We start from the raw sequence: 57671 nt of genomic DNA on the forward strand, positions 1-57671 counted from the left end.
CTTTCTTTGTTCCTTCATCCGTGGTCACCTCTTATTTTGGTTATGCCTATTTTCCCATACTCCTTTCAAGTGGTCCACTCTATATACTAAATAAATTTTCATCGTTAAAGCAAGGTTGTGGAGAGGACTGGTGCTTTTAACGATGAAAAACATCGTTAAACCTTCAGCCCCTCTCAGCTGCGCGTGCTCTTCATCCCCAGCGCCTGGAGCCCACCCCCTTTCCATCCGCAACGCTCCCATGTCACGAACATGCTCATCAATGTGCTAGGCGTGGTTTCAATCTATCAAAACAGACAATAATATGGTAAACTTTTCATATTAGAAGACGGTGCGAACTACGTGAGGATCCTTGAAAACGAATCTAAAACGTGCTGCGCCCGAACGGAAATCGGAGGGGGAGGTCGGCAAAAGACAATCGAGAGATGAAGAAGACAGAGAACATTTTCATGCAAAGCTGCCTGCATACAAGCCCATTGCAACCGCTATGTTGGCTATTTCGTCCTGTTCACTAATGAAATCAAAAGATTTGGCCCGTTATATCCCCTGTGTATATACGGATATGCGAATTCACGTTGTAAAAGGGGGAATACATAGTATGCAATCCATTTTGTCTATCTACAGTAAGATGTCGTTTAAACATAAGCTGACGATATTTTCGGTGATCCTTAGCATTTCGCCCGTCATTATTATCGGTCTCTTGTCCTCTCATCTTATGGCCAGAAGCATGCAGGAGGAAGTCAATTCAAATCACATTTTAGCTCTCAACCAACTGCAATATCAGATGAATAGTCTAATTAATAGCTTAAACATGACTTCGATTCGGCTGGCATCTAATCCAACGCTGGAGAAATCGATCCGGGCAGGGTCGTCGCAGGAAAATCTGAATGTTACACTTGAGGCTTCTACAGTGATCAAAAAAGAGAGCAGTTTTTCGCCCATTAAATTCAACTTCTCGCTTACCTATTTGAAGGATAACTACGTTCTATCCAATACGACTGATGCGAACAAGCTTACGGTTTTCCAGGTAACGGAGATGGTAAAGCTGAATAAGCCGCTGTTCAATTCATCCTTTATGGTTATGCCGGATCCTAGCCGCGGCCATGCAGATCTATTAATATTCCGGCCGGTACCTATGACTACTCAATATACGGATGGGATTCTGACGCTGCATGTAAACGTGAATGATTTAATTAAGTATGTAGGGAAATTATCGGAGGGAACAACAAGTAAAATTTTGATCGTTGATTCCAGTGGCAAGGTTGTACTGAGTAAGGATAAAAATGATATTGGTACCAAATTGAATATGTTTACGGGAAGGCAGGATAAACTGAAAGCGGTTCCAGATATGTATACTTTGGATGGAGTCGAGTACAGTCTTTCTTATCTAAATTCGACTTTCGTCGATTGGACGTATGTGATGATGACTCCCATGGAAGGATTAACAGAGAGGTCCGAATCCATTCGCAATATAACCTGGATGTTGGTTGCCATTATATCGACCGTATGGGTGTTATTTTCCATATTGGGATCTAACCGCTTATATGATCCGATCAAACGTCTGCTTCAAAAATCTCTAACCGGAGTAAACCAAATACCTGCGCATTCCGATGGGTTGAAGCTGTTGGATGCATTAATCGGAAACATGACCAGCACGAATCGAAAATTGATGGATGAATTAAATGAACAATCGCCCTATTTGCAGCAGAGTATTATTCAACAGATCCTGTTAGGTGAAATGTCCGAGACACGAATTAAGGAACAAATAGAACGTTTTCAACTTGGATTAAAGGGAACACGGTTTTATGTTGTTGTTGTGTCTGTCGATAACTATCCAGATTTTGCCCGTAAATATAAAGGAAATGACAGAATGCTCATTCATTATGCGATAAGTAAAATGATAGAGGAATTATCCGGAGACGTACCGATGCCTACGGCTGTACCTCAGCCGGGACAAGTTGCCGTGATCATCCAAACGGACATCAAAGACGATGCGCCAGATAACTCCATCCTTCAAATGATGGACGAGCTCCGCCTTCATATTTATAACTATTTGCAATTTTCAGTCAGCATTGCAGTCAGCAGCCCAAGAAATGGGTACACGAACATCCATGCAAGCTATCAGGAAGCGATTGATCTTCTTCGTTGCCGGTTAACCCTTGGGAGTAATGTTACAATCTCCGTCAATCAAATCAATTCCAAAGATAAACAAACGACACAAACGATTATGGAACTGCAAAAGGCCATCGTTGGACATGTCATAAACGGAAACCTTGAGGAGGCAAACCTCCAGCTGGTGCAATTGATTGCGAGCTTACAGGGAACAATCGGAAGTTCGGAAGCTATATTCAGCGTTTTTTCCTATATGTTAGGCGAGCTCGAATACATGCTTTCCCGCGTAGGTTATCAGCTCAACGAAATGATGAGTATGGATGTTTACAAGGAGCTGTATACAAAGCCGACCATTCAAGATATTAAAGATTGGCTCATGGAGTACGTATTTCCGGAAATTAAGGATCACATGAGCAGGTTAACCGTCACGAAGCAAATGAAGATCATTCAACGAGTGCTGCAGTATATATCGGAAAACTATCGAAGCGATTTATCGCTGCAGGGATTAGCGGATGAGTTTCAAATCTCATTATCACACATGAGCCGAGTGTTCAAAGAAGAAACGAACCAGACCTTCAGCGATTATTTACTTGAATTCCGGATGAATAAAGCCAAGGAGTGGCTTGTCCATACTACGATGCCGATCAAAGAAATCGCCAGAGAATTAAGCTACGCTAATGTAACGAATTTCACCCGCGCCTTCAAACAGTTTTTTGGAACACCTCCGGGAAAATATCGCGAAACACCGCCCCTGAAGTGATCATTAGCAATCATTTTAGTAATCATTATTTGCTCTTGGCGCAAGCAACAACTGATGATTGTCTGAAAGCATCCGAGTTCGTTATATTTAAGTTGTCAACGGGAATATCCAATCCGGTGCGAGAGAAAGGTGAAGCTTGTGAAACAAGGAATGGGAAGAAGGATGTATATCTCGCTTATCATATCGTTGGCATTTATGATCTCAACAATAGGATTAACAGCATGCTCGTCAAAAAAATCAACAGGGGGGATTTCCACTAGCGGGATGTCGACTGAGAATTCCAAAAATATGTCTTCTAACATTAATATCTTACTATCGGATGCGAGCAGCGCATGGGCGATTCAATACACAGACGATGATATGTATACCAAAGAGCTTTCCCGTCTGTCGGGCTACAATTTGAAATACGAATTTCTAAGTGCTGCAGATTACAATCAACAGTTGACGGTCCGTTTCGAATCTAAGAATCTTCCCGATGTCTTGAGCACAGTAAGCATCTCTTCGGAAGCCCATCCAGGCGCCGTGGAAAAAAATATGTTCACACCATTAAATGATTTGCTAGATACATACGGACCCAATATTAAAAAGAACATACCGAAAGAAATATGGGATAGTCCAAGAGTATCTAAGAATGGACAGATTTATGGGATTCCGGTATTGGGAGGAGCCCCGGCCATTCAAGTCGTGTATATTCGCCAGGATTGGCTGGATAAGCTGAATATGCCTCAGCCCAAGACAATCGATGATTACCTCAAGTTTTTTGAGGCGGTCAAAGTAGAGGACATGAACGGGAATGGCGATCCGAATGACGAATACGGCTTCTACGTCCGGGAAAATCTGGAGTACAGCGAGCTGTTTTTTAAGGAGTTTGGGGTTCATCCGCGAGAGTGGGTGATGCGGGACGGCAAGCTGCAGCCGGGGTTCATACAGCCCGAAATCAAGGATGCGCTGAGGTTCTGGAAAATGCTTTACGACAAAGGTTATATAAATCCGGATCTGTTTACTAACAAGATGAGTGACTGGCGTGCAGGAATTAAAGAAGGGAAAGCCGGTATGTGGGTGCATGATGTACCCAACTATGCTTCCGATTGGGGGGCAGAATCGTTCGTGAATGAGAAGAACGTAAAGCTTTCCATGCTTGGAGCTATCGAAGGTCCGAAGGGAAAAGGCTTAACGGTGCAGGATGATCATATTATGTTCGTTTGGGTCATCCCGACATCCAATATAAAGCCGGAGAATGTGATCAAGTTTTTGGACTGGGCTTGGTCTGATGAAAAGGCGGATCAATTTTTTGCTTATGGAATTGAAGGGACCGACTATACGGTTGAGAATGGTAAAATCATTTACGACTCAACCAATAAACAAAATGTGGAAATGAATATCAATGAGGCATTCAGAATTATGTTGAATCCTCGTCAGGACGGAAGACTCTTACCGCTTGTACTTAACTTGGACCCTAATGCCGAGCAGCTGAAGCAGGGATTGAAGGTCGCTGAACAATCCATTTTTACAAGTGACGGTTTCGGTATGCCTACATTGGAAGCAAGTAAATCACGGCCAGAGCTCGCTGGCTTCGGTGCCGGTTCTTTGTTCCTGGATATGTTTGCGAAGATTTTATCCGGCAAAGTCGAAGATATCGACTCCACCTTCGATGCTTTTACCAAAGAATGGAAAATTCGCGGCGGGGATGAGATTGTCGGGGAAGCAACGAGCTGGTACAAGCATTTTCACCGAAATCCATAAAGGGATATAGCTAATTAATTATACGAAGAGAGAACAGGAGATAAACATGAACGAATTAAACGAAAACGAAAATGAAAACGAAACCCAAAATGAAAAGATAAGCTCTTTAGAAAGCGAGACTGCAAGGCGGATTGGATATTGGCCGCTGAGAACGGACTGTACTGACAATACAATGAACGGGCGTCATGGGGAAGCGCAAGGGATCCAGTTTGACGACGGGGCGATTTTTGACGGATTGACCTCATCCATCATTCTCCCGCATATGGAGGAAACGGACGGCAGTAAGCCTTTTACGCTGTCGCTTGAATTCAAAATTGAGGATGATGGCGGGTTTTTACCTGGAGGGTTATGCAGTCGGTTTGATGATGGGACGCAAACAGGATGGCATCTTTCCATTCTTACGCAGGCAGGTGTAACTTTCTCCCAAGCCAATTGGCGCAATCTGCAATTCGGCTGGAGCACGGGGCAGGCGGCCGATGAGTGGCATGATTGGGGAAGCCCGGGAAATTGCCGCAACATCTTCTCCATGTGTGTCCATGCCGGTCATCTTTATACCGGAACTTTTGACGATGCGCAGGATTCCCTCGGGCGGGTTTACCGTCTGGGCAAGGACGGAGCCTGGGTGAATTGCGGCAACCCGGATAACAGCAACTGCGTAAGCGCGCTGGCCGAATTCGATGGACATCTATATGCCGGTACAATGTGTTATAAAGCTGTGGGTTCAGCGTTAGAGGAGTCGTCTAATCAGGAGCCGGGGGGACGCATTTACCGGTATGAAGGTGGTCAGACATGGAGCTTATTCGCAGAACTTCCTGGTGGGGGAGCGGGCAGTGTGGGTACGATGGCTGTTTACCAGAATAAGCTTATTGCATCGGCGTTCTATACTTATGGCATTTATGCCTTCAGTGTCGACGGCGGCTATGAACAATTGGATGCACCCGGGCCGGAAGGTACGACAAGAACCTTCACGCTAGCTCCGTACCAGGGAGATTTGTATGTCGGCTGCAACGTCGATACTGGCGTATACAGCAGAACGATGGAGACACCTTGGGAATATCGCGGAAATGCAGCGAATAGTAATCAAGTCTATTGTTTTTCTGTGTATCGGAATGAACTGTTAGTAGGGATATGGCCGCAGGCCAAAATGGTTCGTTATGAGGGGGGCACCTCCTGGAGTGAAATGGGCCTGATGGGCTCCGAGAAGGAAGTCATGGGAGTCTCCGTGTTCAACGGCAGACTGTACGGAGGAACATTGCCCGGAGGACAAGTTTATCGTTATGCGGGCGATTCCCAGTGGGATTTAGTCGGTATTCTGGAAGAGCCGGATCCTGCCGTATTATACCGCAGAGTATGGTCGATGGCGGTATATGAAGGCCAGCTGTTTGCCGGCACTATGCCTAGCGGGAAGGTATGGAGTCTGAGAAATGACCCGCTAGCAACCTGCGACGCAGGCCTATCCGATGGCTGGCACCGGGTAACAGCGACTTATAATTTGGAGAGGCTGTCCCTTTACCTTGACGGACAATTTGTTTCATCGTCAGCATGCCCGGAGGGTGGATTAGGCAGGCTCACTCAGATTCCGCTCGTACTGGGGAATGGTCCACAATGCCGTTTCTCCGGACGGATGCGTGAAGTGGAACTATTCGATGCAGCTTTGACTGATGAAGAGATTAAGAAAGGTTGGGAATGATGACACGTCAATTGAAACTCGGGATGATCGGTTTGGATACGTCACATGTTTCGGCTTTTGCAGCTTTACTGAATGATGCGGCTAATCCTTATCATGTCCCCGGAGGAACGATCCAGGTCGTATATCCGGGCATTGCATCCGAAGACTTTGAAATCAGCTATGGAAGAGTCCGGACATTCACAGATGAAATGGTAAACAAGTATAACGCCCGGCTGGTCGATTCCGAACAAGCCGTTGCGGAGGAGTGCGATGCTATCTTGCTTCTCTCGGTAGACGGTAGAGTGCATCTGGAGCAGTTTCGCAAAATTGCAGCATTCGGTAAGCCGGTTTTCATCGATAAGCCTCTTGCCGTAAGTACCGAACAGGCACGTGAAATCATGGAGCTAGTGAAGCGATATCAGGTTCCCTTCATGAGTTGTTCATCGCTTCGATATGGAGAAGCTTTGACTGAGCAATTGCAGCGTACGGAGAATGGCAGCATTAGGGGAGCAGATTGTTTCGGTCCGATGATGCTGCAGCCGACACAACCTGGATTATATTGGTATGGCATCCATGCAGTTGAAATGCTGTATCGAGTTATGGGACAGGGGTGTCAGTCCGTCACTGCAACAAAGAATGAAGATTACGACGTTATCGTAGGGGTTTGGAAGGATGGCCGTATCGGAACGATTCGGGGAAACCGTGTAGGGAATTACAATTACGGAGTGTTGATCCATTGGGAGAAGGAAGTAGGTTTTGCAGATATTAATGCGCATCCGAAACCGATGTATGCCTCTATGCTGGAGCATATTATGCATTTGTTTCAGTCGGGAGAATCCAATATCGATTTGGATGAAACCCTGGAGATCATGCATTTTATCGAATGTGCGAATGAAAGCCGGATTACGGGGAAAACAGTGCGATTATGTCTATAGCTTCCTTATTATCATTCTGCGGAAGGGTGGCTTAGTGGATGATGGAAATGGGATCGATGAGATTTGGCAGCGCAAAGGTGGACATTACTCCGCCCCTGCCCATTCCACTGGCTGGATATGCGTCCCGAAAAGCTGATTTTGAGGGGATTTCCAGACCGCTGTATGTGCGTGCCTGTTTATTCCATCAAATAGGAGACACGGGGGAGACCAGCAAGGCGTTGATGCTCCAGGCCGATTTAATCTGGTGGGGCACGGAAAGGCTTCAAGACTTGAGCCGCGTCATTCAGGAGAAGTGGGATATTCCAGCGCAGCATATTGTTTACCACGCTTCACATACGCACGGCGGGCCGCAGACGACCCGGAGATTAAATCCGATGCTTGGGCGGTTGAAAGAAGAATATGTGCTGTATCTGGAACGGAAAGTGGAAGAAGCTATCCAATTGGCACATGACAATCTTGAACCTGTGCGTATGGAACGGGGCACTGGCGAATGCCCTGGGATCAGCATCAACCGGCGCAATTGGCGGGACGGCTCCGTCGTATCCGCACCTAATCCGGGTGGGGTGAATGATACGGAAGTGACTGTCATTCACTTCGTCATAGAATCTGCTGCCAAAGCGGATGGAACGGATGCAATGGATGGAGCGGATCGGAGAGACGGCCGCACCAAAGGGGTGATGTTTCATTTTACTTGCCATCCGACATCAACTGGAGCCAATCGGATTACTTCCGATTATTGCGGTGCGGCGATGGAGGTATTGGATCAAGTGCTCGGGGAAGGCGTAAGCTGCTTCATCCAAGGTTGCTGCGGAGATATTCGTCCACGGCTTCTGAATGAAGAGGAGGATGCATTTCGGGCTGGCAGCGAGGATGACATTGGGCGCAGCGGAGAGATGTTGGCCAGGACAGTTTTGGATATTTTGCAGGGGCCATTAACTCCGCTTGCTCCATCTGAAATTCGGGTTTGGAGCACTCAGGCTGATTTGCCTTATCAGCGGGTTCCTTCTATGGAAGAGCTGCAGGCAGACATGGAGGATAGTGAAACAAGAGCTGAATGGAAGCTGCTGCTGCGAACGGACCCGGGCAGGCTGATGCCGAGCGGAACACTGCACTTGCAATTGCTGCAGGTTGCGGAGGGACTGGCCTTCCTGGCCATGGACGGCGAGATCGTGGTTGAATACGGATTATGGATTAAGCTGTTATCGGACAATCAAGTATTGCCCCTCGGATACAGCAATGGGATGGTGGGCTACATTCCGACAGCAAGGCAAATTCACGAGGGCGGATATGAAAGTGTCAGTTCCATCCCTTATTTTGGATACCCTGCACCTATGGTCCCACAGATAGAGGAAAACATCCGCAGCGGTATCCGTGAACTTATTCAATGTATGGAACATGCTAACAAACGGAATATAAGACAGGAGGAGCTATAAAAATGGCGGATCAACAGAAGCTGGCATTGCTCGGAGGTCCGGGAGCGGTGACGGCACAATCAGAGGACATGTTCACATGGCCGATTATAACCAAGGAAGACGAGGAAGCGGTTCTAGACGTTCTGCGCAAGGGGGCGATGTCCGGAATCGATGTAACCGTACAGTTGGAGAAGGATTTCAGAGAATGGCTCAATGTGGATTATGCACTAGGGTTTAATAACGGGACAGCCTCCTTGCTGGCGGCGATGTATGGCTGCGGCATAGGTGTAGGCGATGAAATCATCTGTCCAAGTATTACCTACTGGGCATCTGGAGCCCCGGCGTTTTCTCTAGGGGCGACGATCGTCTTTGCTGATATCGATCCGTTCACATTATGCTTAAATCCGCTGGATATCGAGCATAGGATCAGCGAGCGGACGAAAGCGATAGTGGTTGTCCATTATTTGGGCTATCCCGCTGATATGGATCCGATTATGGAAATCGCCCGGAAGTATAATATTAAGGTGATCGAGGATGTATCCCATGCGCAGGGCGGTATCTATAAAGGACGCAAGCTGGGAACCATCGGACACGTTGGCGCCATGTCTCTGATGACGGGTAAAGCGCTCGCTGCAGGGGAGGGCGGCATGCTGGTTACAAATGACACGGAAATTTACGAAAGAGCGATTGCTCTGGGCCATCATGAGCGATTCAGCTCAGGTATAAAGACGGAGGCATTGCAGCCTTTTACCGGACTGCCTTTGGGCGGCTATAAGCATCGGATGCATCAACTCAGTTCAGCGGTAGGACGTGTCCAGCTGCGTCACTATGAAGCAAGACAAGCGGAAATCAGCCGGGCCATGAATTATTTCTGGGATTTGCTGGAGGGGGTTCCAGGTCTAAGAGCGCATCGTCCGGAGAAAGATTCCGGAAGCTTGAACGGCGGCTGGTATGCGGCACGCGGTCACTACAGATCGGATGAGCTAGGAGGTCTATCCGTATCGCGGTTCTGTGAGGCGGTGCAAGCCGAAGGGGTCAACGAATGCAGTCCGGGCTGCAATTTGCCGCTGCATCGTCATCCCTTGTTTAAGGAAGCCGATGTGTATGGTCATGGCAAACCAACCCGAATTGCCAATGCTTCACGCGACGTCAGGGAACTCGACATAGGATTGCCGGTAAGTGAGGGGTTTGCGGCGAATGTTTACAGCGTTCCATGGTTTAAGCACTATCGGCCGGAAATCATTGAACAATATGCCCATGCATTCAGAAAGGTAGCTCTCAACTATGCCGAATTGCTTGAAGGAGATACGGGGAATCCGCCCAATTTGGGTGGATGGTATATGTACAACCGGCGATAAAGCAGAAGGGGAAGAATAAGGATGGTCAAGTGGCTCTGGATAACCAGTTCTGTTGCCGTTGCTGTTGTAGCTATCAGCTTAGGGTTCTTGATTAACGGAGCAGACAAAGCGGGAACAACGAACCAAACAGACAAGGATAACATGGAGGTCATTTTCTCAGCTGCATGGGATACGGGGAGCGACTACGGGTTGTCCAATTCGGTTGAAATCCCGGGAGGCAACCTGATAGGGTATGACGGCAGCGGGAGGCCGACAATCGCCCGGGCCGAAAGCGGCGCGGAAGGGGTGAAAGCGCACTCCGGGGATGGATATTTGCAAATGCAAGGCCAGGATATAAGCCAAAGTGACTACGGCTATATTTACAATAAAGTGTACGAGAAGCTGGATATTGTCGTGACTGACGGTATGAAGCTGAAATATTGGGTGTACCATCACCAATATAATGCCAGCCGGAAAATGAGCGTGGACTTGATTTTCTCCGATCAAACGACGCTGCGTGATTCCGGGCTAACGGATGCACAAGGGATATTGATGCATCCCGGCTCACGCGAGGATCCGCTGGATAAGTGGGTTCTAGTGGAATGCGACTTGTCACCGTTAGCAGGCAAAACGATTAACCGGATTGTATTCTCCTATTCCGCAGATGCGACGATCTCTGGCCCCTACTCCAGCTACTTCGATGATTTGACAATCGAAGTCCCTGAGGGAGCGGCTGCATCGGGAATCGTATCTTCAGCCTCCATAAGGGAAGCAAGCCGCTTGAGATTAGAGGTGCTTAATTCGACCTCCCGGGAATCAGCATGCACGCTTGTGACTCCCGGCCAGGATGAGTCGCTTGGGGAGGCTTTGGCGGAGGTATTGAAGGCAAATGGAAATGCGCCAGGCGCTTTTTGCATCAACCCGGGGAATCTGGATAAGCCGATTCATGTGAACGGTCCCATAACGCTTATTTTATATCCTGGCATTTATACACAGACGGAGCCGATCACTATAAGTGGCAAACAGGCATCCCTCATGGGCATTGGCGGCGCAGGTTCAACAACGCTCCTGTTCAAGGATGGTGTGCATGGCGCCAATATTGTACTGGATTCGTTTACATCCAGCTACAAGATAAGCGGCCTTACACTGGCAAGGGAGTCGGATGGCATTTCTGAGGAAGACAATGGCATTCGAACGGGGCAATCCAGTGATTATGGTCTGATCGAGAATGTGATGATCAATAAACAATATAATGGGATGCATTTGCAAGTGACTTCCTACACGCGGATTGAGAAGCTCATCATTTCAGAGAGCGCGAATACTGGCATTTATATGACAAACGGCCTTGAATCGGAAGGCGGCGGGCCGTGTCAATATTATCTGAATGACATCTTATTTACCATGAATAAAGGCTTTGCTATTGAGGTCAGTCCGGATGCCGGGTCGATGCCAATTGGCAACTGGAGCGGCATTCTGACATTCGGCAACCAGAAAGGGGGGATCATTCTAAAGGCGCATTCGAGCATTAAAGCCGTACACGGTCTGCGTTTGGCCAATTCGTTCCTTGGTCAGGACGGGGAAAAGGGCGGTTATCCGGAAATTACAATTGAGGGTGGAGGGATGCACAACATAAGCGATACGTTCGTGGAAATTGGCGGTGTGGGTGCCAATGCCCCATATCTGAGCCATCCTGACGTGCCGGGTATTCTTATTGATGCGGGAGTAACAACCGCACAATTGAATGCAGTTTATGTGGCGAATAACACAGGAAGCGGGCTTGTTATTAAGGGAAATCATGTTTTGATTACGGCGTCGACATTTTCCACAAATGGGATGAATGCAACAAGCGATGAACACAAGACTGGTATTCTTATTCTGAATGAAAGAAGTAACGTGAATGTCGGACTTAGCCAATTCATAGCCAGCGGAACCCGTGTTGATCCGAAGCTTACTGCCCATTCGACGGGAATTAAGTCCAACTCCGGGCATGTTACGCTGACAGGAGTCACTTTTGATGAGAACGGCGGAGCGAAGGGCTATGTCGGTCCCTGATACCGGCAATTGCTTGCTGCAACGAATACGATGACGAAATATCTAATGAATCCAATAATCCATAATCCAATATCTTGGGAGGTATAAGGATGAACAAGAAACTTGTATCGATTCGTCTTTTGGTAGTTGCAATACTATGGATAAGCGTATTCCAAATGAATGACCAGGTTGCCGAAGCAAGCGGTGATGTCGCCGTGTTCTCTGCAACATGGAATACGGGAAGTGACTACGGTCTGGCTAATACCGAAGAAATACCTGGCAGTAACGTAGTGGGGTATAGCGGCACAGGGCAACCGACAATTACACGTGCGGCGAGCGGCGCCGAAGGGGTGAATGCCCATTCAGGGGACGGATATTTACAAATGCAAGGCACTGACGTTAGCGTTAGTGGTGGCGGCTATATTTATAATAAAGTGTATGAAAACCTGGATATTAAGATCACTTACGGGATGAAGCTCAAGTATTGGGTATATCATCACAGCTATCCGGCAAGCAAACGTATGGGGATTGATTTGATTTTCACAGACACCACGAATCTCCGTGATTCCGGGTTAACGGATTTGAACGGAGTATCAATGCATCCGGGTTCACGCAATGAACCGCTAAATAAATGGGTATTAGTAGAGACTGACCTGTCGCCCTTGGCAGGCAAAACGATTGATCGCATCTTATTCGCCTATTCTGGAGATGGGACGGCCACAGGAAAGTATGCCAGCTATTTCGATGATTTGACCATCCAAATCCCAGGACCAGGCTCCTTGTCACCTTGTACGCTAGTGACCCCCGGGACAGGCGAGTCACTTGGGCAAGCGCTGGCGAATGCGTTGACGGAGAACAATGGCGCACCGGCATCCTTTTGCGCCAGGCCAGGGCTTATTGATGTGCCGGTCAATGTGAGTGGTCCCGTTTCGCTTACGTTATACCCCGGTACCTACATGCAGACCCAGTCGATTACCCTTAGCGGCAAAGGAGCATCATTAATCGGTCAAAGCCGAGGCTCAACGATTCTCAAGTTCAAGAACGGCTCGCATGGGGCCAACGTCGTACTGGATTCGTATACCTCCAGCTACAAAATAAGCGGTCTGACGTTAGGGAGAGAGACCGAAGGGACGCTGCCGGAGGATAATGGCATTCGGACTGGACATTCGAATGATTATGGCCTTATGGAAAGCCTGATTATCAATAAGCAATACAACGGCATGCATTTGCAGATTACATCCTACACAAGAGTTCGTGATCTGATCATTTCCGAGAGCGGGAATACGGGCATGTTCATAACAAATGGCAACGAACTGGATGGCGGCGGGCCGTGTCAATATTACTTGGATGACATCTTATTCACCGTGAATAAAGGTTTCGCCATCGATGTCAGCCCAGATGCCGGACCGATGCCCATAGGCAACTGGAATGGTATCCTGACATTTGGCAATGAGAAAGGCGGCATCATTCTAAGAAAGCTTTCAGACACAAAAGTCGTTCATGGCTTGCGTTTGACCAATTCCTTCTTTGGCCAGGACGGAGGGGTAGGGGGCTATCCGGAAATCACGCTTGAAGGCGGCGGGATGCACAATATTAGCAATTCCTTCGTTGAAATTGGCGGTGTGGAAGCGAATCCTCCTTACTCAAGTCATGCTGATGTCCACGGCATTCTGATCGATGAAGCCGTAACATCCGCGCAGTTGAACGCGGTATATGTAGCGAATAACACAGGAAGCGGTCTTGTCATCAAGGGGGGGAATGTTCTGGTAACAGCCTCGACCTTCTCGACGAATGGAATGAATTCAACGACCGATGATTACAAAACGGGCATTCTTATTCTGAATGAAGACAGTATCGTAAATGTAGGACTAAGCCAGTTTATTGCCAGTGGTGCCTATGTCGATCCGAATCTTACGGCCCATTCCACCGGGATTAAGTCGTATTCCGAGCATGTAACGCTGACAGGAGTCACATTTGATACGTCTGGCGGGGCACAGGGCTACGTAGGTCCTTAATAAAAGGCTGCTGATAACGCGTCCGGAGCATAAATGCACAGGGTCCGGACGCGTTGTACGGTAACAGAACAGAAAAGTTGCATATACTTCATTGCATATACTTCAAATACGATGGGCAGCGGGGGGAGTCAGAGATGGGAACAGTGACGTTCCACCATGTACACAAAAGCTATAAAGGTGAGGCGCAAGCGTCTGTAAAAGACTTTCATTTGGAAATCAATGACGGGGAGTTTCTGGTTCTTGTGGGTCCTTCGGGCTGCGGCAAATCGACTACTCTGCGTATGCTTGCGGGATTGGAGGAAATAACCTCGGGTGATATCTTCATCGATCACCGGTTAATCAATTATGTTTCTCCGAAAAACAGGGATATCGCGATGGTCTTTCAAAATTATTCCCTCTATCCCAATTTATCTGTCTACGGGAATATTTCTCTTGGATTGAAGCTGAGGAAAATGGCCAAGCATGAAATCGAGCTTAAAGTGAATCGGGTTGCCCGTATTCTTGAAATATCACATCTTCTGGACAAGTTACCACACCAGCTTTCAGGAGGGCAGAAGCAGAGGGTTGCCCTTGGCCGGGCGATCGTCCGCGAGCCCAAGGTGTTCCTGATGGACGAGCCGCTTTCCAATCTGGATGCCAAGCTCAGAGCGCAGACACGAGCAGAAATTATTAGGATGCATGAGAGAATGAAGACAACTATTGTGTACGTCACACATGACCAGGTAGAAGCGATGACGATGGGCACACGGATTGTAGTTATGAAATCTGGGGAAATCCAGCAGGTTTCCACCCCTCAGGAAGTGTACGATTATCCGAATAATTTATTTGTTGCCGGCTTTATCGGCACGCCGCAAATGAATTTCGTGAGCGGCAGCGTTACCTTTAAAGATGGCAGGTATTACTTTGAGAATAATCGCTGGAAGCTGCCCCTTCCGGCTGGCTGCTTTGACGCTTTGGCTCGAACCAGCTCCAATCTGCGTCATATCGTGCTCGGCTTAAGGCCCGAACATGTTCAGCTGGAAGCTGAGCAAAAGGCGGAAAAGGCGGAGTGGATGATACCGGCTCAGGTCGAAATGAAGGAGCTGATGGGACCGGACACATATGTGTCCGTTAGGATAGGCAGCTTAAGCAGCGCAGAGAGGGCGGTTAAGACGGCGGAGAGTTATACATTTACTTTAAGGGCGGATCCGCATACCCCTGTGCAGGTAGGCGATCATGTGCTTATTCAATTATTGCTGAACAAGGCCCATTTATTTGATGGGGAAACCGGTCATAATATTGCCCGTAAAGGGGAAGAGCCTGCATGGGAATAAAGGCAATACGGATTTCAGGACGACTGAAGGTGATGACTGCTGCCGTTCTGATCATTATTACATTCTATAGCGTACGGTCCTTGTTGTTCGAGACGAAATATTATGCTCCGGTGGATGCAAGCTCCTTAGTCAACGCAGTGACTGCGGATGGAACTCTTACTTATTCACAGGCGTTGAAAAGCTATGAGGAGCAAGGTGCCAAGCCAGTCAAGGGAAATTCCATTGAGCTTCAGGCAGCCTCTTACCATACAGCATCAGAAGATGCCATGATTAAGGTCGTTCAGGATGAGACAGCATTAGGCCAAGAAGTTCTTGATTGGGGCAGCGCTAAAGGCTGGGTTGAGTGGAACGTTGACATCCCGGAGAGCGGGCTGTATGAAATCGCTGTGAACTATTTGCCATCCGGAGGAACGTCTGCTTCTATCATTCGCGGCATTATGATGGATGGCGGCTATCCGTTTCTTGAATCGGCTTCCATTGAATTTGAGCGGTATTGGAAGGATAAAAAATACCCCTATGACCGCAACAGCCTGGGCAACGAAGTTCGCTCGCCGCAGGTGGAGATTGAGGGATGGAAACTGAAGGACGCAGCCAAATATGAATCTTCTTCCTTGCCGCTTAAATATTACCTCACGAAGGGGAAGCATACCCTGCGTTTGGTTGGTATCCGTGAGCCGATGAAGATCTCGAATCTGTTGATCAAAGCACCAGAGAGCATCCCTGATTATAAAGAGTATACAGGGAATCACCCGGCTGCTGCAGCGCAGAAAGAATGGTTCCAAATGATCGAAGCGGAGCAATTCGTGCAAAAGTCGGGCATCGGGATCCAGAAATACGCAATGCAGGAGCCGTACATGTCGCCGGACTCGAAGGGGCGAATTGTATATAACTCACTTGGGGGAGAACGATGGAAAAACCCGGGCGATTGGGTTGAATGGAATCTGGAAGTGCCCGCAGACGGCTGGTATGTCCTGGATATCAAATTCAGGCAAATCTACAAAGGCAGGTCCAAGGTATACCGCACAATCATGATTGATGGACGTGTACCTTTCGCGGAAATGCTGCATTATCCATTCCATTACGAGCGGGAATTCGATATCCATACACTGCAGGATAATGAAGGGCAGACGTTCCGGTTTTACCTGGAGAAAGGTACCCATTCCCTAAAGATGATCGCTGATTCCTCGCTGCTGCAGCCGGCTACAACGGCGTTATCGAAGACACTTGCCGATTTGCGCACCTTCGATAGCGAGATGCGGTCCATTGTTGGGGATTACGGCAAGTTTGGCGGCGAGAATGCGGATGTAAACCGCACATGGGAAATGAAGAAATATGTTCCCGATATCGATCAGCAGGTGGGCCGGTTTATCAAAGAGCTTGAAGATATTTGCGCCTATATGAATGGGCTGAACGGGACAGAAACAGATTTGACATCGACGATAAACATGTCCATCCGTACTTTGCAGGATCTCCAGCAGGATGTGGATAAAATTCCGAACCGCTTAGCCGACATTGCTGCCATCCAAAGTCAAATAAGCACATGGCTGACAAATGTCAGTGACCAGCCTCTGCTGCTTGATTATATGGTCTTGAAAACCCCGGACGCAAAGACCGGGTTAAAGCGTCCAACCCAGCTTGAAAAGTGGGCTTATTCAGCCATCTCATTTTTTCGAACCTTTTATATGGAATACAGGGAGAAGAAGCACATTGATGAGGGTACTATAAACGTGTGGATTCAGCGTGGCCGTGATTATGTCGATCTGCTTCAAGAGTTGGTTGATCAGGAGTTTACTCCGGCAACGGGAATTAAGGTCAAGCTTAACTTGATGCCGAATCCAAATGTTCTGATCCTTGGCAATGCAGCCGGTAACCAGCCTGACGCTGCCCTGGGGATCGGAATGGAATCACCAGTGGATTTCGCTATGCGTGGGGCGACCGTCGATTTGTCCACACTGCCTGGATTTGACGAGGTTAAGAAAAGGTTTCACCCGGGTGTCATGCGCTCCTACACCTACAACGAAGGGGTATATGGCTTGCCTGAAACACAGAGTTTTTCAGCGTTCTTCTACAGGACGGACATATTCGAGAAATTACACCTTACGCCTCCTGATACATGGGAAGATGTATACGATATTTTGCCAACGCTGCAAGAGAACGGAATGACCTATTTTTATCCTGCAAAAGATTATGTACCGTTCTTCTATCAAAACAATGTGGAGTTCTATACAAAAGACGGCAAGACGACCGAGTTGAACGGGGAAGCAGCTATCAAGCCGTTCACCGAATGGATGGATCTGTTTCAGAAATACTACTTGCCGATGGAAGTTCCCGCTTTCTTTAATCATTTCCGCTATGGAGACATTCCGGCCGGAGTGGCCGATTTCAATACTTATGTGCTGCTTTCTGTTGCTGCGCCCGACATTGCCGGTCATTGGAAGATGATTCCCGTGCCTGGCACAAGGATGGAGGATGGCACTGTTTCACGCTGGACGCAGCAGTCAACCACCAGCATGATGATTATGAAGAAGAGCAAGAAGCAAGATAAGGCATGGGCCTTTTTGAAATGGTGGACTTCTTCCGCGACGCAGCTGCGTTATGCGCAGGATATAGAATCCTTCTTCGGGATGGAGTATAGGTGGAATTCAGCTAACCTTGAAGCTTTGATGCAGTCTCCTTGGCCTGCCGAAGATCTGGAGTCGATTAAGGAACAGGCTCGTTGGATCAAAAATGTTCCGTTAGTCCCGGGTTATTACTATTTAAACAGGGAAATGGATTTTGCCTGGAATTATGTCCTTCTGGATGGGATGCCGGAGAAGGAGGCGCTTGAGAAGGCAGCACTGTCTCTGCAAAGGGAAATGAAGAGGAAGCAGGAAGAATTCGGTTACAGCGATTCCATGGATATACGTATTCCACAAGTCGATGAGCCATATAACGGGGGGGAGGAAGCATCCGATGATTAAGGTGGTTCACGGGCTGCGGCAGTTAGCACGGGATTGTTGGCGCAGCCGTATCTCTTACCTGTTTCTAGCCCCCTTTATGCTCGCTTTTATAGCCTTTGTTATTTTGCCGGTGTTTCTTGCGATGCTCCTGAGCTTCACCTCGTACAATGGCTTTGGCGTTCCAACGATAGTGGGATTGAAAAATTACATGAATTTAATTACACAGGATGTTATTTTCCAGAAATATGCGCTGCCAAATACGATCAAGTATGCTCTTCTTGTAGGTCCCGGCGGATATATCCTCTCTTTTTTCTTCGCTTGGCTGATCTATCAGCTGCCGAAGAAGCTGCGGGATTTCTATACCCTGGCCTTCTATGCTCCCTCCCTGGCAGGGGGAGTGGCTTTATCGGTCGTCTGGGTAGCCGCATTCAGCGGAGATGCTGCTGGTTATTTGAACAACCTCTTGCTGAAATTAGGATGGATCGAACTTCCGCAGGTGTGGCTGCAGGATCCCAGGTATTTGTTGAATATTATGATTATTGTTTCCTTGTGGACTAGCTTTAGTGTCGGGTTTCTGGCCATTCTGGGGGGACTAGCTACAGTGAATCCCGAGCTTTATGAAGCAGGGCGGATTGATGGGATCAAGAACCGTCTGCAGGAAGTGTTCTATATTACGGTCCCGTCGATGAAGCCGCAAATGCTGTTCAGTGCGGTCATGTCGATTGTGACTACGCTGAAGGCGGGGCAAATTGCTACGCAGTTGACCGGGCAGACGATTACACCGCGATACTCCGGTCACTTAATCATTAATCACGTTGATGATTATGCTTACTTAAGGTTTGAGTTAGGTTATGCCGCTGCTGTCTCCGTTGTGCTGCTAGTGATGTCCTACTTGTTAATGCGGTTTTTCTATAGGATCTTGTCGGACAAGGAGGGAGCCCAGCTATGAGATTCCCCTGGAGGCGGTTGGGCATGACCAATCTGCTGCTGTATGCGATGCTGACGGGATTGGCGTTATTTATGTCGCTTCCGCTCGTATTTATTTTCAACCATGCTTTTAAGCCTTTAAATGAACTGTTTCTATTTCCTCCGACTTTTTTGGTTAGAAAGCCTACACTGCAAAGCTTTAATGAGCTGTTCAACAGCAAGGCGGCGGATCTGGTACCGTTCACAAGATATTTGTTCAACAGCATCATCATTTCGACGGTTTCGATTATTAGTGTCATTCTGGTAAGTTCACTTGCGGCATATGCGATGGCCAAGCATCATTTTCCGTTCAAAGCCTTCTTTATGTCATTGATTATGGTGTCGCTCATGTTTGCGCCGGAGACGGTCTCCATTCCGCGATATCTCATTGTAGGGTATCTCGGTATTATCGATACTTATTTTGCCCATCTCCTGCCTTCGATTGCTTCACCGGTTGCTATCTTTTTGTTCATTCAATTTATCGGACAAATCCCCAATGATGTCCTAGAGGCGGCCAAGTTGGATGGGGCATCGGAATTCGGCATTTTTCGTAAAGTCGTGCTGCCGCTTGCAGCGCCAGCTGTGGCTACTATTGCGATTATCACCTTTCAATCCGTCTGGGTTGATATGGAGGGTTCGACATTGTTTGTACATGATGAAACCATGAAGACGCTAGCGTATTATGTCAGTACTTTGATTAGCGGTATGTCTAACAGTGTGGCAGGACAAAATATTGCTGCTGCCGCCAGCTTGCTTATGTTTTTGCCGACATTTATCATGTTTTTATTTTTCCAGGGGAAAGTGAATGAAACGATGGTTCATTCCGGAGTGAAATGATGAGCAGATATCGAAAATTAATGTGGAGCCTGTTGGTTGTGCTTATGATCGTTCCTCTCAGAATCGCATCGGCAGAAGTGCCGTACCCTACGCATTATTATGATGTGAATTTGGATGAGCTGCCGATCCAGCCTGTATATGTGCCAGACGGGATCATTGAATATCCGTTCGCAGAGCCGGTGGATCTGCAAAGCACCCCGAACGGCCATCTATTTGTTGTGGATAAGGAATTAGGCAAGGTGATTGAATTCGGCCAGGGACGGGAACTCGTCCGTATGTTCGGCGACGAAGAAGGCGAAGGGCAGCTTAATTCACCGGAGGGGGTCTTCGTCGCACAGGATGGTCACATTTATATTGCGGACAGCGGAAATAAACGGATCGCTGTGTTCAAGGCCAACGGGGAATATTTGCGTTCCTATGGCAAACCGGAAACTGTCGTCCTGAACGACCAGTATCATTTTGTTCCCGTCAAGCTTGTGGTCGACCGGCGGGGAGTGATGTACATCTCCGTAAGAGGAGCTGACCAAGGTCTTGTGAGGATCAATCAGGACGGTAAGTTTCTTGGATTTTTTGGGGCGAATAAATCCAATCCATCCTTTATGAGCTGGGTGAAAAAATTAATTCTTACAAAAGAGCAAATGGATAAAGAAGTAGCGAATAAACCGAGGCATATCGCCAATATTTCGCTGGATGCCTCCGGCTTTATTATCACTGCCAGTCCGGGTACCAAGACTGCGGGCAATATCCGCAAATTAAATGCCGGTGGCATTGATGCGCTGAAGAACCAGATGTTTAGAAATTCGGGGTCTATTGTCGATGCAGTCACGGACAATAATCAATTTCTATATGGCTTGGAGCAGACAACGGGTAAAATATCCATGTATGATCCGAGTGGCAGGATCTTACTGGATTTCGGTCAGCAGCAGCAGCATGCGCAGCAAAGCGGGCTTCTGATTTATCCGACAAGCCTTGCCGTCAATTCCAGCTTTCAAATTTTTGTGGCAGACAGCGGTATGAAAATTGTCCAGGTATTTAAACGGACGGAGTTTGCCGACACGCTGCTTACGGCCATCCAATTATATGGTCAGGGGCGTTACGAGGAGAGCAAAGCCTATTGGGGGAAGATTGCGGCCCGGAATGAGCTGATCGATTTAACCTTCCAGGGGCTGGGTAAGGCAGCCTTGCTGGAGGGGCAGTACAAGCAGGCGCTTGCTTTGTTTAAGGAAGCCTCTGATGAGAAGGGGTATTCGGAAGCCTTCTGGAATGTGAGAACAGATCGTATTAAAGCGTATTTTATACCTGTATGTGTCAGCTTGCTGGTAATCTTCGTGAGCCTAAGACTGCTGCGGGCAAGAATAGCTGCTTATTGGCGGGCGATAAGATGGACTGCTCCTCTGCTAAGATATGGGAGGGAAGCGAAAGATTTCTTCTATGTGATCATTCATCCCTATGCAGGATATTATCGCTTGAAAGAGCGCAAAATTTCGTTTGTGTTTCTGTTATCGATCCTAATAGCGGTGTGTCTGGCCAAGGCAGCTCAATTGTATGGATCCGGCTTTATTTTCCATCCCTATGACCTGAGCCAGGTAAACATCTCCAATGAACTGTTATTGCTGCTGGCAGTGTTGGTTACCTGGATCATAGCCAATTATCTCGTTTGCAGCGTTAAAGGTGGAGAAGGACGGTTTCGGGAGGTGCTGCAAGCCAGCATATTCGGGATGGCGCCTTATATGGTGTTCACAGCAGTGATCATCCCGATTTCGAATATGGTTGTTCTTGAGGAATCTATCCTCGTAACAGCTATAACTCAGATCATGCTATTGTGCGTGGTTATCCAGTTTTTTGTGATGACCCAGGTGATCCACAATTTCGATTTTCTGGAAACAGTGAAAAATATGTTGATCACCTTGTTCAGCGTATTGATGATTTGGTTTTTTGCCGCATTGATTTCCGGTCTTTCTTTTAACCTCTATGATTTCTTCTATCAACTGTACCGGGAGGTGACCTACTATCTTTAATATGGATACAAGGCTTCGCCGTCATTGGCTTAAACTCCTTGCAGGCTTGCTATTCGTTATTACCATCATCATTATCATCGTCATATCGTTTCAGTTGAAGGGGAAATCGCCAGTTATAGAAAAGATGGATATTCCCCCAGTTAAGAATAACGCGCTTACGCTGCATGATGGTTCAGTATGGCCGCAAGAGGGAATGACGGCAGATCCAGCAGGATTTTTACCCGCATTAGAGAACCAAAGATACACGCTGCGGATGCATCCAGGCACTACACAATTCATTATAACGGACAAGCAAAATGGCTATGAATGGCGCAGCAATCCAACAGAAAGCCAATTACAAGCAGAGACGGTGAAGGGAACGCTTTTGGCTAATCTGCAGTCGCCTTTTATCCTTGAAATCAGTCAGATTCTTAGCAATGGCAATAAGGAGCTGATGAATAGCATGGATGACAGGGTTGGCAAGGAAATTGTAAGTAATAAAAATGGGATCCAAATCACATATGTTATTCCGGAGAAAAAGGTCCGCATTGCCATTCAATATGAACTCACGGATCAGGGATTAAAGGTGGCGGTGCCGGCTGGAGGCATTGAGGAAAACGGAGACTACGGTGTACTTTCATTAAATATGCTGCCATTCTTTGGTGCGACAGAAGCGGGGACAGACGGATATTTCCTGGTTCCGGACGGACCCGGGGGACTTATTACGTTTAAAGCGAACCGCCCCATGATTGGTGAAGGATACAATCAGAAGATTTTCGGTGAAGAGACCACCACTTCCGCACAGCCTTCAGAACGAGCTGAAGACACTACTTCTGAGCGTGCAAGTGAAGCTGTCCAATACCCCGTATTTGGGGCGAAGCGTGGTGACCATGCCTTCGTGGCTATTGTTGGAGAAGGCCGGTTTGAAACCAGGATCAAAGCGTTATCTCCCGGGATGAAATCCAATCTCTACAGTATTTATCCGACATTTACTTATCGTGAAGAATATTTGCGCAAGCTAAGCAGAGTTGCCCCTCCGGTAAAAGTGATCCAGCAGCAAAGGCTGGAATTGGACTGGTCCATAGAATATAGATTTCTTACTGGCAGCGATGCGGACTATGTCGGTATGGCCAATTCTTATCGTGAGTATATGTTAGAGCAGCAGCTGCTAGGCAAGCCCTTGGAGCCGGTGCAGCACGTCCCGCTGGACTTATCACTTATTGGAGGCAATTCACGCAAGGCTTATAACAGGGAACAATACGTCGCGGTTACCACTTTTCCCGAAGCAGCCAATATCGTACAGGAGCTTACGGAAGGAGGCGTGAAAAATCAGCGTATCATTTTCTATGGATGGCAGGATGGGGGAAGCCATAATACCACAAAGCATTTCCCTATCGAAAAGAAACTAGGCGGAGAGCCGGAAGCCAAAAGCTTTATTGAAGCAGCGCACGGCTATGGCTATAAAGTTATTTTCGAAGATAATTTCGTAGAAGTAGATCCGAAGTCTTCCCTTGGAGCCAAGGGAAACGGCATTTACGGCATGGATGAAACGGTCTTTATAACCAAGGACGGAGGGTTCATTCTTAGGCCTCTTAAGACACTGGAGCATGCCTATACTGTCATTGAAAAGCTGCGCAAGCTTGGTGTTGACGGGATTCAATACTTGCATGTGGGGGAACGGCTCGTCCGTGATTACAACCCCAATCAACCGTCTTACCGCAGAGATACGGCATATTATTACAATGCCCTGCTTGCTTACACGCGGGACCGTCTGGGAATGAGCGGCGTCAATAAAGGATTTGATTATACGCTGGCCGGTGTAAATGCTATAACTTCCATACCGCTGGAGACAAGCGGCAGCTTCATGGTGGATGAAGCTGTGCCGTTTTATCCAATTGCCATTCACGGTTATGTATCCTATTCGGCAAAGCCGGGTAATTTACGTGAGCTTCCCGCAAGAGATTTTCTGAGATCCATCGAATACGGAGCCGTACCGGCTTATATGCTCTCTTATGACTCAGCCCGTGAACTCAAGGATACTGCGAATGCGTATATGTACAGCAGTAAATTCGACAGTTGGAAAGAGGAGGTCATAGCGGAATACTTGCAGTTCGATCGGCTATCGCCTATTTTTCATCTGAGAATTACCGGTCATGAGAAAATGGGGCCCGGTGTGTATGAGACTATGTATGAGGATGGAACCCGCGTGACCGTTGATTATAACAGCAATAGTTTTGAAGTGCATCGCAAAGAAGGGGGCCAGGCCAATGAATAAGCGTGGCAGCCGCAAAATGGAACTCATCTTGTATCGCTGGAAGCGATATGGCGTCGGCTACATCTTTGTATTGCCGTGGCTGGCCGGTTTCGGGGCTTTCATGGCCTACCCCCTGTTCACTTCCTTGTATATGAGCTTTTGCCAGGTGCGTGTAGGCGGAGGCAAATTTAGACTGGAGTGGGTAGGCCTTTCCAACTATCGTGCTGCATTTTTAAAAGATAATATTTTCCCTGTAGAACTTATCTTATACTTTCAGGAAATACTGATTATCATTCCAATCATTGTGATTTTTGCGTTTCTTATATCTGTCATGTTGAATCAGGATTTTCCATTGCGATTTTTGTTTCGTGCCGTTTTCTTTCTGCCGGTTATCTTCGCTACAGGTCAAGTTCTGACGGAACTATTCAGCCAGGGAGCAGGAGAAATTCCGTTTATGGATCAATACAAGCTGGAGCCGCTGATCCGCCAATATATAGGAGAACAGTTTGCTCAGCCTGTGTTAAATGTGCTCAGCAAATCAGTTATTATTCTGTGGTATTCAGGTGTGCAAATCATTATATTTCTAGCGGGATTACAAACGATCCCCCGTTCCATTTACGAGGCCGTTTGGATCGACGGGGCATCTCCTTGGGATAGTTTTTGGAAAATCACACTGCCGAATATGATGCCGTTCATTAGTCTAAGTACACTCTTTACGATTGTAGATTTATTTACATTTCCGTTGAATCCTGTAATCAAACATATTCGGAAAAATATGTTTTTAGTTGAGACGGGGTATGGTTACGCGAATGCGCTGGCGTGGATCTACTTTTTGTTTGTTCTTCTCTTGTTGGCGGTGGTGCTGTTCTTCTTCCAGCAAAGCACGAAGAAAAGGAGGGAAATCAGATGAAGGTTATAACTTTATACCGCCGGGTAGAGGGACGCATCAGGCAATGGGTATGGGGAAAACAAGGGCAGAACCTGAAGCTTCTTGTCATCGGAAGGCATATTAACGATGGATGGTTAGCGAAATGCGTGATTTTCTTCCTGCTTTCTATCTTAGCGTACTTGTATTTGCAGCCTTTGCTGTACATGGTTACGACGATGTTTAAAAACATAAACGATTTGATCGACCCCACGGTCAAGTGGATCCCGCGCAGTCTGCATCTGGATAACTTCCAGAAAGCCTGGGATGGCTTGAAGTATCCGACGGCTTTCACCAACACAGTTGTTATTTCGCTAACCTGTTCATTCATCCAGGTGTTTGTGTGCGCTTTTACTGGCTATGGATTGGCGAGGTTCTCGTTTCCCGGGCGGGGCTTGGTCACCTTCCTTGTTATCCTGACGTTTCTCGTACCGCCGCAAATTATAGTTATTCCGCTATATATCGTTTACAGCAAGTATGGCTGGCTGGATACTCCCCTTGTCTTTATCATTCCTGCTATTTTTGGGCAAGGGATGAAAAGCGCATTGTTCATCCTGATTTTCAGACAGTTTTTCAAAACACAGCCTGCTTCGCTTGTAGAAGCTGCCATGCTGGACGGGGCGTCCGCAATCGGCATGTTCTTCAGAATTATGCTGCCGCTTGCCAGATCCGCATGCTTGGTCGTATTTCTATTTTCATTTATTTGGTACTGGAACATGTATTACGAGGCTTCTATGTTTCTGCCCAAACAATACCCGACGCTTGCGATTAGCCTAGATCGTCTGGAGGATAATCTTGCCGGCATGCCGGTCATCCATATGATCACCAAACAAATGAATCCGGTGACGGAGGGGGCCAAGATGGCCGCAGCTTTTATGATTATCGTGGTGCCGCTTTTGATATACATGTTTCTTCAGCGCTGGTTCGTCAGGGGTGTTGAAAGATCGGGTATCGTAGAATAACTTACGTATCACCTGCCAGCTGAAAGGTGGTGGTTGGAACAAACGCATCTTGATTAAGCATGCAGCAAAGAGGAATTAAGGTGGGGCAGAGTTTGCTCGAGGGAGGTATGCCGAAGGGGTTATCGGTGTGGGAAGATAGGGTTTACAAAGTATGTTTCTTGAAAAGATAAGGAGCGATGGCAATGAGAAAATCACTATTCATGAATGTAATGGCAATTATGATGATTGTTGTGCTTGTGTTAAGCGGGTGTACGAAGAGCGGAAGCAATGACGTAAAGGAAACACAAGAAGCTGTTTCGGAAACACCAAGCGGGGCACAGACGGACACGCCAACGGAAACAACCGCAGCACAAGAAAATCAGGATCCCGTTACGATCAGAATCCTTACATGGGACGACACGTACAAAGAACTGTTCAGCAAGTTCAGTCAGAAGTACCCGTGGATTACCATTGAATCTGTTTTTCCAACCGGTTCGATTATAGAGACGGCCATTGCGGCTGAAGCAGCTGGCACACCGATCGATGTGATCTGGATGGACGAGTTGGCCCCATTCGTCAAGGATGATATGTTAGCTGATTTGAAGCCTTATATGGATAACGATGAAACCCTTAAAACTAAAAAATTCGCAGACGGGTTCCTTGAAACATTTGAAATTGGCGGTAAACGCTATGCATCACCTTTCACTTACGTATCGACATGGGTGGTTGTGAATAAAGACATTCTTAAGAAGAATGGAATGGAAATGCCGGCAAACGACTGGTCTTTGGATGATTTTCGTGCCATGGCGAAGAAGGCAACCAATTCGGCGGATGGAGACTTTGGAGTGGCCTACAACCCTTCATTGATAGCCATGTATTTTCTGTCTGCAGTATCCGCAGCCAATGGCCATGCCGCTAATCTCGAGTTTATGAATGCAGATTTGACACAATCGCTCTTAAATACGCCGGCTGTATTAGAGGATGTAAAATGGTTGAAGGAGTTTGTCACCAAGGATGGATCCATAGCAAGCGATCAGAAAGCTGCTGAACTCGGATTAAATGCGGCTAATGATTTCCTGGCCGGCAAGTCGTTGTTCGATGTGGTAGGGGACTGGGTGCTTCCTACATTACAGAAGGATGCTAAATTTAATTGGGACATATTGCCGTTCCCTAAAGGGAAGGTACAGCAGAATACTTTCGGCATGGTTGGCGCCTTCGGAATTGCATCCGCGTCAAAGCATAAAGATGCAGCGTATAAATGGATCAGTTATCAATTTGAGCTTGAGGCCCAGAAATGGAAAATCGATCGGGGATCCAACGCCTCGGTTATGGATGATGAGGTAGTGGCTTATTACAACGAAACGCCGATGTGGAAAGGGAAAAATATTGATGCTGTAGTGGATACGTTCAAATTTGCATGCTGCGTATCTAATGCGCATAAGATTCCTGCATCTGCAGAGAATCCATGGACAGCAGTCATGCAAGTTGTATTTGGACCGAACGAGCCTGAAAGCTTAATCCCGCTTGCTGAGGCTTGGAACAAGAAAACGCTTGAAGTTCGCCAAGGGTTAGGCTGGTAAATAAAGGAACTGCACTGCACAGCAGAATACATTTGAACCATGCAGCCTTCATGCCCTTTCATTGCCTGAATCTTTAGGTAATGAGGGCATGGATGTTTTTTCTCTGAACATATAGGGTCGCACAGGATGGAGGGAGATTTGACCCAATGAAAAGAATTGCAGTTACAGGCGGTAATGGAAATCTTGGCGCACAAATTGTAAATCATCTATTGGAAAAAGATTACGAAGTAACGGTCTTGGACATAAAAGAGCGTCAAGATGCTGTACCGAAGAGGAACAAGGTCGTCACTAAAATTTTGGACTTGAACAATTATCATGAAGTTGAGCATGCGATGGCCGGGTGCGACGCGCTAATTCATATGGCAGCTATTCCATCCCCGGGAATCGTTGAACCGCATGTTCTATTTTCGAATAATGCGGTAAGTACCTACAATGTGCTTGAAGCGGCATGCAAGCTTGAATTCCAAAAAGTGGTGCTCGCATCAAGCGAATCTGCATATGGATTTCCGTGGGCTCACAGATCGTTGTCTCCGCTGTATGTGCCTGTTGACGAGCTGCATCCTCTAATCCCGCATGATGATTATGGTATATCGAAGGCTGTCAACGAAATCACGGGAGAATCATTTTTTCGCCGGACAGGGATGCAGGTTGTTTCATTACGCTTATCGACAGTAAGCACGCCGGACATATACGCATACTTTCTCAATTGTCTGAACAAGCCTGAAGAACTGAGAAGAATTTTATGGAGTTACATTGATATTCGGGATGCAGCGAACGCTTGTGTATTAGCCTTGGAGAAAAGCGGTTTAGGTTATATGGCGTTGAACATTACAGCAAATGACACATGCAGCAATATACGAACACAAGAGCTAATGGAGCGGTTTTTTCCAGATGTAACGGATATTAGAACACCATTCAGCGGATTCGAAGCTCTTTACAGCAATGAAAAGGCAAAGCATATTTTGGGATGGGAGATTGTCCACAATTGGCGTGATCCATGTTGATAGGATTGGATGCAAGTTGAATACGATAGAGTGGAGGAGCAATAAAAATGACAGGAAAACTAAGAGTAGCTCTTGGTCAATTCAGCACAGTTTCCGATGAGCAGGCTAAATTCGCCAAACAGCTAGGATTTGACAGTATTCAATTAAATACACCTGCCCTTCCCGGAGAAAATTGTTGGGAGTACGACGATCTTCTGCAATTGCGCCAGCGTTGTGAAGCCTACGGGCTAACTCTTGAAGCTATTGAAAATGTGCCGATGAGCTTTATGTATAAAATTATGCTTGGCCTGGACGGCAGGGATGAGCAAATTCGTAATTACCAGACGATCATCCGAAATATGGGTAAGGCAGGAATTCCTATTCTTGGACATCATTTCATGGCGGATGGAACGTGGCGAACCTCGTATACCGTTCCGCTTCGAGGCGGAGCCAGCGGGATGGGATTCGATTTAGACAAGGTGCATGTAGAGGAAACGAACCGCCAGGGCAATCTTGTGATTGCCCGGGATCCCTACAACAATGTACTGGATTCGATAGTGAAAAGCCCCATAAGCGAGGAAGAGATGTGGGCGAATTATACGTATTTTATTAAAGCGGTTGTACCTGTTGCGGAAGAAGCAGGGGTCAAGCTGGCGCTGCATCCCGATGATCCTCCTGTACCAAGAGTAGGCGGCATATCACGGCTATTCTGGAATGCAGAGCATTTACAGAGGGCGATGCATATTGCGGATAGCGACGCCTGGGGACTGGATCTTTGCCTCGGTACCAGTTCTTCGATGATCGGCGGAGTCGATACGGTTTACCATATGATCGATTACTTCGGGTCCAGAGGTAAAATCGTTTACGTACACTTCAGGGATGTGCAGGGTACCGTTCCCCGGTTCAATGAGTGTTTTCTGGGCGACGGAAATTTGAATCCGGTAGAAGCTATGAAGGCACTGAAGAAGGTCGGGTTTGACGGATTTATGATTGATGATCACGTGCCATGGACGGACTATGACAGCCCCTGGGGTCATCGCTCTCATGCCCATCAATCGGGGTATTTACAAGGAATTATTGCTGCGTTGGAGGAGAACTAACAATGATGAGAGTGGTAATCGGTCAATTTACGGAAATTTCCGAAGAAACGATGAAGTTTGGCAAACAGCTCGGCATCAACAGCTGCCAGTTGAACAGGCCCGTTCTACCGGGTACCGCCCAATGGGAATATGAAGATTTGCTTGCGCTGCGCTTGGAATGCGAGAAATATGGCATGAAATTAGAGGCGATCGAGAATACACCCTTTGATTGGTATTTAAAGCCGATGCTTGGGATTGAAGGAAGAGACGAGCAGATTGAGCACTACAAAACGACGATCAGAAATATGGGACGCGCCGGCATTCCGATACTGGGCTATCACTTTATGCCGAATTCCGTCTGGCGCACGCCTCGTAAAACAGGTCGCGGTGGAGCCATCGTAACTTCATTCGATATGGAATTGGCGATGAAGTATCAACCTAAGGCAGGCATAGACGCTGCTGCAGCCGATCCGGATATCACGGTTCAACGGCTTGAGGATGAGGGCCCTAACCGATTCATCTCCGAGGAAGAAATGTGGGATAACTATACCTATTTCATCAAGGCGATTATTCCGGTTGCGGAAGAAGCGGGGGTTAAGCTCGCCTTGCATCCGGACGATCCTCCGGTTCCTGAGCTTGGCGGGATCGGCAGATTATTTTATAAATTCGAAAATTTCAAAAGAGCGATGGAAATCGCAGATAGTGACGCATGGGGGCTTGATTTGTGTCTGGGGTGCTGTTCAGAAATGCCGGGAGGAGCATCCAGCGTCAAGCAAATGATCGAGTATTTTGGTCCGCTTGGTAAAATTCTTTACGTTCATTTCCGTGATGTCCAGGGGACGGTGCCTAACTTCCAGGAATGCTTCTTGGGCGAAGGGAATTACAACCCCGCGGAAGTGATGCTGATGCTGAAACGGAACGGGTTTAGCGGATTTATGTCAACTGACCACGTGCCCGTGATCGTGAATGATTCAGCTTGGCAGCATCGTTCTAGGGCACATGCGATTGGTTATTTGCAAGGATTGATAGAAATGACAGAGCTTAAGTAATGAGAGTGGTTTGGGGAGAATCCCAGGTCTATGGCAAGCGGCCCGCCCTACAAAGTCAGAGGGTCGGGCTGCCTGGGCGTTGTATTCTTTCTGCTTCCTTCGCTTTTGATCCCCTGAATAAATCACCTCGATAAAAAAGAACCGCCCATCCCCCGAAGGAGAATGAGCGGCGTAGGCAGCTTAGGGGTTCGGTTACGGCAAAATGTTCCCTGCGGCCATGTAAATTTCATACCATTCTTCCCGGGTGAGTCGAATGTCAGCAGCTTTGGCGCAGTCTTTCAGGCGCTCTATATTCATCGTTCCGGTCACAGGCTGCATATGGGACGGATGACGGAGCAGCCATGCAATTGCGATCGTCGTATTGCTCACTTCGTATTTGGCCGCAATCTCGTCGATCTTGGCGTTCAGCTTTGGAAACTTCTCGTTATCCAGAAACACGCCTTCGAAAAATCCGTATTGGAAAGGCGACCAGGGCTGAATTGTAATATCGTTCAACCGGCAGAAATCTAATATGCTGCCATCGCGATTCACAGCGGAATCGTCCAGCATATTGACATGAAGACCCTGCGAGATCATGTTGGAGTTGGTGATGCTAAGCTGCAATTGATTCGCTGCGATCGGCTGCTTGACGAATTTTTGCAGCAGTTGAATCTGCATCGGATTTTGATTGGAAACGCCGAAATGACGCACCTTGCCGCTGCTGTGGAGCTGTTCGAACGCCTCCGCAACTTCCTCCGGCTCTACCAGTGCGTCCGGGCGGTGCAGCAGCAGCACATCCAGATAATCGGTTTTGAGACGCTTCAAGATTCCGTCCACCGATTCCAGGATATGTGATTTAGAGAAATCGAACGCGCCTTTACGAATACCGCATTTGGACTGCAGCAGCACCTTCTCGCGCACGGATTCATTCATATGGATCGCGTCTGCAAATATTTCCTCACAAACGCCATCCCCATACATGTCTGCATGATCGAAGAAATTGGCACCCAGATCAAGCGAGGTCTGGATGAAGCGTTCCGCCTCCTGCTTGTCCAATGCTTTGATTCGCATGCAGCCAACCGCAATGACGGGTACCTGCAAATTTGTTTGTCCCAGTGGTATAGTTCTCATTTCCACAGCTCCTCCTTATATCGGCTATAATTTTTTAAAATCAAGTGAGATTGACAGCCTACGAATGATTCGATACATTACTATGATAGACCTTAACGTTAACTCTAAGTCAATAGACAAAGCACAATTTTTTCGGGAGGAAGCTGTCGTGGGATTTACGATCAAACAAGTAGCGGAAAAAACAAAAATGAGCGCACATGTACTGCGTTATTATGAGAAGGAAGGCTTGCTTCATCATATCAGCAGAGGTAAAGGGGGAATTCGTCATTATTCCGAGAACGATCTGGAATGGCTCGGATTAATCACCTGTCTCAAAAAAACCGGCATGTCCATCAAGCAGATCAAAAGCTTTGTCGATCTTAGCGCACAAGGCAAAACAACGCTGAAACAGCGCTGCGAGATGCTGCTCGAGCACAAAAAGAACGTCGAAATCCAAATTCAGGAAATGGGCAAGCATTTGGAGAAAGTGTCGGTGAAAATCGAGCATTTCACATCGCAGCATGAACAATATATGAAGGAACAAGCTCGCGATAACGAAGTTTCCAGCACAATGGCTTAGTTTCGGAAAGCCTCCAAGGAGCGGGCGACTGTGCTTTCCGCCGAGGTAAGATGTCCGGCAATATCAGGGGAAGCTGGCGCACGCTCCGGAACAACGGTCCCCATGCTGACGTCGGAGAAGCCTCCGTTTTCCGTCGTCACCGTTATTTTGGCAAAGCCGGGGGCTTTGCCGGTAACGTTGCCGCTGGCATCCACTTCGGCGACCTGGCTGTTGTCCCTGCTCCAGGTGACCTTCAGATTGGCCGCATTGGCAGGCATGACCGTTGCGCGCAGCTGCTCGCTTTTCCCGGGCGACAGCGTAATCGTTTTCTTGTCAAGCTTGACGCTGCTAACGGACGTTTTGTCGATATCTTCGATGTTCAACTTTAATTTCGGCAATATCCGCTCACTTTCCCGGTTTGCTGAGGTTTTGGGAAAATCTTCATTTGACTAGAAGGCGATTTTTTTCCATTATTATTATAGACTTGAAAACTATTTTTTTTTGATTATGATACGTTTTACCACAGTAGGAGACATCTAATGAAAGAACAAACATTACTTAAGGAACAAGGCAATAATCGCAGAGCGTCCACAGTGGCGGCGTTCTCCGGCTTCTATAAATTTCTAGTGAGATTTCGGATTTTGATCATTGGAATCCTGCTGGGACTTTTGTCGCTTGTGGCTATCGGGGCCTACTGGATAAGTTCTCTTGATATTGAGAAGCTTGTAGTTCCAACGTTAGCCCCGACTCTATTGATAGATAGGAATGGGGAGCCGAGCTCCCAGATGAGTTCCGTTAAAATCGACTCTATATCGCTCGACCAAATTCCGCTACATATGCAGCAAGCCATCGTCGCCGTCGAGGATAAGCGGTATTTCGATCATACTGGAGTGGACGCTTTCGGCATCATTCGAGCTATGTTCCGCAATGTGAAGGAAGGTGGCGCTGCACAGGGAGGAAGCACGATTACTCAGCAGCTCGCCAAAAACATTTTTTTAACGGGTGAAAAAACGTTCTCACGAAAGCTGACGGAAGCAGCCTATGCCCTCAAGATCGAATCTGCTTATAATAAAGACCAGATTCTTGAAATGTACTTGAATCAAATTTACTTTGGAGAAGGTCAATGGGGAATACAGAGAGCCGCTAAGCGGTATTTCGGCAAAGATACGAAGGACTTGACGTTGTCCGAATCCGCCTTATTAGCCGCATTGCCGAAAGCTCCCAGTCGTTATTCTCCGCTTAAGAATAAGGAACTCGCGTTGGAGCGAAGGGATCTTGTACTCAGCTTAATGCGAGATGAAGGTTTCATTTCGAAAGTTGAGTATAACCAAGCGATAGTTGAGCCCGTTCAGGTACTTAAGGAAGCTCCTTCGGAACAGCAAAATTATTTGCTGGGTCAATATGCTTCATATACAGATGAAGTGATTGATGAAGCCATTGAATTATATGGATTTACTGAGCGCCAGTTGTTAGCAGGAAATCTTCTCATCTACACAGAACTAGACCCAGTCGTTCAGAGTGCGATGGAAAATACGTATCGTAATGATTCTCTGTTTCCCGAAAGCGCCCCCGATCAACTCGTACAGAGTGGAGCAGTTATTATGGATCCTTCTACTGGAGGAATTCGCGGAATCGTGGGGCAACGGGGCGAACATGTATTTCGCGGCTTCAATCATGCGACACAGCTTGTAAGACAACCAGGTTCGGCATTCAAACCGTTGATGGTCTACGGACCTGCTTTGGAAAAGGGCTACGATGCGAAATCGATACTGTACGATGGTCCGTTAGATATTAAGGGTTATAAGCCTAATAATGCAGATCACAGAACTTTAGGGCAGGTATCGCTTCGAGATGCAGTTATTCATTCGAGGAATATTCCAGCAGTTTGGTTATTGAACGAGATCGGCCTGCAAACTGGAAAAGCGTTTGTTGAGAAGCTCGATATACCGCTAAGTGAAGAAGATAATAACTTAAGTTTGGCGCTGGGTGGACTGTCGCAAGGGCTATCCCCACTTCAATTGGCGCAAGCCTACAGTGTTTTTCCTAATCTAGGGACAAAGGTTCCGGCGCATACAATAACCAGAATCACTACGACAGATGGACAAGTTTTAGCTGAAGCTAAGCTTCAATCGGTTTCGGTTATGTTACCAGATAATGCTTATGCAATGACAGAGCTGTTGCTCGATGTTGTCCGGGAAGGAACAGGAAAGAACGCGGCAATGAATCGTCCGGTGGCAGGAAAGACGGGGACGACACAGCTTCCGCAGAATAAACAGTTCGCAGGGATTACTGAAGGTTCTAAAGATGCTTGGTTTGTCGGTTACACGCCAGAATTGGTTGGGGCGGTTTGGCTTGGTTATGACAATACGGATAGCAAGCATTACTTAACCACATCAGGTGGACGATATCCGGCTTTAATCTTCAAAGAGATGATGTCATTGGCCTTAAAGGGTGTTCCAGTATCCGAGTTTAATAGTCCTGCGACTAGGCAAATAAATAAAGGGAATGTCCCTAAAGAAAATATGAAAGGGGATAAGGGGAAAAAAGATAAAAAAGATGAAAAGGATGAAAAGGATAAGAAAGATAAGAAAGATAAAAACGATAAGAAGGATAAGAAAGATAAGAAAGATAAGAAAGATAAGCAGGGTAAAGATAATAAAGAATGAAAAGGGAGAAAAGAGGAATAAATAACGACTATGCTCTCACAACGGCTAAGGCAAACAGACGATTCATCGAGTATGGAGAGGTGGAAATTACAGTCCCGCGCGATCGGCTAGGCGGGATTACTTTATTTTAATGACTACCTTTCCTTTAGCCCTTCCGCTTTCAAGGTAATCAAATGCTTGCCCCGTATCTTTAAAATTAAGCACTTTATCAATAACGGGAATGATGTGACCTTCTTCAATAAACTTTTTTATTACCTTTAATTGTGCTCCGCTTGGTTTCATGAAGAGGAAGTGATAACTCGTGCGGCTTTTCTTCTCGAGCTTTGTGATCTTGCGGCTCACAATGGATAGAATGGCCGTCTTCAACCAACCTAATTTTGCTTCTTTACCAAATCGGGAGTTGGGTAGGCCGGAGATGGATACTATTTTTCCGTTTGGTTTCAGTACTTGGAATGATTTTTCCAAGGCTGCTCCTCCTAAAGTATCGTACACAGCGTCATATCCCTTAAGCAGTTCTTCAAAATTCTCTTTTTTATAATTAATGATTTGATCGGCACCCAGTGATTTGACCAATTCATAACCTTGATCACTTGCAGTAGTGGCAACATAAGCGCCCATCAATTTGGCTAGTTGAATAGCGAAAGTGCCTACGCCACCTGATCCAGCATGAATCAAAATCTTTTGCCCTTTTTGAAGTTTCAAAATATCGTAAAAGGCTTGGTATGTTGTAAGTCCGACCAGTGGTATGGATGCCGCTTCTTCAAAGCTTAGATTCCGTGGCTTCAGAGAAATATCTTCTTCATGAATAGCCATATATTCAGCTAATGTTCCGATCCTGTCTTTGCGCGGTCTTCCGTAAATTTCATCACCAGGTTTAAATGCGTTCACGCGTTTACCAACCTTGATTACTACCCCAGAAAAATCATTGCCCAAAATTAAAGGGAACTCATACTTAAGTAGTAATTTTACATTTCCTTCCTTTATTTTAAAGTCGATAGGATTTAAGCTGGCTGCATAAATTTCTACTAGCACATCATGTTCCCCGATAGTAGGCATTGGTCTTTCAGTCATTATTAAGGGAACTTTTTTTCCGTATCTCTCAATAGTCATAGCCTTCATTTATATCACTCCAATTAGGGGTATTCGTTAAATATAGAAACTTATACGTTTAAACATATGGACCAATAATACAAAGAATATATCTTATTTTATTGAAGGATGCAAAGATTTATAATGAGCTTCAATAGCCGCAATTAAAGATTTGAGTTGTTCTAATGGTTTGCGGAGTCAGGACATAGTAGTTTTCTACAAAATGCCACCAAAACACATAGCAGTTCCAAAGATAAGTACATGTTATTGGAGCTGGAGGAGTGATAGGATAATGATGTTATGAGGGGGATCCAATCACAGGGGGTTACTAAAGTGAAAAAAATGATCTGGAATCGAGTTTTTCTAGTTGTGATGATGGTTATGTTGTTGACGACGAGCTGGCCAATGGGAACGAATACTTCTTATGCTCAAGCAGATGAAAGCACAATTTTCTTTGACAATTTTGAAAGTGGCGAAGCTGCAGCCTGGACCCCTGAAAGCGGAACCTGGGCTGCCGTTAATAGTACGGGAGGAATTTTATTTTCTGATGAATTCGAGAATGGAAGTGCTGCAGGGTGGACTAATACCGGGGGCGAATGGTCTAGCGTACAAGGCGAATCGTCTAAAGTCTATCAACAGAGTTCCATCAACGGGGGAGCAGAGCTAATTGCAGGGAGCAATGCTTGGACAGATTACTCCTTTGAAGCGGATGTGAAGCTGATCAGCGGTACTGGAGCGATGCTGGAGTTTCGGCATCAGGATAACCAACACTTTTACTATTTGTACATGAGTGAATCGTACATCAGGTTGATGAAACAGAACGGCAGCGCTCAAGAATGGTTAAAGGCATATGATGGTCCTTCTCTTGATGTCTCAAGGTTTGTTCACTTGAAAATTGATGTGACAGGGAATCAAATCCGTGTATTTAAAGATGGTGATTTGGTTATAGAGACTACGGACGATAACGGTTATTTTTCATCCGGTAAGGTAGCTCTCGCCTCATGGGCTTCATCGGCGCAATTCGATGATGTTGCTGTGACGGATCTGTCTGCTAATCAAGTTTATTCGCAAACGGAGAGCAGCGGCGGTTTTTCCCATACAGGGAATAGCACATGGGCTGATTACTCCGTGCAAGCTCAAGTTATGCCGACAGCCATAAGCGAGGATGGAACGGTTGGCTTAAGCCTGAGATATCAGGATAGTCTTAACAGATATGCTCTACAGTATATGGAAGCTGGGAAAATCCAGATTATCAAAGTAGTGAACGGAGTAGAGACAGCGCTTTCAGAAGCGGCCTTCAGCATGGAAAATGGCAAGTCCTACACATTCAAAGGTGTAGCAGGGGGGAAATACATCGACTTTTACATTAACGGCGTAAAACTACTGTCTGTAGAAGACAAATCGTTTGCAACCGGAAAGATTGCTTTGAATATGTCGCAGGCAGCTGCGGACTTCGATAATATCGAGGTACAAAAGGTATTAGCGCCTGTTAATTCGGAAGGTCATTCCGCTTACTATGTTAGTTCCAGCACTGGCGATGATGCCAACGATGGCTTAAGCGCTGAACGCGCATGGAAAACTCTTAATAAAATCAATATTTCGACTTTCCGTGCAGGCGATTCCATCCTCTTGAAATCTGGCGATGCATGGAATGAACCGCTTGTTTTGAAGGGCTCCGGCTCGAAGGAATATCCGATTACTGTTTCTTCTTATGGTTCAGGCGATAAGCCTGTCATCTCGTGGAATGCTCCGAATGGTGGAAGTGTTGTCACTGGATATAATTTGAGCCACTGGACGATTAAGGGGTTAGCCGTTAACATCTTAACATCTTCAACGTTGTCGTGGAGCAATATAACAGTAGGAATTAACGTTATTTATGATAATGCGCAGCGATATGAAAATCTTCGGATTGAAGAGAATGAAGTATACAGCGCTAATTACAACAGTAATAGCAACGGAATTATGATTTCGGCATGGGTTCCGGGAACGGACAACAAAGAGGTAGTCACCGGCGTTTCGATTAGTAATAATGAAATCCATCATGTAGGGTGGTATGGAATAACCACTTCTGGATGGGATCCCGTGAAAAGCGAGGAATTGCGCTCCCAGGTGCTTTATGGAAATTTTAAAATCAGCGGAAATTACGTGCACCATACTGCCAGTCAAGGAATTGTACTGCAAAATGCTCATAATTCCGTTATAGAAAGAAATGTTGTTCATGACGGAGGTCTCGGCGTGGACACTTGGGGGCCTGGAGGCTTATGGATCATCACCTCTCGGGATTCCGTAATTAAATTTAATGAAGTTTATAACATGAAGGACGCGGGATCGGGTTATGACGGATCAGGGGTCAATGTGGATTGGCACTGCGACAATATCACCGTGCAGTATAATTACTCGCATGATAACAAAGGCAACGGAATAACGACAATGAGTAATTACGGCACAAAAATATGGAATAACAAAGTCAGAGGCAATCAAGGGCAGCAAGCGAACGGGAATGGTCAAATCGCGCTCGGTAATTTTACGGGAAGACCCGACCTCTCATCAGGGGAGCATGATCTGGATGTCGCAAATAATATGATCATTGTAGACATAGACAACACGGCCGCGATTAACAGTGCTTCTAATCCCCATGGAACGTGGACGGGAAATAAGATTTATGATAATCACATTGCGATTGCAAGAGGAATAACGAACTTCAATGTTTTCGATATTGCTCCAAATACGAACTTTGATGTTATTGATCATAATTATGTCGCTAATGAAGCGCTAGCATTTAGCTCGATTTATCATGGAACAACATATACGGGTCTTGCGTCATGGCAACAGGGTACAGGGTTTGAGGGCAATACCCAAGTGCTGCCGATTGATGAATCGAGTCCTTCCACAGTCAATCAAGTTACCGCAACGCTTGACGGTTACGCGGAGTTATCCTGGTCGGCGGGAGAAGATCAAGGAAACGGGATACTGCATTATAACATCTATAGAAGTGAAGACGCGGCATTCACGCCAGCCTATTCCAATATGGTGGGGGAGTCCGCTACGACATCTTTTATTGACAGGGAAGAAGCAAAGCCAAACACGACGTATTATTACAAGGTAGAAGCGGAAGATCGGAGCGGAAATGTAGGGGCTGCTTCAGAGGCTGTCCATCTAACAACCGGACCAACTGTCCCGGAAACCGGGCAACCGAAGATTGTTGATTTCGTAGCCTTTCGCGATGGTTATCAATTAAATGTTGTCGATTTACCGACTATGCCTTATATTGCGGGAATACAACCCATTCAAAAAGTAGAGCTGTATGTGGATGATAGATTGATACAGGAAATGACGGCATCGCCATATGCCTATACCATAAAGGGCTTAAGCAATGGTGAGCATACTTTGCAATACAAGGTTTACGATATGACGGGGAGTGTTACCGAGTCGAGACGGATTAAAGTATACAAACAAGTAGCCGCCTTGCGCAGCTTATTCACACAATCTAAACCGATGATTGACGGCTCAATTCAAGAATGGGGTAAGCCCGAATTTGTCATGAATCAGAGAGCCCAGGTGAAAAGTATTGAGAGCACCTTCACTGATCAGTGGTCTCCGCAAAGGTTAAATGCTTCAGGGCATACCCGATGGGATGACGACAATTTGTATATCGCAATAAAGGTTAGGGAAGGCGTACACCGTTTGCCGATCACGAATGCAGCTGATTTGTGGAAAGGCTCCAGCATTCAGATCGCCATTGATCCCGATAGAGGAGCTGTTCCGGGAAGCAAAGGATATACGGAATTCGCATTTGGATTAACGGATGAAGGCCAGGCCGTCGGGTATCGTTACAATGCCATTGCTGGCAAAGCAGCAGGTGAGTTTACCGCAGGCGAAATGGAGATTTCCAGAGACGATGTGACGAAGTCTACGAGTTACGAATTAAGCATTCCTTGGGGCGAAATCATCCCGGGAGGAATTTCAGTTAAAGACGGTTCCGTCTTGGGGATCTCTTTACTTGCCAATTATAGTGATGGAAGCTTCATCAACTCGAACAACGGAGATGCCCGAAACGGATGGATTGAATACAACAGTGGGATCGGCGCGGGAAAAGCCCCGATTCAATATGGATATTTCATTCTTGGCAAACAGATATTTGAAACGCCAACGATTAGCGCGATAGCCGGTAATGGAGAGGCGCGATTAAGTTGGGGAGCGGTAGCCGGAGCAGCAGGTTATACCATTAAGTACGGTACAGCAAGCGGACTGTATTCGAGCAAGATTGATGCGGGAAGCGTGACCCATCATACTGTATCTGGGCTGACAAAGGGAATGACCTATTACTTTATTGCGGAAGCCTACGATGCATATGGCGAAAGCGGTCCTTCTAACGAAGTAGCTATCGTTGCTTTAGGCGAGGAAGTGGATGGGTCAGGTAGCGGAAGTTCTGGAAGCGGAAGCTCTGGAAGCCAAGCCGGCAACGTTCGCTCCAAGGTAGAGATTAAGGACGGGGCTGCTCAAGTGAAGTTGGAGAAAGGTCAATCAAAAGCTGTTGTCCTCTTATCGGAAATCGGGAATTATCCGCTTCAGGTGCACCTTGGTAAAGTGTCGATTACCGTAAGTCAAGAGTCGCTGGATAATCTCAGAGAACAATCAGGCTTTACCGCTGGTTCTGTGATTGAAGTGACCATGAGCCCTATTACCGATTCTGCTATATTAAACGCGCCTGCCAGCGGCAGCAAAGCTACGGTGAAAATCGCGGGTGAAGTTTATGATTTCGAAGTAAAACTCAAGACTGCGGATAATCGTGAAATCGCAACCGGTATAGTCTTAGGCGGCATTACATTATCTCTGCCTTATGATTCCGGTCAAGTCGATCAGAAGCTTCTCGGTATTTACTATTTCGATAAGACGAAGAAGCAATGGGAATATGCCGGCGGTGAAATCGATGAGGTCATGAATCAAGTGAAGGTAACGCTACAGCATCTTAGCGTATACTCGGTTATGGAGTATAACAGAACTTTCAGCGATGTGAAGGATGATTACTGGGCGAAGCGGGTGCTTCAAATACTGGCAGCGAAGCATATTGTCAATGGTGTGGATGAGTCGAGATTTGACCCTGAAGGAAAAATGACGAGAGCAGAATTCGTAACTTTATTGGCGAATGCTTTAAACCTGGAATCCGGCGGTGCGAACAATACGTTCATCGACGTAAAAACGGATGCATGGTATGCAGATAGTGTTGCAGCAGCAGTCAAAGCCGGGATCACTTCAGGGATAAGCGTAAATCAGTTTGCTCCAGACAAATTAATAAGCCGAGCGGAAATGGTCGTGATGATCGTGCGTTCGGCCGGCATTCAGCCAAAGTCGATGGCGACAGTTAGTTATGCCGATGCGCATGATATTCCGGGATGGGCACTACCGTATGTTGCTGCTGCCGGAGAAGCGAACTTGGTGCAAGGAAGAGGAAGTAACTTGTTCGCTCCTCAGAGCAAGGCAACGCGTGCAGAAGCTGCCCAACTCGTTTACAATCTATTGAATAAATAAAGGGGGCGATGGCACATGTTGCTGCACGAAGGACAGAAGATCGTATTTATTGGCGACAGCATTACCGATTGCGGCAGGAAAGATGATCCTGAAAATATGGGAGGCGGATATGTACGCGTCATTCGGGATTACTTATCCATCGTACGTCCGGAGATCTCTTTGCAGGTAGAGAACCGGGGGATAAGCGGTGAGACGATATTGGATCTAAAGGCGCGCTGGAATGAAGATATAATCGAGTTAAGGCCGGACTGGCTGTCAGTATCTATTGGCATAAATGATGAATGGAAAAACGTCAGCTGTGATGATTTCAGGGATACCTACAGGGAATTATTGCTTGAAACAAAAAGCAAAACGGGGTCATCCTTGATATTAATGGAAACGACGATCCTATCCGAAGATTCGAACGACGGGAAGAATGAACGTCTTCTTCCCTATAATCGAATAATAAGGGAAGTCGCAGCGGAATTCGAGGCCATTCTCGTGCCTCAGTTTCAGTCATTTACGGCATACTTAAGGGAGCAACGCGGGAAAACGCTAACCGTGGATCAAGTTCACATGAATTCGACAGGGAATTTGTTAATGGCTCTCAACTGGTTGAAGGCTTGCGGGTTCGCACAATAAAAACACATAAAAGCACATCCGATTTCACAGCAAAAATACATAGACGAACCGATGGTATTGTGAGACTATAGAGTCGTTAGCCCTTGTCCGAACTGCTGAGAAATTGAGAAATTGTTGCTATCATCATGTGTCTCGGAGGACCTCATGTTTAAAGAACTGGTATCTTATACAAGGAAGTATAGATTAAGCTTTCGCATGATCCTCACAAATATTTGTATTGCCGTTTTGCCCATTCTCCTTCTAGGGACAGTGGGCTATTTTTCTTATATTAATATTATGAAAAAGAACGCACTCGATAATATTAATATTTTCGTGACGCAAACTAACAACCGGTTCGACGAATATTTTTACCGGATGGATCAGCTTTCAAAGTCAATTTTCTTTAACCGGAACGTTCAGGCCATTATGCTGGAGAATAAATCATGGCAGGAATCCGATATTTTGCTGAGAAACTTAAACTCGTACTTGTCACTGGAACCTGCCTTGAACTCCATCGGCATGATTAGTACAAAAGATTTCAGCTTAGTATCAACCGGAGAATTACTTATGCAACCTATGGTTGCGTATTTGAAAGAGATGCAAAATAAGAACAGACTAAGCGATAAGCTGCAGATTTCCCCTCCATTTTTAAAAGACCAGGGCATACTGGCGTTCAGGAAGGTTAAATCCGTTCTTCCAAACCGATACCTGCAGGAAATTTACATAGGCGTTTTGTTGTTGGATACGGAATGGATACAGCAAATATTACGCTCAGCGAATTTGGCGGATAAAGCAGAGCTCTATATTATGAACGATAGCGGCGATCTCATTGGCTCTTCGACTAATAATCCTGATTTTGTACAACTATATGCCCAGGCTAGAGCGAATCAGGATCACAAAGTCATCGATTTTCAAATGAACGGCATCAATTACTTGTACCAGTCACTCCCGATCAAAAGTTTGGGTTGGAAGTTCGTTGCATTAATCAATGAGGATAAGCTGGTGGGAAAGGCATCTATCATTCAGTATATCGTGATTGCGGCTATAGCGATCATGGTTCTAATCGTCATCTGGGTCGCGATCTCCTTTAATATTCGTTTAACCCATCCCATCACTAAGATGGCCGATATTTTCGATAGTGCAGCGAGTGGTGACCTGGATGTCCGGTTGAGATTCGGCTATAAGAATGAAATCACAATCATTCAGGACCACTACAACAATATGATGAATGAAATCAAGAAGCTTACGGACAATCTGCTGCAATCACAGCAGCAGCTCTATGAAACGGAAATGGAGAAACGAATGTTTCAGTTAAACGGTCTCCAAAGCCAAATTAATTCTCATTTTCTTTATAACGTACTTCACTCTATAAGAGGCATGGCCTTGTCCAACGCACGGAGGGAGGTAGCTGTAGCAATTGACAATCTCGTCTCTTATTTCCGCTACATTACGCGTACGGATGAATTTGTTCTGCTGCACAAAGAGCTTGAGCATCTGGAGCGATACATAGATATTCAAAAAATAAGGTTTGGAGAACGGCTGCAGTTTAAAGTAATCATTGATCAGGGTCTCGGAGCCCATTCGATTGTGAAGCTCATTCTTCAGCCGCTTGTGGAGAACGCCATATTTCATGGTCTCGAAGGAAAGACAGGACGATGGATCATTCACATCCATGCGACTGTCGAAGAGGAGAATCAATTGCTGATCAAGGTGATGGATAACGGAATCGGCATGAGCGAGGAACGCTTGATGCGGATGCATCTAGAGTTTGAAAGCATGAATAAGAGTTCATCCGAAACCTCAGGGCTGGGGCAAGGGATCGGGTTAGTCAATATTCATAAGAGAATTCAAATCTATTATGGAAAGCCCTATGGACTATCCATCAAGAGCTGGAAAAATAGGGGCACGGTTGTGACGGTCAGCGTACCGCTTAAAACGAAAGGGTGAGTAAACGATGTACAAGCTGATCCTCGTTGATGATGAGCCATGGATATTGAAGGATATGGAACAAATTGTGGATTGGGAAGCACTAGGCTTTCAAATTGTAGCGAAATTAAACGATGTACATATGGCTGAAAGCCTGTTGAAACGGCAATCGATCGATGTCGTGATCAGCGACATTCGTATGCCAGGGAAAAGCGGCCTGGATTTATTATCTTTCGTAAACCGTGTATCTCCCCATACGTTGATGGTATTCATGAGCGCATACAGTGAATTTAGCTACGCGAAAAAAGCGCTGGAGCTTGGCTGCTTTGCCTATCTGCTTAAACCTGTCAACGAACAGGAATTGCAGGATACATTAAATAAGTGCAGCAATCGGTTAGCTGAACGTGATCGTGACCTGCGCGTACTTCAAACCTACCACAACTCCATGCTGTTTTTGGAAATGATCGAGAAGGGATTAACCGTACAGCAAGTATCCAAGCTGTTGAAAGGTTTGGGCGTTGAAATGAGAAGTGGAGCAGGATACGCCTTTGCTATCGTTAAAAGCAAAACAGCCATATCGGAGCAATCTTTGCTGAATTCGGATCGATTGCTGCAAGAGCATGACGTTGCCTTTTTTCGTGCCATGGCAAGTCCACTCAAGTGGACGTATTTATTAAGTCATTCCGACATGGATTCGAATACGGTTAAGTCATTGTATAAACGCGTACTAGCCATGGCTGCAGAGCATCAATGGGATGTAGGAATAAGTGTGTCTAACGTCTCCGACAGTCAAATCGCGAAATATTACAACCAGGCGAATATGATGGCTGACACCTCAAGCTTGAACCGCAGGATAGGCGTTTACCGCTATAGGCCGAGAGTAAACGCGGCATTGCCTTCTATCATGGAGCGGATAGGCAAAGCAAAAAAGCTTGAGCATCTGGAAGCGGCGTTATTCGATTTGCATAGAGGAATCGCCAAAGATCAAATTCATTTAAGTGGGCTTGCTGAAATCTATAATTTTTTTGTCGTGGTGATCAAGAACTTCTCTTCGTCGGCCCAATCATTCGCTGAGGACTCCATTTCTGTCCAAGATCTGGTCCTCCACTATGGAAATCCACATGATCTGCTTGTACAGATGAGGATGTTAATTGACGAGCATAAGAAGAAACCGCCGGAGGTAACAACACTTCCAATCGTTGAGGAGATTATTAAGGATATCGAGCGACGATATGCACACAAAATATCTCTCAAAGAATTTGCCCAGCAGTACTTTATTAGCCCAAACTATTTGAGTCATCTGTTTAAACAGGAGAAGGGCCAAAGCTTTATCCATTTCCTCATTCAAAAAAGGCTTGATGCGGCTATTACGCTATTGAAAGAGGATATATCGCTTTATGAAGTAGGAAAATTAGTCGGGTATGAAGATTATGCCCATTTCAGCAAGCTATTCAAGAAACATCTCGGCCAATCGCCGCTAGAGTACAAACAGAGCTTTGACAATAAAAACATCGTTCACAAGAAACTACAATCAAATCTCTTTGATTAACACATAGAAATGCAATCGAGCCCATGTCACAATGAATACATCTATCAAGAATCGAGGGTGAATGGAGGCTTCCAACGGAATTTACGACACGTCTATTTGAATTGAACATTGAGGAGGAGTAGTAGCCAATGGCCCAAAAGTGTGTCTATGTTGCATTGTCATTTATTCTAGCAATGGTTCTCTTCGTTCATGATGACAGGGCTTTCGCAGCGGGTACGACCTATTATGTAAGCAGTTCGACGGGCAATGATGTTAATGACGGGACGAGCGCAGGCACTCCGTGGCAAACATTGGCGAAGATTTCTTCCCATACGTTTAACCCTGGCGATAAAATATTATTGAAGTCAGGTGACACTTGGAATGAAAGCGTTTCCTTGAGGGGTTCAGGAACGACACTGCATCCGATCCAAATTACCTCCTATGGCAGCGGGAGCAAACCAAACCTTCGATCTTCGGCCCCGGCTGTGGTAAGCATGACGAATGAGGGCGGATGGATCATTTCGGGATTGGACATAGAGTGTACGACGACGAATGCTCTGACCAGCCCGAGTACGGCGAATAGAGCGATCGATATTACTTATAACGTAGAAGGGAGCTGGTCGAATATCTCGATAGAAGGAAACCGGATCCGCGGGCCTGGCATTAACAGCAATTCGGAGGGCATTCTGATTTCGGCGGTTTATCCGACAAACAAGCATAGCGAAGTCGCACGAAATATCGTTATCAGCAATAATGAAGTTTATAACTTGGGTTGGAGAGCAATCGGAGTAGCCGGTTGGGATAGCACATTATCGGATAGTCATAAAAGCTCCGCGTTGTTCCGCAATGTGAAGGTTCACAATAATGTGGCATATCAGCTTGGAAATCAAGGGATCGTCATTGGGAATTCAAATCATAGTACGATTAAATGGAATGTCGTTCATGATGCCGGTCAATATACCGGTGCCGGGGTTACCTGGGGACCGGGAGGAATTTGGCCGATCGCGAGCTCGTACGTCGATGTCATGTTTAACGAGGTTTACAATATGTCCGATAGTAATACGGGGCATGATGCATCCGGATTAAACATTGATTGGTCTAATGAATATATCAACGTGCAATATAATTACGCTCATGATAATAAAGGCAACGGCGTAACGACGATGGCGAACATTAATTCAAGAATCACTGAGAATAAAGTGAAGAGCAACCGCGGAGAAACTTCGATCGGAACGGGCCAAATCGCATTAAGCGACTTTACTGCGGATACGGGAAGATATTCAGGCTTGAAAAATCTCATTGTTGCAAACAATTTAATCGTGGTGGATCAAGCGAATACGAGCGCGTTAAGCAGCAAAGATACGTCGTCCGGGAACTCTTGGTCGGGAGATTCGTTCCAGAATAACCGGATTGTCATGACGAACGGAATTCTGGGAACTTCGGCTTATAATATTGGCTTAAGTGCACCGGTTGATCTTATCAATGACAATCGATTCTATCAGGCAAGCGGGACGGCATTTCAAGCAGAAAGGTTTGGGGTCAGCTACGGCACGATGGCAGCATGGAGAAGCGCAACAGGATTTGATCTGGGCAGCACCGTCTCCGTATTGGATAACGCGGCGCCCGGAAATCCATCTGGGGGATCGGCAACATGGAATAGCGGAAGCTTGGGAATATCGATAACTTGGACGGCGGCTTCAGATGCAGGTTCAGGACTTAATCACTATAATATTTACCGATCAACGACTCCAAGTTTTACGCCTGCCTACAGCAATATGGTTGGAGAATCAACGACGGCAAGTTTTACTGATAGGCAAGAGCTTCAAAGCGGCACGACCTATTATTATTTGATCGAAGCCGAAGACAACAATGGCAATATTAGTTCAGGTACAACGCCGGCAAGCGCGATCAGCGGCACCATTCCGGCCTTGACAAGAAAGTTTGAAGCCTTCAAGGACGTTGGGGTGATCGCGCAGGGACCGGTTTGGTACTATCACAAATGGGATGGCACGAATTACACGCCACTCGCAAATTACTACGCTCCTTGGAGAATGTGGCGGGACGGCTCGACTTTCTTAACGGTCGGTGAAAATCTGCAATCTCCGGATGGCAGCGATTCTGTAAGAACTTGGCTAGCGCCGGAGGACGGCGAAATTACGCTCTCGTCTAACGAAGCCATTCGCATATTGAACACGGGGGCGGGAGCGGACGGCGTAAACGTGAGGATTTTGAAAAACAATGCGCAAATTTGGCCGGCGAGCGGCTGGCAACAGGTCATCTACGGAACAACAGTTTCTTCCCCTACATTAACGCTCGATGTGATCAAGGGCGATGCGATACGATTTGTTGTCAATCAGAATTCGACCAATTTGTACGATACGGTCTATTGGAACCCAATCGTAAACTATAATTCCACTTACTTGTTATCCGATAACTTCGAGGGCTCCACAGGAAGATGGGCGGTGCAATCAGGCAGTTGGTCGGTTGTAACGGATAGTTCCAGTAAGAAATACAAGCAGACTGGCTATTCGGGAGGCCTTACAACGGCAGGGACCGACTCGTGGAGCAACTACACGCTAGCTAGCGATATTCATATAAGCAATGCGGCGGCAGGAGGCGGTTTCGCGAATCTGGTATTTCGGCTAACTGATGCAAACAATAAATATTTTGTCTTTATCAGCAATATGCATGGGATTGAGATCAAGAAAACGATAGCGGGAACCCAGACGGTGCTGGCTTCGAAAGCTCATACGATCAACGTCGGGACGACTTATCGCGTGTCAGTTGAAGTTACCGGCAATCGAATGGACATGTATGTGGATGGCGTTCTTCAATTAAGTGCAACAGATCCTGCTTTTACGTTCAGCAAGGGGAAGATTGGGCTAGAAACGTATAATGCGACTGTGCTTTACGATAATTTTATACTCGCCGAACAATAGGAACGCAGGACGCCTCGATCGCTGATCGGGGCATTTTTTTAAAAACTGCCAGAAAGTATAAATTTCTAAGAGCGTGGCAGGTTCGTGATGCTTTTAACGATGAAAAACATCGTAAAAGTAGCAGATCCTCTCATTTCTTCATCCCCAGCGCCCTTTGCCCGCGGGGAAATTTCCTCTAATCAAGAGGAAAACCCTTGCTGGCTGTCCGTTTGAGCTTGGTGTTCGTGTGATTCGTGTGATTGTAGCTAAAGAGAGGGAATGGCTGTGGGTGGAAGAGCGGTAGCGTCCGCCTTTAAAGATTTGTTCCTACCTCCTCATCGATACCATTCAGGGAACAAATCTTTAACAGCGGCTGGAGCCCACAGCCATTCCCTCCCCGCAACGCACCCAAGTCACGAACACGCACATCAAAGGACGCCGCAAGGCGTTTTTTCTCAGCCCTAAAACATCGTAACAAACTACATCCAATGTTCTATTCTCAGCACATATTACGGGAAGGTCGCCTATGATAAAATCTAAATAGGAAGAGAGTTAGCAGACGTGGATAGGGAGAGGAGGCAGGTGAGTGGAGCGCGTAAAGGATGATGATACAGCCGTGAGCATGTCTGAGATCTCCATCAATGTTCCGACATGGAGTGGGTATAAGAGAGTTAGCGTCGCTGATTTCGGTGCTAGATCGGAGGAAGGCTATTGTAACGGAAAAGCTTTCCAGAATGCTATTGATTATTGTAAACGGGAACGTTCGTCAGAGCTTGTCGTTCCTTCGGGAATATATCGATTTTATAATGGCAATCATCCTAGATTCGAAGGGATGCTCGATTTTCAGTTCGATGGCGGAGGTTCGGAATTCATCTTTTCTACAGTGAAAGTCTTCTTTACGATAAAAAATTGTGTACGGACAATATTCAAAAATTTCACTGTCGATTGGGACTGGAAAAGCGGGCAATTGGCTAGCATTGGACAAGTACGGGAAGTGGCCTCAGACATCACTTATTTCGATCTACACTTTCCGGAGTATGCGCAAGTACCCGATGATCTGAACATACGGACATTAAATGCGATGAACCCACTGACACTTTCTGCAGGCTGCGAGTTAGGTCGTGAATTCCATGCAAACCATTTCCGGAATATTAGTCGCCAAGATCTCAATACGTTCCGAATTGCGCTATCCAACCCCGAGGATTTTCGCTTTCTGAATCCTGGGCAAACTTACATCGTACGCCATTTCATTTATGACGCGAACGCTTTCGAACTTAAAAGCAATCAGCATTTGCAAATCGAGCATGTAACGATCTATTCCGCGCCAGGACATGCTTTCATGGCATCGGGTGATCAACGCCATTGGGCGCTGCGACATTGCAGAATTGTGAAGCGGCCGGGAACGACGCGCTGCATTTCCGTCACAGCAGATGGTTCCCATATCACTAATTCTCTAGGTTACTTTATGATTGAAAACTGCGATTTTAGCTACAACGGAGATGATTGCCTGAACATTCACGATAATTCCGTCCAGGGTTTCGAGCGAATCGATGATCGGACGATAAGCTTAATTCGTGTGCTAGCATGGCGTAATCCCTTTGCGCTAGGGGACGAAATCGAGTTTCGAAATGAAGATCTGTCGCCTGTCGGGATTACGGGGCGTATCGCAGGCGTGGAATGGAATAAAGCGTATAACAGCTGCACGCTTACCTTTGAAAAACCGATCCCTGCCGAGGTTTCAGAACGCGCGATACTTTTTAATCGAAGATATGATTCCGGCAACTATATCGTTCGCAACAATTTCTTTCATCATAACCGCGCAAGAGGGATATTGCTACATTCCGGCAACGGCTTGGTGGAGAACAATCATTTCTTCATGAATCAAGGGTCCGCGATCCAGATTGAGTGCGGTTCCGAGTCCCGCTGGTCGGAAGGATTTGGAGTAAGCAATCTGCATATCCGCAATAATCTAATTGACAGCTGCGATGTGAATCACTGGAACATGGCCGTTATTTACATGGGTGTATATCTTGTCAAGGGAAGAACGCAATATGCAATTTTTGACCGAGTGTGGATCGAGAATAATACGATTATCAATTGTCCGCAGCAAACGGTTTATGCGTCATCGTGCAGAAGGGTATATATCCGCAATAATGCGATTCTGAATTCCAATGCAGGGAGGCTCAAATCGTATGCCGACGGAGACGAGAATGGCGTGCTCCATCGAGAATATTATCAGGGAAGCTTAATGGCAAGCCATTGTAACGAGGTTTGGGTCGAGAACAACAGAAGATTGTCCACGGTTGCAACAACAGAGGATCATATTTATATCGATTATGCGACTAGCACGAATGTGAATTTGCTTAATAATATCGGGTTCAATTGAGACGACAGCCGATTCAGGCTGCAGAAGAAAACGGGTGAGCTATTAATATGGCGACAATCGGGGCGAAAGCCGGAACAGGTACGGATGTGGGCAGAAGAATAGTCAAATATAAAATGCTGTATCTTATGCTGCTCCCTGCCGTTACGTTTTTATTGATATTTAGTTACATCCCCATGTATGGAGCATCAATCGCATTTAAAGAATTTTGGATTACGAAAGGAATTTTAGGCAGTCCATGGGTAGGATTTAAGCACTTCGAACAAATTTTCGCGACCGATAAGTTCTGGCAGGTTTTCACCAACACAATCGAAATCAATTTATTGCGACTCATATTTGGATTTCCTGCTCCGATTATTCTGGCTATTCTCTTGAATGAAGTAAGGCACAGGGTTTTCAAACGGTCGATTCAAACGATTATTTATTTGCCCCACTTCATCTCGTGGGTGACGATTTCGGGCATCCTGTTCGCGCTGTTGTCCAACGAGGGTTTGGTTAATAGCATTATTGTTTTGTTCGGCGGTGAGAGCATTAATTTCCTGACGAACAATGAAATGTTCCGGCCGCTGCTGATCATCTCGGGCATGTGGAAGGAGACCGGATGGGGGACGATCATTTTTCTGGCGGCATTGTCAGGCGTTAATCCGGATCTGTATGAGGCTTCCGTGATAGATGGCGCCAACCGCTGGAAACAGATTGTCCATATTACGCTGCCGAGCTTGCTGCCCATCATATCGATATTGTTGATTCTGAATTTCGGAAGCATGATGAACGGCGGATTTGACCAGGTGTTCAATATGTACAATCCAATGGTTTATGAAAGCGGAGATGTTATTGATACTTATGTATACCGCATCGGGTTAACGCAAGGCCAGTATAGCGTTGCCACCGCAATCGGATTATTTCTGAACGTGATTAATTTTGTACTTCTTATCGTAGTCAATAGCGCCGCCAAGAAAATGAACGGCCACGGCATTTACTGAGGTGATGGAATGATGGTGCGATCTTCGAGTGTCGCCGGCAAAATATTTGATGTGTTGAACATTATTTTCTTGATTGTTATGGCATTCATTATGCTTTACCCATTCTGGCATGTTCTGGTGGGATCCGTGCTTCCGTATGAGGAAGCGATTAAGACACGCTTTAATTTTTTTCCGCGAAACTTTTCTTTTGAAGCGTACAAATATGTATTTTCCAAGAAAACGATTCTTATGTCGGTTATCGTTTCCGTATTCGTTACGGTAGCCGGCACCTTATATCAGTTATTCGTTACGGCTATCGCGGCTTATCCGTTAACGAAACAGGATCTTCCGGGCAGATCGGCTATTTTTCTTTTTATTATTTTCACGATGTTTTTTGGCGGGGGACTTATACCTTATTACTTGCTGATTAAGAGTCTTGGGATGGTAAATAGTTTGGCAGTCATGATCATTCCTGCCGCTTTTAGTACGTTCAACATGATCGTGCTCAAAACTTTTTTTCAAAATATTCCGGTTGATCTAGAAGAATCGGCGAAAATTGATGGGGCAGGTTATATGAGAGTGTTCTTCCAGATCATTCTCCCTTTATCAGTTCCCGCACTGGCTACCATCGCTTTATTTATCGCGGTAGGACAATGGAACAATTGGTATGTTCCGATGCTGTTCCTCAATGATAAGGATCTCTGGCCATTGGCGATGGTATTAAGGGATGTTCTGATTAATAACAATATGGAATTGACCCGCAGCGGCAGCTTCGTAAGTAAAGAATTCATGCTGGGAGACACCATTAAGAATGCGATTGTGATGGTTTCCGTTATTCCCATCATCATTGTATATCCTTTCATTCAGAAGCACTTTGTGAAAGGGGTGATGATTGGATCAATCAAGAGTTGATAGTCAGATCACTAGAATGCGTTTATTATTCATTAAAGGGGAGTAGTGAACAACATGTTGAATGGAAGGAAAAATCTCATTTTATTGCTAGCAATTGTGTTGTTATTAGTTGGGATTATTGCAGGATGTGGAAGTAATGATGGGAAAAGCGAAGCGGGTACGTCTGCTCCACCTGCAAGCCCTGGTTCTGAAACAGTCGTTGAAAATGCTAAGCCTGTTGAATTATCCGTATTTAGTTGGATGTTCGAGGGGGCTGACGCGCAGGATTCTCAAATCTATAAGTATTTGCAGGAGAAGCTCAACATCCGGTTGAAGCCGATTACGGCTTCGTGGAATGACTGGGAAGAGAAGCTAAACGTGATGATCGCCTCAGGGGAGATGCCCGATGTTTTTGTCTCCTATGGCATTGACCGTCCGGTTCAATACCGTCAGTGGATTAAAGAGAGCATGCTCCTGCCGCTTTCTGACTACGCGGAGCAGTATCCGAATGTTAAAGCGTCGCTGGCCAACTTTGAACATTTAGCTAAAACAACCGACAACAAGCATTATGCGCTTCCTATATTCAATGAATCCGGAAGTGGCAAGATGGCGGTGAGCGGGCACAATATTCTGATTCGCAAGGACTGGCTGGATAAGCTGAATCTGGAATTGCCAAAGACGGTCGATGATTTCTATGCGGTTGCTAAGGCATTTGCCGAGGGTGATCCGGACGGCAACAATAAGAAAGATACGTACGGTTATTCCTCCAGCGCCGGAGGGATTTGGTGGCAATATCCACTGTTCAACGCTTTCGACACGAGCACGGATAGGTGGGAGAAGAAAGATGGGCAATGGGCACCTGAAGTGATATCCGATGAAACGAGAGATACGCTCAGTTTCCTGAACCAGCTTTATAAAGAAAAAATTCTCGATCCGGAGTTCATGATGAATACAGACGATCAGAAAATCGAGAAATTCATAACGGGCAAAGTCGGAATCATGTTTCATAACGCAAATGCGACCTTCTATAATGATTTTTATGATAAGTTCAAGCAGGCATATCCCGATACCGATCCGAAGTCGATTTTCACATGGGTAGGCACCTTGGTAGGGAAAACAGGCGCTCAGCGGATGGATGGCTTCAATAACTTCTGGGCGGAAACGTCCATTAATGCCAATATCCCGGATGAGAAAAAGAAAAAGGCATTGGAGCTGTTGGACTACCTGCTCTCAAGTGAAGGGCAGCAGCTTATGATGAACGGCATTGAAGGGGTCCACTACAGCAAAGACGGAGATAAAATCATACCCATCATGACGGATGAAGATAAGAAAAAAGACAAAGCCTTTTCATTAAAAGCATTGGTTTCATGGAATTCGGACTTCCTCGCCGACAGTACGCCTAATAAAGAGGAAATTGTCGCAATGAACAAGTCGACAGGCGACTTCGCCGTTCCGAATCCGTTAGCCTACTTAAACATTAACCCGGACGAACTGGATCCGAGTATCCCAAGCCAACTGAATGATTTGGTAAATGAAAAATTCGTAAAGATAATTGTGGAGTCCAAGGATGTTCCTGCGGATTTCGCTTCCTTCAAGGAAGAGTGGTTGTCTAAAGGCGGTACGAAAGTGATTGAAGCAACGAATAAACAGGCGCAGGTGGAAGGTCGCTAAATCTGGGGGGAGTTCATTTATGATACGAGACTCGGAGTTATCAGACTTGATAAAGTATGAGGATTTTCAGCCGGGCGAATTGTGGCTGGATACGAATGGAAAGCCTATTCAGGCGCATGGCGGCAGTGTTTTATTCGATAACGGTATGTATTACTGGTATGGTGAGAATAAAGACGGCCCGAACAGCCTAAGTCGGATCGGTATTCAGCGCGTGGACGTAATTGGCATATCCTGCTACTCTTCAAGCGATTTATACAACTGGACATTCGAAGGCATCGCATTGCCTGCGATTTCCGATGATCCGAATCATGACCTTCATCCGTCAAAAGTGGCGGAGCGTCCGAAGGTTCTGAAGAACGATCAGACTGGCCAGTACATCATGTGGCTTCATGTGGATAATGAGGACTATACGTTGGCTAAAACCGGTGTGGCCATAAGCGACAATCCAGCAGGACCCTTTGTATATATGGGAAGCAAGCGCCCTAACGGCGTGGATAGCCGGGATATGACATTATTTAAAGATGAGGATGGAACGGCGTATTTAATTCATTCGTCTGACTGGAACAAAACCCTGATCATATCGAGGCTAACGGATGACTATACAGATTTGAATGGTGAGTTTACGAAAGCGTTCATCGACCAGTCCCGGGAAGCGCCGGCGGTGTTTAAACATGCGGGGAGGTATTACTTGCTATCCTCGGGTTGTACGGGGTGGTATCCCAATGCAGCTCTTGTTGCCGAGTCGGATCGGATGATGGGGCGGTGGGAGCTCAAGGATAATCCGTTAAGCGGAGTGAATGCCCGGAAAACGTTCTATGCGCAGAGCACGTATGTGTTTCCTGTCCAGGGATTGGAGAACAGCTTTATTTTTATGGCTGACCGATGGTGGCCGGAGGAGCTTGCGGATTCTAGATATGTATGGCTTCCTGTCACTTTTATGGATGATGGGATAGAAATCAAGTGGGCGGATCGCTGGGATTTGAATACGTTTCGAAAATGAATACTTGAATTCAGGGGCTGTCTTAAAAGGTTAATAAACCTTGAGAGCAGCCCTTTTTCATACTGTTAAATATGTGGATACGTCTATCCAAAATAGGGCATTGAAAACAGAGCCACATATAAGATGACTCTTATAAATTTGAGTATCCATTTTATTTCCAAGATAAGAATTTTAATCCAAATTTTGGGGTGAGGTGTTAGGAAGATTGAATTATTGACTATCTGCTATAAACAAAAGCCCCCTCACATAGTAAGGGGGTCAAGATTTTGAATCTGGGATGCGGTCGGAGGGATTTGAACCCTCACGCCTTGTGAGCGCCACCCCCTCAAGATGGTGTGTCTGCCGTTCCACCACGACCGCGCATCCATGCGGAATGAATTGCTCTTCCGGTTTGTTTATGGTGACCCGTAGGGGACTCGAACCCCTGTTACCTCCGTGAAAGGGAGGTGTCTTAACCACTTGACCAACGGGCCTCATTGTTTCTATCTGAGGGATATCGCTTTTGTGCGACAAAAATCATTATACTTCATTCTTTCACGAATGACAAGCATTATTTAATAATATTTTTATAGCTGGCAAAATGAAAGATTTATCGGTCGTGTCAGCCGTGATTTACGCGGATATTTTGAGTATCTGTATTTTATGGTATGCTGAGAGCATTATAGAAATAAGAGGTGCAAGATGAATATGCTGCTGTATTGTCCTTCCACAGGGAAGGTCCGGGAGGAGCCTGTCCGGGTGCCTCAAGGGGATGAAGTGGTATGGATTCGTATGCAGGACCCAAAGCCTGAAGAAGTGAAGCAAGTTCTAGGAACTGAGTTTGACTGTCACCCGCTGCTTGTTGAGGATGCTGTTATGCTGAATCAGCGCCCTAAAATGGATAAGTACAAAAACAACTTTTTTCTTACCTTTTTTGCTGTGACCAAGAGTCTGAAGCCTGTAGAAATAGGAATCGTCATCGGAGAGAATTATGTGATTACTGTCTGTAAGGAAGAGCTGACTGTTCTGGACCATCTGTACCGGGATTGCAAGGAGATTGAAGGCAGGATGAGCCATCCGGGCGTTATGCTTCATGCTCTGCTGGATCATTGTGTGGATGATTATACCGACATTGTCGATCATATTGAGAGCCGTGTTGAAAAGATGGAGCGGGGCATTTACAAAAATCCGTACATGAAGATCGCGCAGGAGGTTTTCCAGCTAAAACGCACTCTGCATAAGCTCAGACGTACCATTATAGAAGAAAGGGCGATTTTAGGCACCATCAGCCATCAAAGCTTCCCGTACACGAAGCAGGAGGATGATGTGTATTTTATCGATATCTTCGATCATATTTCGCGGGTAGTCGATTCCCTGGATATTTTTCGCGAGTCGTTGACAGGACTGCTGGAACTGCAGATGAGCATGAAGTCTGACCGCATGAACGAAATTATGAAGACTTTGACGCTGTTTAGCTCGATTTTTCTTCCGCTGACTTTCATTGTTGGTCTCTATGGTATGAATTTTAAGTTTATGCCTGAATTCGAGTGGCATTACGGGTATGTTTACGTGCTGCTGCTGCTGATCGTTGTTGGGGGTTCCACATGGATTTATTTTAAAAAGAAACGTTGGTTCTAAGTGCAAAAAAAAAAGCCGCTGCAGCAGCGACTTCTTCTTGTTCTTGCAAATCCGGCTAGTTAACCTACGGAGAGGGAGGGATTCGAACCCTCGCACCGCTTACGCAGTCTAATCCCTTAGCAGAGGATCCCCTTATAGCCACTTGGGTACCTCTCCAAATTACTGCAAGTAATGAAAATAATATGGCTCCCCGAACAGGACTCGAACCTGTGACAACTCGATTAACAGTCGAGTGCTCTACCAACTGAGCTATCAGGGAACGTTTAGTGCAATTTCAAATTTATCATGAATGGGTGTCCAAGTCAAGCGGATATACTTTCAATTTGCCTCTGCATTTGCCACAGGCGAATTTTCGCACGTCGACTTTCC

The 57671-nt window shown here is 46.3% G+C and carries 37 protein-coding genes and 4 tRNA genes (1 of these 41 running past the window's edge); 33 read left to right on the top strand and 8 right to left on the bottom strand.

The genetic code is table 11. The features are described from left to right. The first annotated feature begins 595 nt into the window (after positions 1-595). The 20 genes from J2Z66_RS22670 to J2Z66_RS22765 all read left to right on the top strand — a co-directional run bounded on the left by J2Z66_RS22670 (position 596) and on the right by J2Z66_RS22765 (position 30874). Positions 596-2869, top strand: coding sequence for a helix-turn-helix domain-containing protein (locus tag J2Z66_RS22670; protein ID WP_209974659.1), 2274 nt, complete (start codon positions 596-598; stop codon positions 2867-2869). A 138-nt stretch (positions 2870-3007) separates the two neighbouring features. Then, complete coding sequence (locus J2Z66_RS22675; RefSeq protein ID WP_209974661.1) at positions 3008-4612, top strand: extracellular solute-binding protein; 1605 nt, start codon at positions 3008-3010, stop codon at positions 4610-4612. A 46-nt stretch (positions 4613-4658) separates the two neighbouring features. Continuing rightward, positions 4659-6302 (top strand): LamG-like jellyroll fold domain-containing protein, encoded by a 1644-nt coding sequence (locus J2Z66_RS22680; protein ID WP_209974663.1) that lies wholly within the window; start codon positions 4659-4661, stop codon positions 6300-6302. Then, positions 6299-7216, top strand: a complete 918-nt coding sequence (locus J2Z66_RS22685) for a Gfo/Idh/MocA family protein (RefSeq protein WP_312894718.1) — start codon at positions 6299-6301, stop codon at positions 7214-7216. Before J2Z66_RS22680 ends, J2Z66_RS22685 begins: the two co-directional genes overlap by 4 nt. A 38-nt stretch (positions 7217-7254) precedes the next feature. After that, positions 7255-8649: a neutral/alkaline non-lysosomal ceramidase N-terminal domain-containing protein gene (locus tag J2Z66_RS22690; protein ID WP_209974665.1), complete on the top strand. Its 1395-nt coding sequence runs from the start codon at positions 7255-7257 to the stop codon at positions 8647-8649. A 2-nt stretch (positions 8650-8651) separates the two neighbouring features. After that, entirely contained in the window at positions 8652-9986 is a 1335-nt protein-coding gene (locus tag J2Z66_RS22695; RefSeq protein ID WP_209974667.1) for a DegT/DnrJ/EryC1/StrS family aminotransferase, read from the top strand. Positions 9987-10007: 21 nt separating this feature from the next. After that, entirely contained in the window at positions 10008-12017 is a 2010-nt protein-coding gene (locus J2Z66_RS22700; protein ID WP_209974669.1) for a hypothetical protein, read from the top strand. 89 nt (positions 12018-12106) lie between these two features. Beyond that, the gene (locus J2Z66_RS22705; RefSeq protein ID WP_209974671.1) at positions 12107-14011 is read left to right on the top strand and encodes a hypothetical protein; all 1905 of its coding nucleotides are present in this window, start codon (positions 12107-12109) and stop codon (positions 14009-14011) included. A 134-nt stretch (positions 14012-14145) separates the two neighbouring features. After that, complete coding sequence (locus J2Z66_RS22710; protein WP_209974673.1) at positions 14146-15324, top strand: ABC transporter ATP-binding protein; 1179 nt, start codon at positions 14146-14148, stop codon at positions 15322-15324. Continuing rightward, on the top strand, positions 15315-18284 hold the full coding sequence (locus J2Z66_RS22715) for an extracellular solute-binding protein (protein ID WP_209974675.1): 2970 nt from the start codon (positions 15315-15317) through the stop codon (positions 18282-18284). The genes J2Z66_RS22710 and J2Z66_RS22715 overlap by 10 nt, the downstream gene beginning before the upstream one ends. Continuing rightward, complete coding sequence (locus J2Z66_RS22720) at positions 18277-19212, top strand: carbohydrate ABC transporter permease (RefSeq protein WP_245375760.1); 936 nt, start codon at positions 18277-18279, stop codon at positions 19210-19212. The genes J2Z66_RS22715 and J2Z66_RS22720 overlap by 8 nt, the downstream gene beginning before the upstream one ends. Next, complete coding sequence (locus tag J2Z66_RS22725) at positions 19209-20066, top strand: carbohydrate ABC transporter permease (protein WP_209974679.1); 858 nt, start codon at positions 19209-19211, stop codon at positions 20064-20066. The genes J2Z66_RS22720 and J2Z66_RS22725 overlap by 4 nt, the downstream gene beginning before the upstream one ends. Beyond that, positions 20066-22084 carry a YIP1 family protein gene (locus tag J2Z66_RS22730; RefSeq protein ID WP_209974680.1) on the top strand — a complete coding sequence of 673 codons (2019 nt, stop codon included), beginning with the start codon at positions 20066-20068 and terminating at the stop codon, positions 22082-22084. Before J2Z66_RS22725 ends, J2Z66_RS22730 begins: the two co-directional genes overlap by 1 nt. 46 nt (positions 22085-22130) lie before the next feature. Further along, entirely contained in the window at positions 22131-24338 is a 2208-nt protein-coding gene (locus J2Z66_RS22735) for a DUF5696 domain-containing protein (protein WP_209974682.1), read from the top strand. Further along, entirely contained in the window at positions 24331-25227 is an 897-nt protein-coding gene (locus tag J2Z66_RS22740) for a carbohydrate ABC transporter permease (protein WP_245375761.1), read from the top strand. Before J2Z66_RS22735 ends, J2Z66_RS22740 begins: the two co-directional genes overlap by 8 nt. After that, positions 25224-26204: a carbohydrate ABC transporter permease gene (locus tag J2Z66_RS22745; RefSeq protein ID WP_209974684.1), complete on the top strand. Its 981-nt coding sequence runs from the start codon at positions 25224-25226 to the stop codon at positions 26202-26204. The genes J2Z66_RS22740 and J2Z66_RS22745 overlap by 4 nt, the downstream gene beginning before the upstream one ends. Before the next feature lie 182 nt (positions 26205-26386). Beyond that, positions 26387-27763 carry an extracellular solute-binding protein gene (locus tag J2Z66_RS22750; RefSeq protein WP_209974686.1) on the top strand — a complete coding sequence of 459 codons (1377 nt, stop codon included), beginning with the start codon at positions 26387-26389 and terminating at the stop codon, positions 27761-27763. 146 nt (positions 27764-27909) lie between these two features. After that, positions 27910-28767, top strand: a complete 858-nt coding sequence (locus J2Z66_RS22755) for an NAD-dependent epimerase/dehydratase family protein (RefSeq protein WP_209974688.1) — start codon at positions 27910-27912, stop codon at positions 28765-28767. Positions 28768-28814: 47 nt separating this feature from the next. Next, on the top strand, positions 28815-29846 hold the full coding sequence (locus J2Z66_RS22760) for a mannonate dehydratase (RefSeq protein ID WP_209974690.1): 1032 nt from the start codon (positions 28815-28817) through the stop codon (positions 29844-29846). Between the two features lie 2 nt (positions 29847-29848). Next, on the top strand, positions 29849-30874 hold the full coding sequence (locus tag J2Z66_RS22765) for a mannonate dehydratase (protein ID WP_209974692.1): 1026 nt from the start codon (positions 29849-29851) through the stop codon (positions 30872-30874). 192 nt (positions 30875-31066) lie between these two features. Here the strand turns inward: J2Z66_RS22765 and J2Z66_RS22770 are convergent, their stop codons facing one another. After that, positions 31067-31984 carry an aldo/keto reductase gene (locus tag J2Z66_RS22770; RefSeq protein ID WP_209974693.1) on the bottom strand — a complete coding sequence of 306 codons (918 nt, stop codon included), beginning with the start codon at positions 31982-31984 and terminating at the stop codon, positions 31067-31069. 148 nt (positions 31985-32132) lie between these two features. On the opposite strand from J2Z66_RS22770, the gene J2Z66_RS22775 reads away from it, so the two are divergent. Beyond that, entirely contained in the window at positions 32133-32543 is a 411-nt protein-coding gene (locus J2Z66_RS22775) for a MerR family transcriptional regulator (RefSeq protein WP_312894720.1), read from the top strand. Here the strand turns inward: J2Z66_RS22775 and J2Z66_RS22780 are convergent. Then, a complete protein-coding gene (locus J2Z66_RS22780; RefSeq protein ID WP_209974695.1) occupies positions 32540-32920 on the bottom strand; it encodes an Ig-like domain-containing protein in 381 nt (126 codons plus the stop codon). The two genes, J2Z66_RS22775 and J2Z66_RS22780, sit on opposite strands and share 4 nt — an antisense overlap. 141 nt (positions 32921-33061) lie before the next feature. On the opposite strand from J2Z66_RS22780, the gene J2Z66_RS22785 reads away from it, so the two are divergent. Then, entirely contained in the window at positions 33062-35188 is a 2127-nt protein-coding gene (locus J2Z66_RS22785; protein ID WP_209974696.1) for a transglycosylase domain-containing protein, read from the top strand. Between the two features lie 117 nt (positions 35189-35305). Here the strand turns inward: J2Z66_RS22785 and J2Z66_RS22790 are convergent, their stop codons facing one another. Further along, on the bottom strand, positions 35306-36307 hold the full coding sequence (locus J2Z66_RS22790) for an NADP-dependent oxidoreductase (RefSeq protein ID WP_209974698.1): 1002 nt from the start codon (positions 36305-36307) through the stop codon (positions 35306-35308). Between the two features lie 312 nt (positions 36308-36619). Here J2Z66_RS22790 and J2Z66_RS22795 point away from each other — a divergent pair, with 312 nt between their 5' ends. The 10 genes from J2Z66_RS22795 to J2Z66_RS22840 all read left to right on the top strand — a co-directional run bounded on the left by J2Z66_RS22795 (position 36620) and on the right by J2Z66_RS22840 (position 55685). Continuing rightward, complete coding sequence (locus tag J2Z66_RS22795) at positions 36620-41806, top strand: S-layer homology domain-containing protein (protein WP_245375770.1); 5187 nt, start codon at positions 36620-36622, stop codon at positions 41804-41806. Between the two features lie 15 nt (positions 41807-41821). Next, complete coding sequence (locus J2Z66_RS22800; RefSeq protein WP_245375762.1) at positions 41822-42427, top strand: SGNH/GDSL hydrolase family protein; 606 nt, start codon at positions 41822-41824, stop codon at positions 42425-42427. Between the two features lie 144 nt (positions 42428-42571). After that, complete coding sequence (locus J2Z66_RS22805; RefSeq protein WP_209974702.1) at positions 42572-44353, top strand: sensor histidine kinase; 1782 nt, start codon at positions 42572-42574, stop codon at positions 44351-44353. 7 nt (positions 44354-44360) lie between these two features. Further along, positions 44361-45881, top strand: coding sequence for a response regulator transcription factor (locus tag J2Z66_RS22810; protein ID WP_209974704.1), 1521 nt, complete (start codon positions 44361-44363; stop codon positions 45879-45881). Positions 45882-46009: 128 nt separating this feature from the next. After that, entirely contained in the window at positions 46010-48799 is a 2790-nt protein-coding gene (locus J2Z66_RS22815) for a right-handed parallel beta-helix repeat-containing protein (RefSeq protein ID WP_209974706.1), read from the top strand. Positions 48800-49364: 565 nt separating this feature from the next. Then, positions 49365-51164 carry a right-handed parallel beta-helix repeat-containing protein gene (locus J2Z66_RS43875; RefSeq protein ID WP_209974709.1) on the top strand — a complete coding sequence of 600 codons (1800 nt, stop codon included), beginning with the start codon at positions 49365-49367 and terminating at the stop codon, positions 51162-51164. A gap of 47 nt (positions 51165-51211) precedes the next feature. Beyond that, positions 51212-52144: an ABC transporter permease gene (locus J2Z66_RS22825; RefSeq protein ID WP_209974711.1), complete on the top strand. Its 933-nt coding sequence runs from the start codon at positions 51212-51214 to the stop codon at positions 52142-52144. Between the two features lie 9 nt (positions 52145-52153). Further along, positions 52154-53035, top strand: coding sequence for a carbohydrate ABC transporter permease (locus J2Z66_RS22830; RefSeq protein ID WP_245375763.1), 882 nt, complete (start codon positions 52154-52156; stop codon positions 53033-53035). A 54-nt stretch (positions 53036-53089) separates the two neighbouring features. Continuing rightward, the gene (locus tag J2Z66_RS22835) at positions 53090-54685 is read left to right on the top strand and encodes an extracellular solute-binding protein (protein ID WP_209974713.1); all 1596 of its coding nucleotides are present in this window, start codon (positions 53090-53092) and stop codon (positions 54683-54685) included. Between the two features lie 19 nt (positions 54686-54704). Further along, entirely contained in the window at positions 54705-55685 is a 981-nt protein-coding gene (locus J2Z66_RS22840) for a glycoside hydrolase family 43 protein (protein WP_209974715.1), read from the top strand. Positions 55686-55963: 278 nt separating this feature from the next. On the opposite strand, the gene J2Z66_RS22845 is transcribed toward J2Z66_RS22840, so the two are convergent. Then, a tRNA-Leu gene (locus J2Z66_RS22845) sits at positions 55964-56045 on the bottom strand. Positions 56046-56083: 38 nt separating this feature from the next. Continuing rightward, a tRNA-Glu gene (locus J2Z66_RS22850) sits at positions 56084-56158 on the bottom strand. Between the two features lie 208 nt (positions 56159-56366). Here J2Z66_RS22850 and corA point away from each other — a divergent pair. Next, on the top strand, positions 56367-57302 hold the full coding sequence (gene corA, locus J2Z66_RS22855; RefSeq protein WP_245375764.1) for a magnesium/cobalt transporter CorA: 936 nt from the start codon (positions 56367-56369) through the stop codon (positions 57300-57302). Positions 57303-57369: 67 nt separating this feature from the next. On the opposite strand, the gene J2Z66_RS22860 is transcribed toward corA, so the two are convergent. From J2Z66_RS22860 to J2Z66_RS22870, 3 genes are all read right to left on the bottom strand, one after another. Next, positions 57370-57458: transfer RNA gene (locus J2Z66_RS22860), tRNA-Ser, on the bottom strand. A gap of 27 nt (positions 57459-57485) precedes the next feature. Continuing rightward, positions 57486-57561 (bottom strand) — tRNA-Asn (locus J2Z66_RS22865). A 24-nt stretch (positions 57562-57585) separates the two neighbouring features. After that, positions 57586-57671: the 3' portion of a SprT family protein gene (locus J2Z66_RS22870; protein ID WP_209974717.1), read on the bottom strand. It continues 388 nt past the right edge of the window; only the last 86 of its 474 coding nucleotides appear in the window; its start codon lies beyond the right edge, outside the window; its stop codon occupies positions 57586-57588.

Origin of the sequence: Paenibacillus eucommiae (genome assembly GCF_017874215.1) — a bacterium.
Classification (GTDB): Bacteria; Bacillota; Bacilli; order Paenibacillales; family NBRC-103111; genus Paenibacillus_AI; species Paenibacillus_AI eucommiae.

Coding starts and splice junctions, on each gene's coding strand:
- J2Z66_RS22670 (WP_209974659.1), top strand. CDS start 596: ATGCAATCCATTTTGTCTATCTACAGTAAGATGTCGTTTAAACATAAG.
- J2Z66_RS22680 (WP_209974663.1), top strand. CDS start 4,659: ATGAACGAATTAAACGAAAACGAAAATGAAAACGAAACCCAAAATGAA.
- J2Z66_RS22685 (WP_312894718.1), top strand. CDS start 6,299: ATGATGACACGTCAATTGAAACTCGGGATGATCGGTTTGGATACGTCA.
- J2Z66_RS22690 (WP_209974665.1), top strand. CDS start 7,255: ATGATGGAAATGGGATCGATGAGATTTGGCAGCGCAAAGGTGGACATT.
- J2Z66_RS22695 (WP_209974667.1), top strand. CDS start 8,652: ATGGCGGATCAACAGAAGCTGGCATTGCTCGGAGGTCCGGGAGCGGTG.
- J2Z66_RS22700 (WP_209974669.1), top strand. CDS start 10,008: ATGGTCAAGTGGCTCTGGATAACCAGTTCTGTTGCCGTTGCTGTTGTA.
- J2Z66_RS22705 (WP_209974671.1), top strand. CDS start 12,107: ATGAACAAGAAACTTGTATCGATTCGTCTTTTGGTAGTTGCAATACTA.
- J2Z66_RS22710 (WP_209974673.1), top strand. CDS start 14,146: ATGGGAACAGTGACGTTCCACCATGTACACAAAAGCTATAAAGGTGAG.
- J2Z66_RS22715 (WP_209974675.1), top strand. CDS start 15,315: ATGGGAATAAAGGCAATACGGATTTCAGGACGACTGAAGGTGATGACT.
- J2Z66_RS22720 (WP_245375760.1), top strand. CDS start 18,277: ATGATTAAGGTGGTTCACGGGCTGCGGCAGTTAGCACGGGATTGTTGG.
- J2Z66_RS22725 (WP_209974679.1), top strand. CDS start 19,209: ATGAGATTCCCCTGGAGGCGGTTGGGCATGACCAATCTGCTGCTGTAT.
- J2Z66_RS22730 (WP_209974680.1), top strand. CDS start 20,066: ATGAGCAGATATCGAAAATTAATGTGGAGCCTGTTGGTTGTGCTTATG.
- J2Z66_RS22740 (WP_245375761.1), top strand. CDS start 24,331: ATGAATAAGCGTGGCAGCCGCAAAATGGAACTCATCTTGTATCGCTGG.
- J2Z66_RS22745 (WP_209974684.1), top strand. CDS start 25,224: ATGAAGGTTATAACTTTATACCGCCGGGTAGAGGGACGCATCAGGCAA.
- J2Z66_RS22750 (WP_209974686.1), top strand. CDS start 26,387: ATGAGAAAATCACTATTCATGAATGTAATGGCAATTATGATGATTGTT.
- J2Z66_RS22755 (WP_209974688.1), top strand. CDS start 27,910: ATGAAAAGAATTGCAGTTACAGGCGGTAATGGAAATCTTGGCGCACAA.
- J2Z66_RS22760 (WP_209974690.1), top strand. CDS start 28,815: ATGACAGGAAAACTAAGAGTAGCTCTTGGTCAATTCAGCACAGTTTCC.
- J2Z66_RS22765 (WP_209974692.1), top strand. CDS start 29,849: ATGATGAGAGTGGTAATCGGTCAATTTACGGAAATTTCCGAAGAAACG.
- J2Z66_RS22770 (WP_209974693.1), bottom strand. CDS start 31,984: ATGAGAACTATACCACTGGGACAAACAAATTTGCAGGTACCCGTCATT.
- J2Z66_RS22785 (WP_209974696.1), top strand. CDS start 33,062: ATGAAAGAACAAACATTACTTAAGGAACAAGGCAATAATCGCAGAGCG.
- J2Z66_RS22790 (WP_209974698.1), bottom strand. CDS start 36,307: ATGAAGGCTATGACTATTGAGAGATACGGAAAAAAAGTTCCCTTAATA.
- J2Z66_RS22795 (WP_245375770.1), top strand. CDS start 36,620: ATGATCTGGAATCGAGTTTTTCTAGTTGTGATGATGGTTATGTTGTTG.
- J2Z66_RS22800 (WP_245375762.1), top strand. CDS start 41,822: ATGTTGCTGCACGAAGGACAGAAGATCGTATTTATTGGCGACAGCATT.
- J2Z66_RS22805 (WP_209974702.1), top strand. CDS start 42,572: ATGTTTAAAGAACTGGTATCTTATACAAGGAAGTATAGATTAAGCTTT.
- J2Z66_RS22810 (WP_209974704.1), top strand. CDS start 44,361: ATGTACAAGCTGATCCTCGTTGATGATGAGCCATGGATATTGAAGGAT.
- J2Z66_RS22815 (WP_209974706.1), top strand. CDS start 46,010: ATGGCCCAAAAGTGTGTCTATGTTGCATTGTCATTTATTCTAGCAATG.
- J2Z66_RS22825 (WP_209974711.1), top strand. CDS start 51,212: ATGGCGACAATCGGGGCGAAAGCCGGAACAGGTACGGATGTGGGCAGA.
- J2Z66_RS22830 (WP_245375763.1), top strand. CDS start 52,154: ATGATGGTGCGATCTTCGAGTGTCGCCGGCAAAATATTTGATGTGTTG.
- J2Z66_RS22835 (WP_209974713.1), top strand. CDS start 53,090: ATGTTGAATGGAAGGAAAAATCTCATTTTATTGCTAGCAATTGTGTTG.
- J2Z66_RS22840 (WP_209974715.1), top strand. CDS start 54,705: ATGATACGAGACTCGGAGTTATCAGACTTGATAAAGTATGAGGATTTT.
- corA (WP_245375764.1), top strand. CDS start 56,367: ATGAATATGCTGCTGTATTGTCCTTCCACAGGGAAGGTCCGGGAGGAG.